General features: G+C 65.6%; 50 protein-coding genes and 1 tRNA gene (2 of these 51 running past the window's edge). 29 read left to right on the top strand and 22 right to left on the bottom strand.

Features of this window, described 5'->3' with window-relative positions; genetic code table 11:
• Together K7G82_RS04275 and ada are read left to right on the top strand one after the other, a co-directional pair.
• Positions 1 to 145, top strand: the final stretch of a protein-coding gene (locus tag K7G82_RS04275) for a dienelactone hydrolase family protein (protein WP_222988610.1). It extends 533 nt beyond the left edge of the window; 145 of the gene's 678 nt are visible here — the last part of the coding sequence; its start codon lies beyond the left edge, outside the window; its stop codon occupies positions 143 to 145.
• A 67-nt stretch (positions 146 to 212) separates the two neighbouring features.
• On the top strand, positions 213 to 1,250 hold the full coding sequence (gene ada / locus K7G82_RS04270; protein ID WP_222988609.1) for a bifunctional DNA-binding transcriptional regulator/O6-methylguanine-DNA methyltransferase Ada: 1,038 nt from the start codon (positions 213 to 215) through the stop codon (positions 1,248 to 1,250).
• 27 nt (positions 1,251 to 1,277) lie between these two features.
• Here ada and K7G82_RS04265 read toward each other — a convergent pair whose 3' ends face one another.
• Genes K7G82_RS04265 through K7G82_RS04255 form a run of 3 tightly spaced genes read right to left on the bottom strand, consistent with a single transcriptional unit; the run spans position 1,278 to position 5,212 of the window.
• On the bottom strand, positions 1,278 to 2,807 hold the full coding sequence (locus K7G82_RS04265) for a hypothetical protein (protein ID WP_222988608.1): 1,530 nt from the start codon (positions 2,805 to 2,807) through the stop codon (positions 1,278 to 1,280).
• Between the two features lie 45 nt (positions 2,808 to 2,852).
• Positions 2,853 to 3,098, bottom strand: a complete 246-nt coding sequence (locus K7G82_RS30000; RefSeq protein ID WP_222988607.1) for a DUF1289 domain-containing protein — start codon at positions 3,096 to 3,098, stop codon at positions 2,853 to 2,855.
• Complete coding sequence (locus tag K7G82_RS04255) at positions 3,044 to 5,212, bottom strand: primosomal protein N' (RefSeq protein ID WP_222988606.1); 2,169 nt, start codon at positions 5,210 to 5,212, stop codon at positions 3,044 to 3,046. The genes K7G82_RS30000 and K7G82_RS04255 overlap by 55 nt, the downstream gene beginning before the upstream one ends.
• Before the next feature lie 404 nt (positions 5,213 to 5,616).
• Here K7G82_RS04255 and K7G82_RS04250 point away from each other — a divergent pair, with 404 nt between their 5' ends.
• From K7G82_RS04250 to nadC, 6 genes are all read left to right on the top strand, one after another.
• On the top strand, positions 5,617 to 5,985 hold the full coding sequence (locus K7G82_RS04250) for a BlaI/MecI/CopY family transcriptional regulator (protein WP_222988605.1): 369 nt from the start codon (positions 5,617 to 5,619) through the stop codon (positions 5,983 to 5,985).
• Positions 5,982 to 7,547, top strand: coding sequence for a M56 family metallopeptidase (locus K7G82_RS04245; protein WP_222988604.1), 1,566 nt, complete (start codon positions 5,982 to 5,984; stop codon positions 7,545 to 7,547). Before K7G82_RS04250 ends, K7G82_RS04245 begins: the two co-directional genes overlap by 4 nt.
• Entirely contained in the window at positions 7,544 to 8,011 is a 468-nt protein-coding gene (locus tag K7G82_RS04240) for a hypothetical protein (RefSeq protein WP_222988603.1), read from the top strand. The genes K7G82_RS04245 and K7G82_RS04240 overlap by 4 nt, the downstream gene beginning before the upstream one ends.
• Positions 8,012 to 8,092: 81 nt before the next feature.
• Complete coding sequence (locus K7G82_RS04235) at positions 8,093 to 8,959, top strand: MBL fold metallo-hydrolase (RefSeq protein WP_222988602.1); 867 nt, start codon at positions 8,093 to 8,095, stop codon at positions 8,957 to 8,959.
• A 96-nt stretch (positions 8,960 to 9,055) separates the two neighbouring features.
• Positions 9,056 to 10,066 (top strand): quinolinate synthase NadA, encoded by a 1,011-nt coding sequence (gene nadA, locus K7G82_RS04230; protein WP_222988601.1) that lies wholly within the window; start codon positions 9,056 to 9,058, stop codon positions 10,064 to 10,066.
• On the top strand, positions 10,059 to 10,910 hold the full coding sequence (gene nadC, locus K7G82_RS04225; protein WP_222988600.1) for a carboxylating nicotinate-nucleotide diphosphorylase: 852 nt from the start codon (positions 10,059 to 10,061) through the stop codon (positions 10,908 to 10,910). The genes nadA and nadC overlap by 8 nt, the downstream gene beginning before the upstream one ends.
• Positions 10,911 to 10,929: 19 nt before the next feature.
• Here nadC and K7G82_RS04220 read toward each other — a convergent pair whose 3' ends face one another.
• The 3 genes from K7G82_RS04220 to K7G82_RS04210 all read right to left on the bottom strand — a co-directional run bounded on the left by K7G82_RS04220 (position 10,930) and on the right by K7G82_RS04210 (position 13,139).
• Positions 10,930 to 11,352, bottom strand: a complete 423-nt coding sequence (locus K7G82_RS04220; RefSeq protein WP_222988599.1) for a DUF4112 domain-containing protein — start codon at positions 11,350 to 11,352, stop codon at positions 10,930 to 10,932.
• Between the two features lie 39 nt (positions 11,353 to 11,391).
• Positions 11,392 to 12,894, bottom strand: a complete 1,503-nt coding sequence (locus K7G82_RS04215) for an ABC transporter substrate-binding protein (protein WP_222988598.1) — start codon at positions 12,892 to 12,894, stop codon at positions 11,392 to 11,394.
• A gap of 62 nt (positions 12,895 to 12,956) precedes the next feature.
• Positions 12,957 to 13,139, bottom strand: a complete 183-nt coding sequence (locus tag K7G82_RS04210; RefSeq protein WP_222988597.1) for a ribbon-helix-helix protein, CopG family — start codon at positions 13,137 to 13,139, stop codon at positions 12,957 to 12,959.
• A gap of 134 nt (positions 13,140 to 13,273) precedes the next feature.
• Here K7G82_RS04210 and K7G82_RS04205 point away from each other — a divergent pair.
• A tRNA-Leu gene (locus K7G82_RS04205) sits at positions 13,274 to 13,358 on the top strand.
• A gap of 24 nt (positions 13,359 to 13,382) precedes the next feature.
• On the opposite strand, the gene K7G82_RS04200 is transcribed toward K7G82_RS04205, so the two are convergent.
• Positions 13,383 to 14,420 carry an alpha/beta hydrolase gene (locus K7G82_RS04200; protein WP_222988596.1) on the bottom strand — a complete coding sequence of 346 codons (1,038 nt, stop codon included), beginning with the start codon at positions 14,418 to 14,420 and terminating at the stop codon, positions 13,383 to 13,385.
• 134 nt (positions 14,421 to 14,554) lie between these two features.
• Between K7G82_RS04200 and K7G82_RS04195 the strand changes: the two genes are divergently transcribed.
• The 8 genes from K7G82_RS04195 (at position 14,555) to K7G82_RS04160 (ending at position 25,697) form a co-directional block, all read left to right on the top strand.
• Positions 14,555 to 15,556 carry a LacI family DNA-binding transcriptional regulator gene (locus tag K7G82_RS04195; protein WP_222988595.1) on the top strand — a complete coding sequence of 334 codons (1,002 nt, stop codon included), beginning with the start codon at positions 14,555 to 14,557 and terminating at the stop codon, positions 15,554 to 15,556.
• Positions 15,557 to 15,674: 118 nt separating this feature from the next.
• Positions 15,675 to 17,975, top strand: coding sequence for a glycoside hydrolase family 65 protein (locus tag K7G82_RS04190; protein ID WP_222988594.1), 2,301 nt, complete (start codon positions 15,675 to 15,677; stop codon positions 17,973 to 17,975).
• 5 nt (positions 17,976 to 17,980) lie between these two features.
• Positions 17,981 to 18,631, top strand: a complete 651-nt coding sequence (gene pgmB / locus K7G82_RS04185; protein WP_343228527.1) for a beta-phosphoglucomutase — start codon at positions 17,981 to 17,983, stop codon at positions 18,629 to 18,631.
• Positions 18,621 to 19,895 carry an MFS transporter gene (locus K7G82_RS04180; RefSeq protein ID WP_246623261.1) on the top strand — a complete coding sequence of 425 codons (1,275 nt, stop codon included), beginning with the start codon at positions 18,621 to 18,623 and terminating at the stop codon, positions 19,893 to 19,895. The genes pgmB and K7G82_RS04180 overlap by 11 nt, the downstream gene beginning before the upstream one ends.
• Before the next feature lie 65 nt (positions 19,896 to 19,960).
• On the top strand, positions 19,961 to 22,441 hold the full coding sequence (locus tag K7G82_RS04175) for a TonB-dependent receptor (RefSeq protein WP_222988592.1): 2,481 nt from the start codon (positions 19,961 to 19,963) through the stop codon (positions 22,439 to 22,441).
• A gap of 47 nt (positions 22,442 to 22,488) precedes the next feature.
• Positions 22,489 to 23,916 (top strand): sulfatase family protein, encoded by a 1,428-nt coding sequence (locus tag K7G82_RS04170; RefSeq protein ID WP_222988591.1) that lies wholly within the window; start codon positions 22,489 to 22,491, stop codon positions 23,914 to 23,916.
• A 78-nt stretch (positions 23,917 to 23,994) separates the two neighbouring features.
• A complete protein-coding gene (locus K7G82_RS04165) occupies positions 23,995 to 24,930 on the top strand; it encodes an ABC transporter ATP-binding protein (protein WP_222988590.1) in 936 nt (311 codons plus the stop codon).
• Positions 24,930 to 25,697 carry an ABC transporter permease gene (locus K7G82_RS04160; protein WP_246623260.1) on the top strand — a complete coding sequence of 256 codons (768 nt, stop codon included), beginning with the start codon at positions 24,930 to 24,932 and terminating at the stop codon, positions 25,695 to 25,697. Before K7G82_RS04165 ends, K7G82_RS04160 begins: the two co-directional genes overlap by 1 nt.
• A 258-nt stretch (positions 25,698 to 25,955) precedes the next feature.
• On the opposite strand, the gene K7G82_RS04155 is transcribed toward K7G82_RS04160, so the two are convergent.
• The 5 genes from K7G82_RS04155 to K7G82_RS04135 all read right to left on the bottom strand — a co-directional run bounded on the left by K7G82_RS04155 (position 25,956) and on the right by K7G82_RS04135 (position 31,374).
• The gene (locus K7G82_RS04155) at positions 25,956 to 26,234 is read right to left on the bottom strand and encodes an integration host factor subunit beta (protein WP_222988588.1); all 279 of its coding nucleotides are present in this window, start codon (positions 26,232 to 26,234) and stop codon (positions 25,956 to 25,958) included.
• A gap of 269 nt (positions 26,235 to 26,503) precedes the next feature.
• Positions 26,504 to 27,712, bottom strand: coding sequence for an ABC transporter permease (locus tag K7G82_RS04150; protein WP_222989010.1), 1,209 nt, complete (start codon positions 27,710 to 27,712; stop codon positions 26,504 to 26,506).
• A complete protein-coding gene (locus K7G82_RS04145) occupies positions 27,712 to 28,413 on the bottom strand; it encodes an ABC transporter ATP-binding protein (protein ID WP_222988587.1) in 702 nt (233 codons plus the stop codon). Before K7G82_RS04145 ends, K7G82_RS04150 begins: the two co-directional genes overlap by 1 nt.
• Positions 28,403 to 29,983: an efflux RND transporter periplasmic adaptor subunit gene (locus K7G82_RS04140; RefSeq protein ID WP_222988586.1), complete on the bottom strand. Its 1,581-nt coding sequence runs from the start codon at positions 29,981 to 29,983 to the stop codon at positions 28,403 to 28,405. The genes K7G82_RS04145 and K7G82_RS04140 overlap by 11 nt, the downstream gene beginning before the upstream one ends.
• A complete protein-coding gene (locus K7G82_RS04135; RefSeq protein ID WP_343228526.1) occupies positions 29,980 to 31,374 on the bottom strand; it encodes an efflux transporter outer membrane subunit in 1,395 nt (464 codons plus the stop codon). The genes K7G82_RS04140 and K7G82_RS04135 overlap by 4 nt, the downstream gene beginning before the upstream one ends.
• Before the next feature lie 146 nt (positions 31,375 to 31,520).
• On the opposite strand from K7G82_RS04135, the gene fabD reads away from it, so the two are divergent.
• The 5 genes from fabD to mltG all read left to right on the top strand — a co-directional run bounded on the left by fabD (position 31,521) and on the right by mltG (position 36,064).
• The gene (fabD, locus tag K7G82_RS04130) at positions 31,521 to 32,459 is read left to right on the top strand and encodes an ACP S-malonyltransferase (RefSeq protein WP_222988584.1); all 939 of its coding nucleotides are present in this window, start codon (positions 31,521 to 31,523) and stop codon (positions 32,457 to 32,459) included.
• Positions 32,460 to 32,553: 94 nt separating this feature from the next.
• Positions 32,554 to 33,291 (top strand): 3-oxoacyl-[acyl-carrier-protein] reductase, encoded by a 738-nt coding sequence (gene fabG, locus K7G82_RS04125; RefSeq protein WP_222988583.1) that lies wholly within the window; start codon positions 32,554 to 32,556, stop codon positions 33,289 to 33,291.
• Positions 33,292 to 33,489: 198 nt separating this feature from the next.
• Positions 33,490 to 33,726, top strand: a complete 237-nt coding sequence (locus K7G82_RS04120) for an acyl carrier protein (RefSeq protein WP_222988582.1) — start codon at positions 33,490 to 33,492, stop codon at positions 33,724 to 33,726.
• Positions 33,727 to 33,831: 105 nt separating this feature from the next.
• Positions 33,832 to 35,091 (top strand): beta-ketoacyl-ACP synthase II, encoded by a 1,260-nt coding sequence (gene fabF, locus K7G82_RS04115; RefSeq protein WP_222988581.1) that lies wholly within the window; start codon positions 33,832 to 33,834, stop codon positions 35,089 to 35,091.
• Positions 35,092 to 35,095: 4 nt separating this feature from the next.
• Positions 35,096 to 36,064: an endolytic transglycosylase MltG gene (mltG, locus tag K7G82_RS04110; RefSeq protein WP_222988580.1), complete on the top strand. Its 969-nt coding sequence runs from the start codon at positions 35,096 to 35,098 to the stop codon at positions 36,062 to 36,064.
• 27 nt (positions 36,065 to 36,091) lie between these two features.
• Here mltG and K7G82_RS04105 read toward each other — a convergent pair whose 3' ends face one another.
• From K7G82_RS04105 to K7G82_RS04085, 5 genes are all read right to left on the bottom strand, one after another.
• The gene (locus tag K7G82_RS04105) at positions 36,092 to 36,526 is read right to left on the bottom strand and encodes a hypothetical protein (RefSeq protein WP_246623258.1); all 435 of its coding nucleotides are present in this window, start codon (positions 36,524 to 36,526) and stop codon (positions 36,092 to 36,094) included.
• Positions 36,527 to 36,654: 128 nt separating this feature from the next.
• Entirely contained in the window at positions 36,655 to 37,596 is a 942-nt protein-coding gene (argC, locus tag K7G82_RS04100) for an N-acetyl-gamma-glutamyl-phosphate reductase (protein WP_222988579.1), read from the bottom strand.
• Entirely contained in the window at positions 37,593 to 38,348 is a 756-nt protein-coding gene (locus K7G82_RS04095; protein WP_343228525.1) for a C40 family peptidase, read from the bottom strand. The genes argC and K7G82_RS04095 overlap by 4 nt, the downstream gene beginning before the upstream one ends.
• 52 nt (positions 38,349 to 38,400) lie before the next feature.
• Positions 38,401 to 38,718 (bottom strand): MarR family transcriptional regulator, encoded by a 318-nt coding sequence (locus tag K7G82_RS04090; protein ID WP_222988577.1) that lies wholly within the window; start codon positions 38,716 to 38,718, stop codon positions 38,401 to 38,403.
• A gap of 172 nt (positions 38,719 to 38,890) precedes the next feature.
• Positions 38,891 to 40,279 carry a leucyl aminopeptidase family protein gene (locus K7G82_RS04085; protein ID WP_222988576.1) on the bottom strand — a complete coding sequence of 463 codons (1,389 nt, stop codon included), beginning with the start codon at positions 40,277 to 40,279 and terminating at the stop codon, positions 38,891 to 38,893.
• Between the two features lie 221 nt (positions 40,280 to 40,500).
• Here K7G82_RS04085 and K7G82_RS04080 point away from each other — a divergent pair, with 221 nt between their 5' ends.
• Positions 40,501 to 42,426, top strand: a complete 1,926-nt coding sequence (locus tag K7G82_RS04080; protein WP_222988575.1) for a hybrid sensor histidine kinase/response regulator — start codon at positions 40,501 to 40,503, stop codon at positions 42,424 to 42,426.
• Positions 42,427 to 42,443: 17 nt separating this feature from the next.
• Here the strand turns inward: K7G82_RS04080 and K7G82_RS04075 are convergent, their stop codons facing one another.
• Positions 42,444 to 43,073, bottom strand: coding sequence for a TetR/AcrR family transcriptional regulator (locus K7G82_RS04075; protein WP_222988574.1), 630 nt, complete (start codon positions 43,071 to 43,073; stop codon positions 42,444 to 42,446).
• A gap of 113 nt (positions 43,074 to 43,186) precedes the next feature.
• On the opposite strand from K7G82_RS04075, the gene K7G82_RS04070 reads away from it, so the two are divergent.
• The 5 genes from K7G82_RS04070 to K7G82_RS04050 all read left to right on the top strand — a co-directional run bounded on the left by K7G82_RS04070 (position 43,187) and on the right by K7G82_RS04050 (position 51,877).
• Complete coding sequence (locus tag K7G82_RS04070) at positions 43,187 to 44,326, top strand: efflux RND transporter periplasmic adaptor subunit (protein WP_222988573.1); 1,140 nt, start codon at positions 43,187 to 43,189, stop codon at positions 44,324 to 44,326.
• Positions 44,327 to 44,338: 12 nt separating this feature from the next.
• Positions 44,339 to 47,512: an efflux RND transporter permease subunit gene (locus tag K7G82_RS04065; RefSeq protein ID WP_222989008.1), complete on the top strand. Its 3,174-nt coding sequence runs from the start codon at positions 44,339 to 44,341 to the stop codon at positions 47,510 to 47,512.
• Positions 47,505 to 48,911 carry an efflux transporter outer membrane subunit gene (locus tag K7G82_RS04060; RefSeq protein WP_222988572.1) on the top strand — a complete coding sequence of 469 codons (1,407 nt, stop codon included), beginning with the start codon at positions 47,505 to 47,507 and terminating at the stop codon, positions 48,909 to 48,911. The genes K7G82_RS04065 and K7G82_RS04060 overlap by 8 nt, the downstream gene beginning before the upstream one ends.
• A 106-nt stretch (positions 48,912 to 49,017) precedes the next feature.
• Positions 49,018 to 50,766: a gamma-glutamyltransferase gene (ggt, locus tag K7G82_RS04055; RefSeq protein WP_222988571.1), complete on the top strand. Its 1,749-nt coding sequence runs from the start codon at positions 49,018 to 49,020 to the stop codon at positions 50,764 to 50,766.
• A 142-nt stretch (positions 50,767 to 50,908) separates the two neighbouring features.
• On the top strand, positions 50,909 to 51,877 hold the full coding sequence (locus K7G82_RS04050) for an alpha/beta hydrolase (protein WP_222988570.1): 969 nt from the start codon (positions 50,909 to 50,911) through the stop codon (positions 51,875 to 51,877).
• A 51-nt stretch (positions 51,878 to 51,928) separates the two neighbouring features.
• Here the strand turns inward: K7G82_RS04050 and K7G82_RS04045 are convergent, their stop codons facing one another.
• Entirely contained in the window at positions 51,929 to 53,563 is a 1,635-nt protein-coding gene (locus K7G82_RS04045; RefSeq protein ID WP_222988569.1) for a Na+/H+ antiporter, read from the bottom strand.
• Between the two features lie 152 nt (positions 53,564 to 53,715).
• Here K7G82_RS04045 and K7G82_RS04040 point away from each other — a divergent pair, with 152 nt between their 5' ends.
• On the top strand, positions 53,716 to 54,936 hold the full coding sequence (locus K7G82_RS04040) for a serine hydrolase domain-containing protein (RefSeq protein ID WP_222988568.1): 1,221 nt from the start codon (positions 53,716 to 53,718) through the stop codon (positions 54,934 to 54,936).
• A 4-nt stretch (positions 54,937 to 54,940) separates the two neighbouring features.
• Here the strand turns inward: K7G82_RS04040 and K7G82_RS04035 are convergent, their stop codons facing one another.
• The 3 genes from K7G82_RS04035 to K7G82_RS04025 form a co-directional block, all read right to left on the bottom strand.
• Positions 54,941 to 55,345, bottom strand: a complete 405-nt coding sequence (locus K7G82_RS04035; protein WP_222988567.1) for a RidA family protein — start codon at positions 55,343 to 55,345, stop codon at positions 54,941 to 54,943.
• A gap of 21 nt (positions 55,346 to 55,366) precedes the next feature.
• Complete coding sequence (locus K7G82_RS04030) at positions 55,367 to 55,855, bottom strand: VOC family protein (RefSeq protein WP_222988566.1); 489 nt, start codon at positions 55,853 to 55,855, stop codon at positions 55,367 to 55,369.
• A gap of 96 nt (positions 55,856 to 55,951) precedes the next feature.
• Positions 55,952 to 57,174, bottom strand: the 3' portion of a protein-coding gene (locus K7G82_RS04025) for an FAD/NAD(P)-dependent oxidoreductase (protein ID WP_222988565.1). It continues 145 nt past the right edge of the window; only the last 1,223 of its 1,368 coding nucleotides appear in the window; its start codon lies beyond the right edge, outside the window — the gene reads right to left on this strand; its stop codon occupies positions 55,952 to 55,954.

Raw genomic sequence — 57,174 nt, 5'->3', positions numbered from 1 at the left:
TGCCGCCGATCATCCCACGGCGCAGATCTTCGTCTATGAAGCAGGACACGGCTTCAACTCTGATCGACGCAAGGACTATCATCCTGCGAGCGCCGAACTGGCGCGTGAACGGACGCTGGCGTTGTTCAGGATATGCGGCGGCTGATCGCGCCCCGTCTTTTGACCGCAAGCACCGGGATGCGGGCGGCCGTCGGCACGCCTAGATAGGCTGTATGAGCACCGAAACCCACATCGATCCGGATATGGCCTGGGCCGCCTTCGAACGGCGCGACCGCAATTTCGACGGCAAGTTCGTCGGGGCGGTCAAGACCACGGGTATCTATTGCAAGCCGAGCTGCCCGGCGCGGCATCCCCGGCGCGAGAATGTCGAATTCTTCGCGGACGGCGCGGCGGCGCGCGCGGCAGGCTATCGCGCATGCCTGCGCTGCACGCCCGACGAGGTGGGGCGAGATCGGGTGGCGGTGGCGCAGGCGATCAGGCTGATCGAATCGTCGGAAGACGGGCTTTCGCTCGACGAACTGGCGGCGATGGTCGGTTATGCCCCGCATCATTTCCACCGCCTGTTCAAGCGCGCGACCGGCGTGACGCCCGCCGCCTACGCGCGCGGGCTGCGCGCCGGCAAGGCGGCGGAGGCGCTCACCAAGGAGGATCGCGTGACCGACGCGATCTACGACGCCGGCTATTCGGCGCCGAGCCGCTTCTATGAGGATGCGAAGCGCCGGCTGGGCATGACGCCCAGCGCCTGGGCGCGGGGCGGGGCGGGGATCACGATCCGCTGGACCGTGGCGGAGACCAGCCTGGGGCCGCTGCTCGTCGCCGCGACGGACAAGGGGCTGTGCAGGGTGTCGTTCGACGAGGGTGAGGAGGCGCTGCGCGCCCGCTTTCCCAACGCCGATATCCAGTCAGGCGGAGAAGCGCTGGCCGCGCTCGCGCGCAAGGTGGTGGCTGAAGTCGAACATCCCGAGCGTGACCAGGATCTGCCCTTCGACGTCAAGGGTACGGCCTTCCAGGAAGCGGTGTGGCAGGCGTTGCGCGCCATCCCGGCGGGCGAGACCCGGACCTACAGCGAATTGGCGGCCGTCGCCGGCAATCCGAGGGCGGTCCGCGCCGCAGGCACCGCATGCGGCGCCAATCATCTGGCTGTCGTCATTCCCTGCCACCGTGCCCAGCGCAGCGACGGCACCATGGGCGGCTATGCCTATGGCATCGATCGCAAGGTCGCGCTCCGGAAGCGTGAGGGCGTCGCCTGACACCCGTCATATCGGGCAATTTCGGTATCAGGACGGTTCCGGAGACTTTTGCGGATCGTTCGATTTGTCCTTGCCGTCGGCGGCAGGGGCCTTCTCACCCTTGCCGTCGATGTCCGCGATCATCTTTCGCGCAGCTTCGGCGCCGTCCCCGCCATGGGGGGCGTAGGCGATGGGCATCAGCACCGCGCGCGCCATTTTGGGTTGCTTGCTGCGAATGAGTTGGGTGGCGAGCGAAAACCGGATCGTCCCGAATTGCGGGGCCAGTTCATAAGCGCGGAACAGGCCGTCCACCGCGACCTCGGGTGGATCCACGCCCTCGCGCACGAACGATTGATAATATTGGAAGAGCGCGGTGGTATCGTCGTTGTTGAGCCGGTTCGCCTTGACGATCAGGGCCCGCACGGCTTTCCAATGCGCCGCGATATCCTCGGCTTCATTGGCATTGTCCGCCATGTACTCGGCCTTGCGCAGCAGCGCCGGACTGTAATCGGGTTTGAGCGCGATCAACCTGTCGTTGAGCGCGTTCGCTTCGTCCCCCTTGTCTTCAAGCAGATATGCCTGGACCAGCATGTCGATCGCATAGGGATTGTCGGGAAAGCGCGCGGCGGTCTTGCGTACCGAGGCAAGCACGCGCGATTTCTCCTCCTCGGTGATGCCGGTCTGATAATTCAGCCGGTCCAGCAGCAACGCATCCTGCGCCGGATCCAGCATGTCGACGGCGATCCTGGCGCCTTTGGTGTCGAAACCGGTCAGCTTGCGATACTGCATCCCGCCCTTCACATAGGTGTCCAGATCCTTCTCCAGCGCGGAAAGGGAACCGAAAGCGTCGATGGCGGCCTTTTCGGCCGGGGTGCCGGAGGCGAAGGCGCCCAGATAGGCTTCCAGTTGACCTTTGCGCTTGTCCGAGAAGGTGAGCATGTGCGCGAGCAGCCATGAACGGCCATAATAGGCGTCGACTTCCTCGGCACCCTTCATCTTCGGATTGTTCGACAGCAATTGCTCGATCGGAAACGGCTTGGCGAGGATGAGGCCATAGGCGCGATGATAGGCGGGCTTCCCGATCGAGGCATTCCCGTCGTCGCCGATCTCGGCGGTCGAATAGAATTCGGCGAAGCCTTCGACATACCAGGGCGGGTAGGCGCTCGGGAAATACTGCATCATGAAATGATGCGCATATTCGTGGAACAGGACGGTTTCCCCATCCATGTCGAACTTGGTGCCGCGCCCCAGCCGCGGGACCACGGCGATGGAGCCGGCCAGCCGGGGAGTATAGAAGCCCGCGACATTGCGGCCGCCTTTGCCGAGCAGGCGCTGCACCGAATTCGTATCGCGCAGCAGGTAGATTTCCAGGCGCTTGGGTGCGGGTGGCGCCTTTACGCCGGATGCGCGCCGCAGCAGCGCATCGAAGGTTTCGACCTTGGCGGTGAATTCCCGCAGCGTTTGTTCGCTGCCGCTGGAATAGACGACGAAATTGTCCGAAGTCGCGCGCTTCCATTGGGCGTGCGCGGCGGCGGGGAATAGCACCATCGCCAGGGCGATCATCAGTCTCGCGAACATTTCAACTCGGCTGCCCCAGGAAGAACCGCCTTCTTTCCTAGCGCCTTAATCGGAATTGGGCGAGATATCGTCTGATCGCATTTGGACCAATCTGTCCGGAAGGATGGCGAGGATCACTTCGCGGCGTTCGGGCGTTGCCGTCCCCCATTCCGCGATCTCACCGATCGTCCGTCCGCAGCCGCGACACCATTGCATCGCCGGATCGAGCAGACAGACCTTGGTGCAGGGAGACGCGGTCACAGGAAGCTGTAGGGATCGACGTCCACCGAGACCCTGACCTTGGGGCTCCATTCGAGCGCGCCGAGCCAGTCGCGGATCACATCCTGCACGTCCAGCGCGCGGCGGGCGTGGACGAGCAGGCGGAAACGATGGCGACCGCGCAACATGGCGAGCGGCGCGGGGGCGGGGCCGAAGACCGCCATGCCCTCCACGCGCGGTGCCGTGCGGCCGATTCGCGCCGCCGTGTCCTGCGCCAGCTTCTGATCTTCGGACGAGATGATGATGCCGGCGTAGCGGCCGAAGGGTGGTGCGCCGGCGCTGCGCCGTGCCTCCGTCTCCGCCGCGTAGAAGCTTTCGGCATCGCCCGAGATCAGCGCCTCCATCACCGGCGAACCGGGGCTGTGCGTCTGGATCAGCACATGGCCTGGCTTCTCGCCGCGCCCGGCGCGGCCCGCCACCTGCATCACCTGCTGGAAGGTCCGCTCCGCCGCGCGCAGATCGCCGCCCTCCAGCCCCAGATCGGCATCGACAACGCCGACCAATGTGAGGTTCGGGAAGTGATAGCCCTTGGTGATGAGCTGGGTGCCGACGACGATGTCGATTTCGCCCGCTTCCATCCGGCCGACGAACTCGGCAGCCTTGGCGGGCGACCAGATCGTATCCGAGGTGACGATCGCGGTGCGCGCATCGGGAAACAGCGTCTTCACTTCATCCGCGATGCGTTCGACGCCGGGGCCGCAGGCGACCAGGCTGTCCTCCTCGCTGCATTCCGGGCAGGCGGCGGGCGGCGGCATGACATGGCCGCAATGGTGGCAGGCCAGGCGCCGGATCAACCGATGCTCGACCAGCCAGGCGGTGCAGTTGGGGCATTGGAAGCGATGACCGCAATGCCGGCACAAGGTCAGCGGCGCATAGCCGCGCCGGTTGAGGAACAGCAGCACCTGCTCGCCACGCGCCAGCGTTTCCTCGGTCGCGTTCACCAGCGCGGGCGCCAGCCAATGGCCGCGCTCGGGCGGGTCCTGGATCAGGTCGATCGCGGCGATCTCCGGCATGATGGCGTTGCCGAAGCGCGCGGGCAGGCGAAGTTCGCGATAGCGCCCAAGCTCTACCTGCTGGCGCGTCTCGATCGCCGGCGTGGCGGATGCGAGGATGACGGGGCAGCGTTCGAAGCTGCCGCGCATCACCGCCACATCGCGCGCATGGTAATGGACGCCGTCTTCCTGCTTGAAGCTGGTTTCATGCGCTTCGTCGACGACGATCAGGCCAAGATTGCGATAGGGCAGGAACAGCGCGGAGCGCGCGCCCACCGTCACCAGTCCTTCGCCCGAACTGATCGCCCGCCATGCCCTGCGGCGCTGCGACTGGCGCAGCCCCGAATGCCAGGCGATCGGCGCATGGCCGAAACGCTGGGTGAAGCGTTTGAGGAATGGCTCGGTCAGCGCGATCTCGGGCAGGAGCACCAATGTCTGGCGCCCCTGACGGATCGCTTCGGCCACGGCTTCGAAATAGACTTCGGTCTTGCCCGAACCGGTGACGCCGTCGAGCAGGAAGGGCTGAAAGGCGCGATCGCGCACCGCCTCGACCAGCGTTTCTGAAACCGATGCCTGGACCGCCGACAGATCGGGGGCGCCATAGGTCGGATCGGGCGGGGGGTAGGGCGTATCGATATCGACTTCGACGGGCTCGATCGCGCCGACCTTCACAAGACCGCGGATCACCGCGTCGGTCACGTCGGCGGCGGTCGCAAGTTCGCGGATCAGCCCCTGACGATCGTGCAGGCGCTCCAGCGCCTGTTCGCGCTGCGCGGTCAGCCGTTCGGGGCGCTGGCCGGTCAGGCGATATTCGGTGATGGTCCGTCCGCCGTCCAGCGCGGACGAGGATGGCAACGCCATGCGCAGCACCGCCGCGGGCGGCGCCAGATAATAGTTTGCGGTCCATTCGATCAGCCGCCGCAGCGGATCGCCCAGCGGCGGCGCGTCGTGGACCTGAAGCAGGTTGCGCAGGCGATTGTCGCCGACCTCGTCGCGCGAGGGCATGCGATCGGCTTCCCACACCACGCCGACGAGCTGGCGCGGCCCCAGAGGCGCCACCACGATCGAGCCGGGTTCGACCGACATGCCGTGCGGCACCCGATAGTCGAGCGGCCCGACGGCGTTGTTGAGGATGAGAACGCGAGCCCGAGTCATGCATCCCATCTAGGGGCTTGTTCGCGTGCTGGGGAGGGGGCGGGGGGAGCGGGAGCGATACACAACGACCAGGGAGGTACCGCTCCCGCTCTGAAGCGACACGGCAGGAGACCGTGTTGGGAACGCTGACAGAGTAGCAGGCAGCGTGCCAATTATGCGATCCGGCGGAATTGCTGCGACACGATGGTTCGCACGCGTTAACCATAAGCGCGATTTGTAAGAATTTCCGACAATTTCGGTGCTGTTTTGACGGTTTCGTGCCGAAGGGCGGGATGCCGATCGGCGATATCGTGTCGCCGCCGCAAACCTGTCCGGGCCGTTCATCCGGCGTTCAGCGCTTGCATGACTACAACTGTAGTCGTAATAGGATTACGCCTGTAGTCAGCCGAAAAGGGGGCTAGTCGATGAGCGAGCGGATCAGTGAAGCCGAACATGCGGTGATGGAGGTGCTCTGGGAAGAGGCCCCGCTGACCGCGAGCGAAGTCCATGAACGGATCGATCCGGCACGCGGATGGAGCGACCGGACCGTGAAGACCATGTTGTCGCGCCTGCTGGCAAAGGGCGTGCTCGCCCATGAAGAGGATGGCCGACGTTATCTCTATCGTCCGGCAGTCGCCCGCGAGGATTATGTCTCGACCGAATCGCGGCGGCTCGTCGATCGGCTGTTCGGCGGGCGCGGCGCGGCGCTGGTCGCGCATCTGGCCGAACGCGACGAACTGAGCGATGACGATATCGTCGAGATCGAAGCGCTGCTGAAGGCGCTCCGCTCATGAGCGGCTGGGTCGTCGAAACGCTCGTCGCGACCACCGCGCTGATGGTGGTCGTCCTTCTGGTTCGCGCGCAGGTCGCCGCCATGTTCGGCCCGCGTATCGCCTATCTGCTGTGGCTGCTGCCGGCCCTGCGCATGGTCCTGCCGCCGCTTCCCGACAGTTTCGGACCCGCGCCGATCGAGCAGATCCCCGCATTGGCGAAACTGTCGTTTCCCGATCTGCCGACGATCGACATGTCGGCGCTGCAGACCGGGGCGCAGGCCGTTCCGGCCGTCCCGTCGATCGACTGGCCGCTGTTGCTGCTCGGCATCTGGCTGGGCGGGGCGATGCTGATGATGGCCTGGCATCTGCTCGCCTATCATCGGTTCGTCCGCTCGGCGCTGCGCGAGTCCGTCGATCTGCCCGAAATGGACAGCAACGGGATCGAGGTCTGCGCCAGCCGGTTGGTCGAGGGGCCGTTCGCGGCGGGCGTGCTGATGCCGACGATCGTGCTGCCGCACGACTATCGCACCCGCTACAGCGCGGAGGAACTGCGCCTGGCGATGACGCACGAGGCTGTGCACCATCGTCGCGGCGATCTGTCGATCAACATGGTGGCGCTCGCGATGCTGTCGCTTCACTGGTTCAATCCGATCGCCTGGCGGGCCTGGCGGGCCTTCCGCGCCGATCAGGAACTGGCCTGCGACGCGGTCGTGCTCCAGGGCGCGACAGTGGACGAACGGTGCAGCTATGCGACGGCATTGGTCAAATCCGCCTGCCCGCGAACCCCGGTGGCGGCGTGTTCGCTCAATCCGCGCGACCAGCTCAAGACCCGGCTGCGCATGATGCGCGATGCGCGGGAACGTGGGGTGACCGGGCGGGTGCTGGCGCTCGTGCTGGTCAGCGGCGGTCTGGCGATCACCGCATCGGGCGGCATCGCGGCGGAAACGACCGCCGGGATCCGCGAGAAGGTGCAGGTGGGCATGATCGAACCCGTTGTCTCGGCTGTTTCGACGGGCGTGGATGGCATCGCTGAAATCGCGCATGTCGCCGCGCCGATCCCGCCTGTGCCGCCGGTTCCACCGGCAAGGCTGGCGCATGTCGACGCGCCGGTTCCGCCTGTGCCACCCGTTGCGCCGGTCGCGCCCGCCATGCCCGAAGTGCCCGCCGTGCCCACGGCGCCCCGGGCGCCGGCGCCACCGGCTCCGCCGGAATTGCCCGTGGTCGCGATGAGCTTCGACGAGCACGGCATGGCGATGCGTATCGCCGCCGATGCGGCGCGGAACCGGGCCGAAGAGATCCGCCTGGCCGTGACGACCGCGCATAAGGCCACGGCATGCAATGGTAAAAGCGGCGCGATGATCTCGATCGCGGACGACACGCGCAACGAGCGCCGCAACGTCACTTTTTGCGGCCGGAGCATCAGCGACGCCGAAGTGCGCAAGGTGCAGCTCAACGCCATGGTCCAGGCGCGCAAGAGCCTGATCGAATCGCGGAAGATCGAGCGCGAACGACTGCGCGAGGCGCTGGATGGCCTCGATGCGGAGATCGAGCGGCTCAAGGATTCGATCGAAGACATGCATTGAACGAAGCGGAGGAGGAAAGTCGAATGAGGAAGATCGCGAAGATGTTGGCCTGCGGCGCGGCGCTGCTGCTCTCGGGTACGGCGGTACAGGCTCATCCGCACAATGATGGCGACAAGGCCGAGGCAAGCCAGGTCAAGAAGATCGTCATCCACAAGCGCGATGGCAGCACCTCCGAGGTCGATGTCGATGCGGCGCGCGAGAAGGCAATGCTGGCGGCCAGTGAGCACTGCAAGGGCAAGCGTGCGCAGATCGACGAAAACGACAAGTCGGGCGCGGACGGCAAGACCAACAAGAGCCGCATCGTCGTCTGCGCGCCGGATGACGGCACGCTGATCGCCGCGCTGGAAAAGGCGCGTACGCAGATCGGCGAGGAGAAGATGCTGAGTGACGCCCAGCGCGAGAAGGTGATCGCTTCGCTCGACAAGCAGATCGAGCAGCTCAGGGCCGGCGGCGCCAACAAATAATCCGCGTCTCGGGGAGGGAATCGGGCGGCGCCGCGCATCCGTGGCGTCGCCCGATCTTGTTTCGCGCGCGGAAGCTGCCACATGGGCGCCATGGACGATTTTCCCACCGGCCAGACGATGCGGCTGACTCCGCTGGTGCGGCGCATCCTGGCGCCCAACCCCAGCCCGTTCACCTATAGCGGCACCCAGACCTATGTCGTCGGCAATGGCGAGGTCGCGGTGATCGATCCCGGCCCCGACGATCCGGCCCATGTCGACGCGATCCTGAACGCGGTTCGTGGTGAGCGCGTGGTCGCGATCTGCTGCACCCACACCCATCGCGACCACAGCCCGGCCGCGGCACCATTGCGCGATGCGACCGGTGCGCCGGTAATCGGCTGCGCGCCGCTCGTGCTCGACGATAGCGGCCCGCGCGCCGACGCCGCGTTCGATCGCCACTATGCACCCGATCGCGTGCTGGCCGATGGCGAGGCGATCACGGGCGCAGACTGGAGCCTGGCCGCGGTGGCGACCCCCGGCCATACCTCCAACCATCTCTGCCTGGCTCTGCCCGAGGAAAAGGCGCTGTTCACCGGCGATCATGTGATGGGCTGGTCGACAAGCGTGGTTTCCCCGCCCGACGGCGACATGGCGGCCTATATGAAGAGCCTGGCGCTGCTGATGGAGCGTGAGGATATCGTCTATTACCCCGCGCATGGCGATCCGGTGGAGCGCCCACAGCGCTTCGTGCGCGGCCTGATCGGCCATCGCAAGCAGCGCGAGGGGCAGATATTGCGGCTGCTGAAGGGAGGAACCGGTGAAATTCCGGTGATGGTCGAGCAGATGTACAAGGGTATCGACCCCAGACTTTATCCCGCCGCAGGGCGATCGGTGCTGGCGCATCTGATCGACATGCGCGACCGCGGCGTGGTTCGTGAAACCGGGCAGGACTGGCAATTGATCGACTGAGATGGTCATTCCCGCTTCTGCTTGCGGAATGACGGTATTAAAGGCAGCGCGATCCCGCGAATGCGGGTGCGACGACACAGCAAGGATCCGAGGGACATGGATGCACGTGGTGGAATTGGCGGAAGCCTGACGGGGCTGGACCTGCGCGCCGAGATCGAAAGGCTGCGCAAGGAACGCAACGCCGTGATCCTGGCGCATTATTACCAGAAGCCCGAAATCCAGGATCTGGCCGATTTCGTGGGAGATTCGCTGGAGCTGTCGCGCAAGGCGGCGGAAACCGACGCCGATGTGATCGCCTTTTGCGGCGTCCGCTTCATGGCGGAGACCGCGAAGATCCTGAGCCCGCAGAAGATCGTGATCCTGCCCGACATGGAGGCCGGGTGCAGCCTGGAGGATTCCTGCCCGCCCGAAACCTTCAAGGCCTTTCGCGAGGCGCATCCCGATCACATCGCGCTGACCTATATCAACTGCTCGGCGGCGGTGAAGGCGCTCTCCGACATCATCGTGACGAGTTCCTCGGCCGAAAAGATCCTGAGCCAGATCCCCAAGGATCAGAAGATCATCTTCGGGCCCGACCGGCATCTTGGTGGTTATCTGAAGCGCAAGGTGGGGCGCGACATGCTGTTGTGGCCGGGCGTCTGCATCGTGCACGAGGCATTCAGCGAGACCGAGTTGCTGAAACTCAAGGCGCAATATCCCGGCGCCCCGGTCGCGGCGCACCCGGAATGCCCGGCGCATGTGCTCGACCATGCCGACTATGTTGGCGCGACGAGCGGCATCCTGGAATATGCGAAGACGATGGCGGGCGACACGCTGATCGTCGCGACCGAACCGCACATCATCCACCAGATGGAAAAGGCGGTTCCGGAAAAGACCTTCATCGGCGCGCCGGGCGCGGACGGCAACTGCAACTGCAATATCTGCCCCTATATGGCGCTCAACACGATGGAGAAGCTCTATGTCGCGCTGCGCGACCTGGAGCCCCGGATCGAACTCGATGAGGATATGCGCGTCGCGGCGAAGAAATCGCTCGATCGCATGCTAGAAATGGCGAGCGCCACGGTCGGCATGGGCGATCTCGGGCCAGCGAAGGTGACGGGTGACTGAGCCCTTCGCGCTGGCGGGCTTCGATCCCGGCGCGTTCGTGGCGGCAACGCTGGCGGAGGATCTGGGCGATGCGGGGGATATCACCTCCGCCGCCGTGATCCCCGCCGATGCGGTGTTCGACGGGGTGATGGACAGTCGCGAGGCGGTGACCGTCGCCGGCCTTCCGATCGCCGAGGCCTTTTTCAGGGCGCTCGACCCCGATGTCGTGATCGAGGCGCTGGTGAAGGATGGCGACCGGGTCAAGCCCGGAACCGACCTGTTGCGCCTGAAAGGTCGTGCCCGCGCCATGCTGACCGCCGAACGCGCGGCGCTCAACACCGTCCAGCACCTGACCGGCATCGCCACGCTCACCCGCCGCTATGTCGATGCCATCGCCGGGACCGGCGCGATCCTGCTCGACACGCGCAAGACCATTCCGGGACTGCGTCTGCTCGAGAAATATGCGACGCGGATGGGCGGCGCGCAGAATCATCGCATGGGCCTGTGGGACGCGGCGATGATCAAGGACAATCATGTCGCGGTTGCCGGTGGCGTGGACGAAGCCGTTCGCCGCGCCGTCGATGCGGGGATCGAGCGGATCATCGTCGAAGTCGACAGGGTGGATCAGATAGAGCCCGCGCTCGATGCCGGCGCGACCCATTTGCTGCTCGACAATATGGACCCGCCGACATTGCGCGGCGCGGTGCGACTGGTGGGCGGCCGTGTGCCGACCGAAGCATCGGGCGGCGTGACGTTGGAGACGATCAGGGCGATCGCCGAGACCGGCGTCACCTATATCTCGGTCGGCAGACTCACCCAGTCGGCGCCCGCCGCCGATATCGGCCTGGATTTCGCGTCCGCCTGAAAGCGGTCCGTACGGGTGATTATCCCTCGATCGTGACGGTCGAGGGGTGATGCTTGTCGAGATGCCGCTTGATGATCCGCAGATTCTTGGTGTTCGAACGATAGAGGAAGTCGAAAAGATCGCCGGCGATCGGAACCGCGCCGAGCAGCGTGTCGATCCCGACATTGGCGGCCATGCGGGCGAGCTGGAACTTGGACATGCCCAGATTGCGGGCTTCCCAGACGATCCACGCGCCCATCGCTGCGGTCACGATATCCCCGACCACGGGGACGAGCCCGACGATCGAATCGAGCCCGACCGGCCGGTTGATGCCGGGAATGACGAAGACGCGCTCGAGCACCGCCTCCATCGCCTCCACGCGCTGGCGGATCGATGCCGGATCCCGGCCCATCTGGGGTAGCCCCTGGGTGATACGTTCGAACTGATCGGGTGATACGCGCATGCGAAATCCTCTCCTGAACGAATGATATGGGAGCTGTGTTCAGTCGTTCAACAGGTGATGCAATGGATGGGCGGCACGATTGTTGGTGCGGAAACCACGCAGCGATGGCCGGACCAGCGACCAGCGCAGCGGCGTCGCGAGCGGAATGAACGGCGTATTGACGGCATAGGCGGCGTCGGCCTCGCGCAGCTTCGTCGCACGTTCGGCCAGCGTTGATGCGGCGCGCGAGGCGGCAAGCGCGACACTGCCGGTTTCTCCGCAAGGCAGGCCGATCTCGCACGACAGGCGGGTGAGGTACCAGGTCGCGCTGTCATTGGGGGCGACCGAGTCGATCAGGCGCAGATCGGCGGGTGCTTCGAAGGGAACGCGCTGAACGATGATGCCGATCCGGCCAAGGTCGATCGCGATCCGCGTGAACAGCAGTCGTGCGCCGGGTCCTTCGGGCAGCGCGATCCGCATACGCGGAAATTCGGGATTGTTGCCGCGCCATGCGGCGACGCGCCCACGGGCGAGCGCGACGCGCTGGGCCATCGGCAGCGCGGCCCATTCGGGCAGCGCCGGGCCGCCGGGCATTTCCAGACGATCCGGCACGATCGACAGCATCGGTTTCCAGTTGGGAACGCCGAAAGACGACACCAGCGCATCGCGATCGATCGCCATCGCGATCGCCGCGCGATTCTCCGCGCTGTTCAGAAGACCTTCCTCGCTGGTGACCGCAAGGCCGAACAGGCCGCGCGCCGGATCGAAACGGAGTTGCGTCGCCGGCGGATCGAGCGCGCGCGCGACGGCCAGGTCGACGAAGGTTCCTCCCAGCACCAGATCGGCCTGACCACGGCCGTAACGGGCGAGCGCGCGCGCCGCGCGTTCCGCGCGCAATGCGACCGGATAGCGCGCCTGCTGTTCCTCGGGAAAATCGGGATCGGCGATCGGCGCCAATGCGATGACGCCGTTTTTCTGGCCGGCGATGCGATAGGGACCGGTGCCTTGCTTGCGCTGCAGGAAGCCCATCTCCGGCTGGGTAAGCAGATCCAGGAAATGCGGGCGCGGACGGCTGAGGCGGACTTCGAGGATTTCGGGCGTGACCGCGACGATTTCATCCACCGCGCTGAAATAGGGCGCGAAGCGATTGCCCCGGCCCGGATCGACCGCCGCACGCAGGCTGCGCGCCAGTTCCTCCGTCGTCACCCTGCGACCTGGCCGCCATTCGGCGCGACGCAACCTGAAGATATAGCTGAGCCCGTCATCCGAAACGATCCAGCGCTGGGCCAGCCCGGGTTCGATCCGTCCCGATGCGTCGAGCGCGACCAGCCCCTGCGCGATCGACAGCAACAGCGCCGCTTGCGGTGCCGCGGCTTCATCCCGGCCAACGGCGGCCAATTCGGGCGCGGGACCGATGACGGAGACGCGGATCGGCCCGTCGGGTTCGCCCTGATTGCCGCATCCGGCAAGCGATGCCGCCACCACCGTGAGAGCGACGCACACCGCCTGACGGGCAAGGCGCCGGATGTACGGCCACACCGCTTGATCACCATGGGTTTTCATGTTGCGATCCGGGTTACCGTAACGCCGTCGGCGCGGCAAATGATGATGGTCGTTCGGACGCCTCAGCCCAGCCGCTCTACGATCATCCGGCGGATCGCCTCCTGGCGACTGATCGATGGGTCTTCCCGTGCGATCCAGTCATCGAGCGCGGCGACGAGATCCCTGTCGAGCCGGATGCCGATCAGGATCTTCGCGCCGCCGCCTTCGCCCTCGATACGGGGCCAACCCACGGCGGAATGTCTCATGATACGCTGCCTCCTGTACAGGCCGGCCGATGACGAGGCCGGCATGGAGAGAACGATCGAAGCGCGCGAATTCATCCCCGTCCTGCGATCACGGCTTGCGTTGCGATGCTTCCCCGTTCCATGAGGGCCGCCGCGCCCCCTTGGCGAAATTGGTAGACGCACGGCACTTAAAATGCCGAGCCTTCGGGCGTCCCGGTTCGAGTCCGGGAGGGGGCACCAGGCGGATGGATCGGACGCGATTCGTCAGCGCCCGGCTTTCAGATGGCGATCGAAGAAGCGCGCGATCAGGCGATAGGCCTCGGCGGATTCGGGCATGTCCGGCCAGACGAAGAATGCGTGCGGCAGCCCGTCGAACAGATGCAGTTCGGACGATATGCCCGCAGCACTCAGCCTGCGGTGCGCGAGCGTCAGCGCGCTGGCCGCGAAATCACGGCTTCCCGCGAGCAGCAGCGTTGGCGGCATCGCGGCGACCGCCTCCTGCGACGTCATCGGATAGGCCAGCGGATCGCTCGCCGCTATTCCGGCGAGATAGGCGGTCGGGAGCGTATCGGGTAGCGGGCCGACCGGGGCTGGGCCCGATCCGGTGGTCGGGCCGGCCAGATAGGGGCCGTCGCCGCTATAGGGCGCGCCGGTTCCGCAAAAGGTTCCGATCGCGCCCGGCTTTGGGAGCCCCTGTTTGCGGATCCATGCGGTCGCCTGCGCGGTGATGATGCCGCCCGCCGAACAGCCATAGATGCCGATCGCGGCGGCACGGTGATCCTTGAGCAGCGCACGATAGACAGCCGTCACATCCTCCGACGCTGCCGGATAGCGGTTTTCCGGGGTCAGCCGGTAGTCGACGGTGACGACCTCGACCCCCATGACGGCGGCGATCGGAATCGCTTCCACCAATGCGCCACTGCCCGATCCCCACATGAAGGCGCCGCCATGGACATTGATCAGCACGCGCCCGCGCTGGCGGGAGGCGATGCCGCTTCGCGGCGTCACGATATGGACGGGAACGCCACCGATCTTCGCTTCCCGCTCGCTCGTCTGGAAATGCTGGCGCATCTCCGCCAGGCGATCGTCGTTGTAGCGCTGGAAAAAGGCGCGGGCCTTGGCGATATCGCCCTTGAAATCGGGGCTTCTCGCGGCGGCCATCCGCGCGAGGACCTGCCTGGCTTCGGCACTGAGCTGGCTGGATGGGGGCAGGGTGAAGGCCTGAACCTGCTGCGCGGCGGGATCCTGCGCGGCGGCCGGCACCGCGCAGAACAGGCTCGCGATCGTAACGGCTGATCTCATTCCTTGCCTTCTCCTGTCCATCTGTTCGAAGCGCGCAGCCTGATCCGATGGCTTCTTGCCCGTGGCCGGACGGTCGGATACGCGGTCATATGGTGCCGGGCCGCGATCCGGCATCGACATTGGGGAAAAGACGCATGGCGGACAATGGGCGCGTGACCATGGCGGATGTCGCCCGGATCGCGGGCGTTTCCAAGATCACGGTGTCGCGCGCGTTGAGCGGCAGCGAGCTGGTTCGCCCCGAAGTCCGCGATCGTATCCGCAAGGCCGCCGCGGCCGCGGGCTATCGGATCAACCTGGCCGCACGCGATCTTCGGCTGCGCCAGCGCCGGCGCGTCGCGGTGGTGATCGACATGTCCGCGACCGACGACCGGCCGATGTCGGATCCCTATCCGCTGGCGCTGCTGGGGGGCATCGTCCAGGAATGCGCCGTGGCGGGCTTCGCGGTGGTGTTGACCACCAGCGATCCGCGCATGAGCGCGGAAGTGCAGGATGCGAGCGGGATCATCGTGCTGGGGCAGGGCTCCCACCACCATGCCGTTCGCGCGCTTGCCGCGCACGATGTGCCGATGGTGGTGTGGGGCGCCGATGACGGCGTCGAATCCGCGCTCGGCGTGGTGGTGATCGGCGGCGACAACCGTCGGGGCGGCGAACTGGCGGCCGAACATATGCGCGCGCATGGCCGGCAATCGCTCATCTTCCTGGGAGACAGCAGCCATGCCGAGCTTGCCGGCCGGCTCGACGGGTTCAGGACCGGCATCGCCGAACATGGCGGGCGGCTGGTCGCCGCGCGGAGCAGCGGCTTCACGATCGAAAGCGGCGCCGCCGCCATGGCGTCGCTGATCGCGCAAGGCATTGCGTTCGACGGCGTGTTCGCCGGCAGCGATCTGGTCGCGATCGGTGCGATGCGGGCGATGCGCGAGCATGGCCTGTTGCCGGGCCGCGACGTTTCGGTGGTGGGATATGACGATTCGCCGGCCGCCGCGGCGCATGTGCCGCCGCTGACCAGCATCCGCCAGGACTGGACGGAGGGCGGGAGGCTGCTGGCATCGACGCTGCTCGCCAGCCTGGAGCCCGATACCGCCCCGCCGGTATCCGCCAGGATCGTTTCCGCCAGTCTTATCGGCCGCCAAACCTGAGCCCCTCCCTGAATCATTGCGGATGATATCGATATCAATTTTGCTTGGTATCGATATCATTTATCGCTAAGGCAAGTCCATTGCCGCTCCGACGGCGTGGAACAGGGGAGGAGAGTCGGTGCTCGCCGACGGTGATTCGACGATGACGCGCGCGCGACCGGGCGGCGATGCCGACGCCGGCTGGCTTCTGACCCTGTCCGACATTCCAGCCGACCGCGAACCCTGGGCTGAAACGCTTTGCGCGCTCTCGAACGGTGCGCTCGGCGTGCGCGGCGTGATCGAGGAATCACCGGCAGGCCGTGCCACGACCTTCCTGGCCGCGGTGTTCGAGCAGAACCCGATCCATTATCACGAGCAGCTCAAGGGGTTCGCGACCGGCACAGATACGCGCGTGCCGGTAGCGGACGGCACGGTTCTCGAATTGCTCGTCGACGGTGTCTCGATCGGATCGACGCTCTGGCCCTCCACCAGCGAGCGCGTGCTCGACCTGCGCACGGGTGTGTTGACGCGGCGAAGCGTGTGGGACAGCGCGTACGGCCGGATCGCCGTCACGTCCGAACGCGTGGTGCCGTTCGACACCGACGCGACGATCGCGACGCGATTGACGATCGAGGCTCTCGACCGGCCCGTCGCGATCGAAGTCCGTTCGCTGCTGTTGCCGTCGGTGGCGGGCGCGGCGCAGGGGGACGACCCGAGGATCGGCGCCGCGGGCGACGGGCAGGGGCTCGAAACGATCGTCCGCGATGCGGCGCGTGGCTTGCTCGTCCAGCGCACGCGCCGAAGCGGCATCGAGGTGGCGGCCGCGATCGCGCACGACGTGACGGACGAACCGCTCGATATCGCGGGTGGTGTCGGTACGCGGATGGTGGCGGAAACGGCGCCCGGGCACCCCTTCCGGTTTGAGAAAATGATCGCCTATCGCTGGCGGGGTGGCGATGCGGATCGTGATGCGCGCGGGGCTGTCGCGCGCGGGTTCACGGCGATCGTCGATACGCAGCGGGATGCGCTTTCCGCCTTCTGGCGCGATGCGGAGGTTGTGGTCGATGGCGACGACAGGGCGACGCTCGCGCTCAGGCTGAACATGTTCCACGTTTTTCAGGCCGCCAGCCGGACCGGCGAGGCCGGCGTCGCGGCCAAGGGCCTGACCGGCGAGGGCTATGAGGGCCATTGCTTCTGGGACAGCGAGATCTTCGTCCTGCCGATGCTGGCATGCACCGCCCCGCGGCTTGCCCGGGCGATGCTCGATTATCGTTTTTCGACGCTGGATGCCGCACGCGCCAATGCACGGACGCTCGATCTCGATGCCGGCGCGCTCTTCGCGTGGCGCACGATCGCGGGCCACGAATGTTCCGCCCATTATCCCAGCGGTTCGGCGCAATATCACATCAATGCAGACATCGCCTTTGCCGTCGGCCTTTATGATGCGGCGACCGGCGATCTGAATTTCCTCGCCGAGAAGGGCGCGGAACTGCTGATCGAGACCGCCCGGATCTGGCCGCTCCTGGGGCATGATGCGATCGACGGATCGGGCGAGTTCCGCATCCATGGCGTGACCGGGCCGGACGAATATACCGCGCTGATCGACAATAACTGGTACACCAACCGCATGGCGCAGGCGCATCTGCGCCTGGCAGCGAACAGCGTCGACAGGCTGCGCGCCGAACGGCCGGACGCATGGCGGGCGATCGCGGTGCGGTTGGCGGTGACGGACGAGGAAGTGGCGCGCTGGCGCATGATCGCCGATGCGATGCGCCTGCCTTACGATGAAACGCTCGATATCGACGCGCAGGACGACAGTTTCCTGTCCAAGCCGCGCTGGGATATCGCGGGAACGCCGCCGCGCAAATTCCCGCTGCTGCTCCATTACCACCCGATGACGCTTTATCGGCACCAGGTCGCGAAGCAGGCGGATCTTGTCCATGCCCTGATCCTGGCGGGCGACGATATCGATCGCGATCGCAAGCGCCGCGCCTTTGATCATTACGCATCGGTGACCGTCCATGATTCGACGCTGTCGGCCTGCGCATTCTCGATCCTGGCGAGCGAGGTGGGCCGTGGCGACGAGGCGATGCGCCATTTCCGTGAGGCGGCGTTCGTCGATCTCGAGGATCGGCACCGCAACACCCATCATGGCGCACATATGGCGGCGATGGCCGGCAGCTGGCAGGCCCTGGTCTGGGGTTTCGCCGGCTTTCGCCCGATCGGCGGCATCCCCCATTTCTTGCCTGTCCTGCCCGACGCATGGGATGGTTATGCGTTCACCCTGTCATGGCGCGGATCGCGTCTGCATGTCGAAGTGACGGCCGAAGGCTGCGGCTATTCGCTGACATCGGGGCCGGCGCTGACGCTGTTCCACGGCGATACCGGGATCATGCTCGCACCCGGCGAGCGCCGGTGGTTCGGCGTCACAGCACGATGAGGCAAGTGCCCCCCATCTCCGCGGTCCTGTTCGACCTGGACGGTGTGCTGACCGACACCGCCCACGCCCATTATGCGGCGTGGAAAAGACTGGCCGATGAACTGGGCGTGCCTTTCGACGAAGCGACGAACGAGGCGCTGAAGGGCGTCGATCGCATGGGATCGCTCGATCTGCTTCTTCGCCATGGCGGCCTTTCGGTCGATCCGGAAAGCCGCGACGCGCTGGCGAGCCGCAAGAACGGATGGTATCTCGACGCGATCCAGGCCTATGGCCCCGCCGATCTGTTCCCCGGCGCGCGCGAAGCGTTGTGCGCGGTACGTGATGCCGGTCTACGCAGCGCCCTGTGCTCGGCCAGCCGGAACGCGCCCGCGCTGATCGATCGCCTGGGCATCGCCGATCTGTTCGATATCGTCGTGGACCCGGCGTCTGTCCCGCACGGCAAGCCGGCGCCCGACATCTTCCTGGCCGCTGCCCGCCAGCTCGACCTGTCAGCGGACAGGTGTTTGGGCGTCGAGGACGCGCCGGCCGGTGTCGCGGCGATCCATGCCGCCGGCATGTTCGCGATCGGCATTGGCGATCCGCAGGTGCTTTCGGACGCGGATCGCGTCATTCCCTCCATCGCCGATTTCCGGCTGGAGGATTATCATGCCCGCTGAGATGGCGATACGCGCGCAACGCCGGCGGGTCGCGCTTGCGCTGATCCTCACCTACGCGAATTTCGCGATCCTGTTGAACAGCGTCGGCACCGTGATCCTTCAGGCCATGCTGAGCTTCGGCATCGCCAAGACCGAAGCCGCGATCCTCGAAGCCTTCAAGGATCTGCCGATCGCGATCGTTTCTCTCGCCGTCGCAGCGATATTGCCGCGGTTCGGTTATCGTCGCGCGATGATCGCGGGGCTGTGCCTGGTCGCGGCGGGTGCGCTGGCGATGCCGCTGATCCCATCGTTCGCCACGACCAAGCTGATGTTCCTGCTCACCGGGGTGGCGTTCGCGCTCGTCAAGACCTCGACCTATGCGACGATCGGGCTGGTGACAGACGACCGGCGTTCTCACGCCGCGCTCACCAACCTGATCGAAGGGCTGTTCATGGTTGGCGTGCTCGGCGGTTATTGGCTGTTCGCCGCCTTTATCGATCCCGCCGATCCGTCGGGGACGGGCTGGCTCGATGTCTATTGGATCCTCTTCGCCGTCGCGCTCGCCAATATGGCGCTGCTTGCGGCCAGCCCCTTCGACGAACGGGGTGCCGTCGATCCGGCGTCGTCGGGTCCGATCCAGGATATGCGGGCGATGATGGCGCTGGTCGCGCGCCCGGCGGTGTTCGTGTTCGTCTTCTCGGCATTCCTCTATGTGCTGATCGAGCAGGGCGTGGGCACCTGGCTGCCGACATTCAATGCCGAAGTGTTGCATCTGCCGACGGCGATGAGCGTGCAGGCGGCGAGCCTGTTCGCCGCGGCGCTCGCGCTCGGCCGGCTGGGCGCAGGTGGGCTGGTTCGCGTCGCCGGCGGGCTGCCGGTGCTGCTGGGGTGCATCGCGGGCATTCTGGCGGTTGTTCTGATCGTCATGCCGATCGCCGCGCGATCGTTGCCGAATCCGGACATGACATGGTTCAACGCGCCGCTCGCAACCTATGCGATGCCGCTGATCGGGCTGTTCCTGGCGCCGATCTATCCGACGATCAACTCGACGATCCTGTCGTCGCTGCCACGTGAACGGCATGCGGCGATGACCGGGCTGATCATCGTCTTTTCCGCGCTCGGCGGCACCACCGGCTCTCTGGTGACGGGCCGGGTATTCGCCGCGCTGGGTGGCGCTACCGCCTTTCAGCTCGTGGTCGTTCCCGCGCTGCTGCTCGGGCTGCTGCTGGTGCTGATGCATCGGATGCTGGGTGAAAGGCGGACCGCGCCGGCGGTCAGGGACTGATTTCGGGGCGAAGACACATGAAAACGAGATATGCAGGGAAAGGAAAACCACCGATGATTTTCAACATGCGCACAGTGTTGCTGGCCTCCGCGGCTTCAGTCCTGATGACGGCGCCGGCCTATGCCGAGGATGATGGCGCCGCCGGAGCCGGCCAGTCGCAACAGGCCGCCTCCACCGACGATCAGGGCGGCGATGACTCCGCCGCGAATGATATCGTTGTCACCGGTACGGCGCGGTCGAACGGCCTGCGCCGGCTGGATGCCGGCTTCTCGATCACGACCGTCACCGCCGAAGACCTGCAGCGCATCACGCCGCTGAGCACGGCGGACGTGCTCAAGACGGTGCCGGGTACCTATATCGAATCCTCGGGCGGCGTCGCGGGCCTGCGCGTCGGCGTGCGCGGTTTCCCGATGAACGGCGGTGGGCAATTCTCCACCGTCCAGCTCGACGGCACCACCTTGTTTCCGCCCAATACCCTGGGCTTCATCGAAAGCTTCAGCCTGTTCCGCGTCGACGACACCGTCGAACGCACGGAAGTGCTGCGTGGCGGCCCCAGCCCGATCTTCTCCAACGGCCAGCCGGGCATCACGCTCAACTTCATCCAGAAGAAGGGCAAGGACGTTCCGGAGGGAAGTGCGCGCGTCACGGTCGGCGCCGAAGGCCTTTATCGGTTCGACGGTTTCCTGGGCGGGAAGATCGGCGAAGGCTGGTACGCGACGGTCGGTGGTTTCTACCGCGTCAGCGACGGCCTGCGCGATACCCAGTTCCGCGCCGATGACGGCGGGCAGATCAGCGCGACGCTCACTCATCGCTTCGCGGACGGCGAGGTGACGGTGTGGGCGCGCCGCGTGAAGGACTCGAATGTCTTCTTCTCAGGGGCGCCGTTGCTGTCCTCCGCGAGCGGAAAACTGAGCGTTTATCCCTTCTTCGATCAGCGCAAGGATGCGCTGGCCGGCGAGGATACCCGTTTGCTGACCTTCCAGGTGACGCCGGGCGCCACGCCGGGAACGATCAACCGGGATTTCTCGGACGGGCGCACCATCAAGCTCACCCAGTTCGGCGGCAGCTTCGATTTCACGCCCGGCGATTGGCGCATCAGCAACAAGATCGGGTATCTGACGGGCACGGCGGATACGCGCGCGATCTTCACCAGCGCTGTTCCGACGACGCTCAGCGCCTATATCGCGGGGCGGGTGACCGCCATCAACGCGACCCCCGGGATCGTCGCGACCGCCGGTCTCGCGACCTCGGGCACGGCGCGCTTCACCTCCACCGGCGCCGCGATCACCGACGGCAGCCAGCCGGTGATCGTCGCCGGCTTCTGGTCGATCGACAAACATGTCGAAACCTTCACCAACGATCTGCGCATCAGCCGGACCTTCGGACAGCATAATTTCACCATCGGATCCTATTTCGCGACGCATTCGATCAGCGACCTCTGGTACCAGGGCAACAATGCGCTGCTGGCCTTCGAACCCAATGCCCGCCGTATCGATGTGGCGCTCGACAATGGCGCACAGATCACCCAGAACGGCTTCACGGGCTATGCCACCAACAATTTCAGCGACAGTTTCGACGGCACGAACATCGCCGGCTTCATCGCCGACGAATGGGAAGTGAGCGATGCGCTGCGCGTCGATGCCGGCGTGCGCGTGGAACATTACAAGACGAGTGGTTCGGTCGGGCTCGCCTCGAACGTCAATCTCGATAACAACCTGCTGACGGTCTACAACAATGCCGTGTCCGTGCTCACCGGGCAGACCCGCGCCTATGAATATTCGAAGACGCAGTTCTCCTACACGGCGGGCGCGAACTATTATATCACGCCGCGCCTCACCACCTTCGTGCGGATCAATTCCGGCTTCCGCTTCCCGACCTTCGACGAGATTTACGGCGGTTTCCGCACCGTGCAGAAGGTCAAGCAGTATGAGCTGGGCTTCAAGACTGCGCAGCGGTTCCTGGATGCGTCGCTGACGCTGTTCCGCAACGACTTCGAAGGGCAGACCTATTCGCAGCAGGTGGTGAACCCGACCACGGGCGCGATCACCACCGTGATCGCCGTCGCCGGATCGCGGACCTGGGGCGCCGAACTCGAAGGCGCGCTGCGGCCGACGCGCAACCTGGCGATCAACTTCAATGCCACCGCCTTCCGCGCGCGGTTCCGCGATATCGACGCCGGCGTCGCCAATGGCGTCCAGAACGGCTATCGGGTGCCGCGCCAGCCGAGCTTCCAGGCACGGATCGGGCCCAGCTACATGATCCCGTTCGATGGCGGCGATCTGACGCTGTTCGGCGCCTATACCCATGTCGGCGCGCGCTTCTCCGATATCCAGAACCTCCAGAAGCTGCCCGCCTATGACACGATCGATCTGGGCGCCGCGCTGAAGGTCGATCCGTTCGAACTGCAGGTGACGGTCAACAACCTCACCAACACGCTGGCGTTGACCGAGGGCAATGCGCGGATCATCGGCACCACCGGTGGATCGGTCATCGCGCGCTCCAACTTCGGACGCTCCTTCCAGGCGACGGCGGTGTATCGGTTCTGATCGCGAACGCCGGGCCGGTCGCGGCCCGGCGTCATGGAGAAGAAGGCATGGATATGAAGCGCAGGGATGTCCTGGGCCTTGGGGCGGGCGCGATGCTGGGCCTGGCTCAGGCGGGGCGGGGGCATGCGGCCGGCCTTGATCGTGCGCGCAGGCGCAATGTGCTGCTGGTGGTGAGCGACGATCAGGGGCTCGACCTTGGCAGCCTGGGCGTCGCGGTGAAGACGCCGCATCTCGATGCGCTGGCGGGAGAGGGCACGCGCTTCGACCATGGCTATGCCGCCGTATCGTCGTGCAGCCCGAGCCGGGCCACGCTCTATACCGGCCTCTACACCCACCAGAACGGCATGTACGGATTGGCGCATGACGTTCACAACCAGTCTCTGAAGGACGGTGTGGAAACCTTGCCCGCGCTGCTCAAGGCGTCGGGATATGCGACCGCGCTGGTCGGCAAGAAGCATGTCCGTCCGGATGCGGCCTTTCCCTATGATGCGGAGCTCGCGCCCGAGAAATCGGGCATCCGGGACGTCGCGCTGATCGCCGATGCGACCGAACAGTTCGTCCGCGCCGCCGGAGACAAGCCCTTCTTCGTCACCATCGGCTATAGCGATCCGCATCGCGCGCCCGTCAATTTCGGAAACGACCGACCCTGGCCCCGTGTCGAGGAGGTTCGTTACGATCCGGCGCGCGTGACGGTGCCGTCGCATCTGCCCGATCTGCCGCAGGTTCGCGCCGATCTTGCGCAATATTATGAATCGATCAGCCGCCTCGATCAGGGCGTCGGCATGTTGCGCGCCATGCTGGAAAAGACCGGGCATGGCGACGATACGCTGATCATCTTCCTGAGCGACAATGGCCGGCCCTTTCCGGGCGCCAAGACCAATCTCTACGATCCGGGGCTGCATCTGCCGCTGATCGTGCATGCGCCGGGCGCGGGGGGCGGGGCGGTGTGCGACGCGATGGTGAGCTGGATCGACATCGCGCCGACGATCCTGGCGTGGACGGGGGCGGCGGGGCCCAGGCAGCCGCTTCCCGGGCGCTCGCTGTTGCCGCTGCTGGGTCAGCGTGGCGCGCCCGGCTGGGATGAGATCTTCGCCAGCCACGAGTTCCACGAGATCAATCAATATTATCCGATGCGGGCGATCCGCACGCGCACGCGCAGCTATATCGAAAATCTCGCCTGGCAATTGCCCTATCCGGTCGCGGGCGACGTGGCAGGCTCCGAAAGCTGGAAGGCGATCGTGTCGGATCCCGGCATCCGGATCGGACGGCGCAGCCAGGCGGCCTATCTCCAGCGCCCGGCGCGCGAATTCTACGATCTTTCGCGCGACCGCGACGAGGTGGTCAACCTTGCCGAGCGGGCGGATCGGCGCGCCGAACGCGAGGCCCTGGCTTCGCGGCTGACCGCGTGGCGAGCCGCGACCCGGGATCCGTGGCTGGAAGGCCAAACCTCCCCGCATCAGCCGGAGCAGCATTGATCATCTGATCGCGGATTGCGCATGGCATCATGTCTGGATCGTTGCAGTCGGCCGGGCGTGCGCCTAGATATTCGATCCATGCAGCCGATCATCTCGATCTCGGATCTCACCAAGACTTACAAATCCGGCCACCAGGCGCTGAAGCGCGTGGATCTGGAGATTCGCAAAGGCGAGATCTTCGCCTTGCTTGGCCCCAATGGGGCCGGCAAGACCACGCTCATCAGCATCATCTGCGGGATCGTGCGGCCAAGTTCGGGCATGGTGACCGCCGATGGCCACGATATCGTGCGCGACTATCGCGCCGCGCGCACAAAGATCGGGCTGGTGCCGCAGGAACTGCACACCGACGCGTTCGAGACGGTGCTCGCCACCGTCAGCTTTTCGCGGGGGTTGTTCGGCAAGGCGCCGAACCCGGCCTATATCGAGAAGATCCTGCGCGACCTGTCGCTGTGGGACAAGCGCAAGTCCAAGATCATGGAATTGTCGGGCGGCATGAAGCGCCGCGTGATGATCGCCAAGGCGCTGAGCCACGAGCCCGAAATCCTGTTCCTCGACGAGCCGACCGCCGGCGTCGATGTTGAGCTCCGTCGCGACATGTGGGGGCTGGTCCACGAACTGCGCCAGAGCGGCGTCACCATCATCCTGACCACCCATTATATCGAGGAGGCCGAGGAAATGGCCGATCGGGTGGGGGTGATCAGCAAGGGCGAGCTGATCCTGGTCGAGGAAAAGACCGCGCTGATGAAGAAGCTCGGCAAGAAGACGCTGACGCTCAACCTGTCCGAACAGATGACCGCGTTGCCCGAGGGACTGGCGGACTGGACGCTGGAGCTCAAGGATGACGGGCACGAGCTCGAATATGTGTTCGACACGCATGACGAGCGCACGGGCATTCCGTCGCTGCTGCGGCGGATGAGCGACCTAGGCATCGGTTTCAAGGATCTCAACACACGCCAGAGCTCGCTGGAGGAAATCTTCGTGAGCCTCGTCCATGATGGCGCGGGGAGCAAGTGATGGCGTTCAATCTCCACAGCGTCTGGGCGATCTACAAGTTCGAGGTCGCGCGCTTCGGGCGAACAGTGCTGACCAGCCTGATCACGCCGGTCATCACCACCTCGCTCTATTTCATCGTGTTCGGATCGGCGATCGGATCGCGGATGACGGAGATCGGCGGCATTCCCTATGGCGCGTTCATCGTGCCGGGGCTGATGATGCTGACGATGTTCACGGAAAGCATCTTCAACGCCAGCTTCGGCATCTACATGCCCAAATGGTCCGGAACGATCTACGAATTGCTCTCCGCGCCGGTTTCTGCCTTCGAGACCGTCGTCGCCTATGTCGGCGCGGCGGCGACCAAATCGATCGTCATCGCCTCGATCATCTTCGCGACGGCGCACCTGTTCGTCGATGTACAGGTCGCGCATCCGCTGGCGATGATGGCGTTCATGCTGCTGATGGCGGTCACTTTCTGCTTGTTCGGCTTCATCCTCGGCATCTGGGCGCAGAGCTTCGAACAGCTTCAGGTCGTGCCGATGCTGGTGGTGATGCCGATGACATTCCTCGGCGGCGCCTTTTATTCGATCGACATGCTGCCTGCGGCGTGGCGTACGGTGACGCTCTTCAACCCCGTCGTCTATCTGATCAGCGGCTTTCGCTGGACGTTCTTCGGCAAGGGCGACGTCGCGATCGAGATCAGCCTGGCCGCGGTCTTTGCGTTCCTGCTGATCTGCCTGGCCGTGGTCGGCTGGATGTTCAGGACGGGATACCGGCTGAAGAATTGAGGGCGGCAGTCGGCCATGCCGCTGCGAAAACTCGATACAGGGCCCTCTCGATGCAGGGCCCTCTCGATGCAGGGCCCCCAGGTCGGCATTCGCGTGAAAGCGGGAGGCCTCGTCGCCCCTGGGTCAATCCGGCTTCTTTTTTCCGATGCTTCTTTTTTCCGATGCTTCGCGCAAAAGCTGGATCCCCGCACATGCGGGATGACGCAGGTCAGAGCGTCCCGACGAAACCACGCACGGACGCCTGTCCATCTGGTCCCGTTAGACGTTCAGGCGCTCGCGCATTTCCTTGCCCGGCTTGAAATAGGGGACGCGTTTCGCGTCGACGTCCACCGACTCGCCGGTACGCGGATTGCGGCCGACACGGGCCGTGCGCGCGCGCGTCGAAAAGGCGCCGAAGCCGCGAAGCTCGACGCGTCCGCCTTCCGCCAGGCGCGCGGTGATCTCGTCGAAGAACACATCGACGATGCGCTCCACATCCTTGACCGAAAGATCGGGATTTTCGTCGGCGAGCCGCTGGACGAGTTCTGATCGGATCATTCCCTAACCCCTAAACCACATTCGCAAGGCTTCGACCCATCCCGACAAGGGCCGCCCGCCCGAAAACCGGTAAACCACATCACCGGCTAACCTCGATTAACTTGCCCAAAAACGCTTCAAATCGCAAGTTTTTCCGCGTGGGACTTGGGGGCTTCCGTGCCGAAGCGGGATGATCGAAGCGATCAGCCGATTGGAAAGGCTGGCGAATTCCACTCTGCCTCAAAAATGGCCGTCGAAGGCCGATTGTCGTTTCGGCAGCGAATCGCTCCTCATTCGTGCCGAAGCGCGTCGATCGGATTGAGTTGCGCGGCCCGGCGCGCCGGAAAATAGCCGAACACCACACCGATCGCGGCTGAGAAAAGAACGGCAAGCAGGTTGATCTTCACGTCGAAGATGAAGGGCACCTGCATCAGCGGTGCGATCGCGATCGAGGCGATCAGCGCGATGAACATGCCGATCAATCCGCCCAGGCACGACAGCACGATCGCCTCGACCAGGAACTGAAGCAGCACTTCGCTGGCGACGGCGCCGATGGCGAGGCGGATGCCGATCTCGCGCGTGCGCTCTGTCACCGAAACCAGCATGATGTTCATGATGCCGATGCCGCCCACCAGCAGGGAGATCGCGGCCACCGCCGCGACGATCTGGGTCAGGATCGTCGTCGTGCCCGTCAGCGTGTCCGAGATCTGCTTGGTATCGAACACGTTGAAATTGTCCTGGTCGCCGGGCTTGATGCGACGCCGTTCGCGCATCAGCCCTTCCAGCGATGCCTGCACGACGGACGTATCATAGGCATCGTCGACGGCGACCATGATCAGCCCCAGGTCGCGATTGCCGGTGAAGCGTCGCTGGACGAACTTGATCGGCATCACCGCCACATCGTCCTGGTCCTGGCCGAAGCCGCCCTGGCCGCGTGTTGTCAGCACGCCGATCACCTGGCAACTGATGCCCTTGATCCGGAAGCGCTGACCGAGCGGATCGTCCTGCTTGAACAGGTTGCGCCTGAGCGTGCTGCCGATGATGCAGACCGGTTTTCCGGCTTCCTCCTCCTCGGGCATGAACAAGCGGCCCGATTCCAGCGCCCATTGCTGCGCTTCGAAATAGGAGGCGGTGGTGCCGTTGATCGTCGTCGACCAGTTATTGCCTTCGTAGATCGCGGTACCCGATGTCTGCGCCTGGGGCGCCACGGCGCGGACACCCGCGATCTGGTTGGCGATCGCGGTCACGTCCTCGGGCTTGAAATCGGGCGGTCGCGGCCCGCCGCCGCCACGGCCGAAGCCTTGGCCGGGGCGAAGCTGCAGGATGTTGGCACCCAGGCTTGCGATCTGTTCGCGAACCGCCGCGGTCGCGCCATTGCCCAATGTCGTCATGGTGACGACCGCCGCCACGCCGATGATGATGCCCAGGGTCGTCAGGAAGGAGCGCAGCTTGTGGCGCAGGATCGCGCGAAAGGCGAGGGTGACGGTGGTGCCGAGGATCATGACCGCTTTCCCTTTTCGATCCGTTCGACCAGCCCATCCTTGAAATGGACGATGGTGCGCGCGAAGGCCGCCATGTCGGGCTCGTGCGTCACCATCAACACGGTGATGCCGCTGTTGAGATTGAGGTCCGTCAGCAATTCCATGATCTCGACCGATCGCTCGCTGTCGAGATTGCCGGTCGGCTCGTCGGCCAGCAGCACGTCCGGGTGGGTAACGATCGCGCGCGCGATCGCGACGCGCTGCTGCTGCCCGCCCGACAGTTCGGCCGGGGTATGATCCCACCAGGGTTTCAGCCCGACCTTGTCGAGCGCGGCCATGCCCGCATCGTAGCGCGCCTTCTTGTCCTCGCCGCGATAGAGCAGGGGCAGTTCGACATTCTCGAGCGCGGTGGTGCGGCTGAGCAGGTTGAAGCCCTGGAAGACGAAACCCAGATAGCGGCGGCGCAGCAGCGCGCGCTGGTCGCGATCGAGCGATTCGACGCGGTGTCCCTTAAACTCGAAGGATCCCCCGCTCGGCACGTCCAGGCAGCCGAGGATGTTCATCGTCGTCGACTTGCCGGAACCCGAAGGGCCCATAACCGCGACGAAATCACCACGCTGGATGTCGAGATCGACGCCTTTCAGCGCCTGGAAGGCGGTCGGGCCGCTGCCATAGGTCTTGGTGACCCCGCGCAGGCGGATGATCGGATCATTGGCCATTGGGCGCGGCCGCTCCGCCGGACTGTTCGCGCTGGCGGCGTGGCTCCCGTTCGCCATTTGCGGGTGCCTCGACGCCGCCGCTGTCGCGTGGCGAGGTCGTGCTGGCGCCGGCCGGCGCACCGGCACCGGCGGTGCCCGATGACGGTACGGTCGCGGGCGCCGCGCCGTTGGCCGGGGCATCCCGGCCGCCGCGCTTGCCGCCGCCACGCCCTTCGCCATCGCCGCGATCCGCCTCCGGTGCCTGCTGCCCGGCTGCGAGCTGGCCGGTGATGACCTTCATCCCCTCCTTGAGGTCGCCGCCGGTGATGACCGTCCGGTTGCCGTCGCTGTCGCCGATGACGACGTTGATCGCCTTGGGCTTGCCGTCGTCGCCCACCACATAGACGGTCTGCCGGCTTCCGGCCCCGAAGCTGACTTCGCGCGTGGCACGATTGCCGAAGCGGCGGGGGCCGGGAACGATCTGGCTGGTGATGCCGCCGCGCTGGTTGCCGCCGGCCTGTTGCGGATTGAAGCGCAGTGCCGAATTGGGAACGAGCAGGACGTTCTGGAGCTGTTTGGTGACGATATCGGCGGTCGCTGTCATGCCCGGCCGCAACGTCTCGTCGGGATTCTGGACCGACAGGACGGCGGTATAGGCGACCACCGTGCCCGTGCTGGACGATGCCGCCGACGAAGAGGATGACGAACTGCTGCTGCTCGCGGCGTTGGAGCCGACATTGACGCGTGTGATCCGGCCGGGGAAGTGGCGGCCGGGGAAGGCGTCGACGGTGAAGGTCGCTTCCTGCCCGTCCTTGACCTGGCCGACATCGGCTTCGTCGACCGAAACCTCCACTTCCATCTGCTGCAGATTCTCGGCGATGGTGAACAGCACAGGCGCGTTGAACGATGCCGCCACCGTCTGGCCCGGCTCGATATCGCGCGACAGCACGACGCCGTTGACCGGGGAGACGATCCGGGCGCGGCTGAGATTGAACTGGGCTGAAGAAAGCTGCGCGCGCGAAACTTCGACCTGCGCCTCGGCCGAGCGCACCTGGGCCAGCGCCTGACGGAAATTGGCGCGCGCGGTGTCGAGCTCGGTCCTGGACGGCACCTTGCCGCCGGACAGCCTGAAAACCTCCTCCTGGCGGGCGAGCGTGGCGCGCGCCAGCGCTTCCTGCGCTTCCGCCTGGGCGACGCCGGCCTGCGACGCGGAAAGCTGCGAACGGCTCTGCGTCACCGCGTCGTTCAACCGTGCGGGATCGAGTATCGCGAGCAACTGGCCTTTGGTGACCCGGTCGTTCACGTCGACATAGACTTCGGTGATCAGGCCCGATTGCTCGGAGCCGACATCCACCTGATTGATCGGTTTCAGATTGCCTGTCGCGGAAACGGTGACGGTCAGATCGCCCTTGCGCGCCTCGCGGGTCGTATAATTGGGTTCCTCGCTGCCGCCGAAGCAGCGCGCGACCAGCAGCACGAGGATGACGAGCAGCGCCAGCGCGCCGCCGCGTACGGCCCATTTGCGCCAGGGCTTGCCCGGCTGGACTCCCAGGAAATCGTCGAGGCCGGCGGTGGTCGTGGTATCGTTCATCGGGCAATTCCGTCCATGCTTTGCCATCCGCCGCCAAGCGCGCGATAGAGTTGAACAACCGCCAGCGCCTTGTCGGCGCGGCTGGAGGCCAGACTGTTGCGGGCCGAAAGCAGGGATTGCTCGGTCTGCAGAAGCGTCTGGAAATCGGTGAGGCCGGCGCGATACTGGCTGCGCGCCAGGATCGCCGAGTTGTTCGCGGCATCGAGCGCCGTCGCGAATTCGCCCATGCGTGTGCCGGCCGAACCGAACGCGTTGATCCCGTTCTCGACATCCTCGAGGGAGGTCAGCACGGTCTGCTTGTACGAAGCGAAGGCGGCGTCCGCCGCCGCCTGTTGCGAGCGCACCGCCGCGCGCCGCCGCCCTCCATCGAACACCGATTGGGCGATGCTGGCGAAGAGCCCGCCGGTGACGGTATCGAACAGCCCGCCGAGCGAGAAGGCGTTGGTGCCGATATTGCCCGTGATCCGAAGCGAGGGCAGCAGATCCGCCTCGGCAACGCCGATCCGAGCGGTTGCGGCGGCGAGCGTGCGTTCCGCGGCCCGCACATCGGGGCGCTGGCGCAGCGTGTCGGCTGGAATGCCGGTCGCGATGGCGTCTGGCGCGGACGGGATCGGAGCGGTTGCCTCGAGCGCGGCGGTCGCGGCGCCCGGCGCCTCGCCGGTCAGCACGGCGATCCGGTTGAGAGCGCCGCGATACTGGACTTCGATGTTCGGGATCGACGCCGCCGTCCTGGCTCGCTGCGCGCGCGCCTGTTCCTGATCGAGCGACGAGACGAGTCCGGCCTGCACGCGCCAGCCGGCGATGTCGAGATTCTCGCTGTCGTTCGACAGGGTTTCGCGGGCGATGCGCAACTGCTCCTGCGCCAGGCGCGCCTGGATATAATTGGTCGCGACTTCGGCGACGATCGCGACGCGGACATTGGCGAGGTCATAACCCGCGCCCTCCGCATCGGCGCGCGCCGCCTCGATCGAACGGCCGATGCCGCCGAAGATGTCGACCTCCCACGCCGCGTCGCCGCCGAGCGAGAAACTGCTGCGATCGGTGCCAGGGCTGCTGAAATTGCGCCCCGCGCCGCTGGAGGCATCGAGTGTCGGCAACAGCCCGGCCCGCGCCTGCACCAGCGCTTCCCGCGCCTGCCGGAGCCGCGCCGTCGCATGGGCAAGGTCGAGATTGGCCGAAACCGCGCGTTCGACCAGCGCATCGAGCGTGGGGTCGCCCAATTGGGTCCACCAGGTCGCCATGGCTTCCGGCGACAACTGCGTGCCGCCGCCCTGGCTATAGTTCTGGGGAACCCCGAGCTCGGCGGGAGCCGCGGGCCGATAATCGGGCCCGGCCGCACATCCCGCGACCAGCGAGGCGAGGCTCAATGAAAGGATCAGCTTGCTGCGCACCCGTGGATAGACTCCGTTTCCGCCTGAACGGGAAATGAAATTCATGCGGCTTGCGTGCCGTCTTTCCTCTCTCTAGGTCCTGCCGCAACCTATTTTCCGCGCCAATCAGATTTGTGTCGCGAATTGTAACAGGAGCAGAATTGGCCATGAAGGCGTTCATTTTTCCGGGACAGGGCAGTCAGGCCGTCGGCATGGGCAAGGCGCTGGCCGATGCGAGTCCCGCTGCTCGAGAGGTGTTTCAGGAGGTCGACGAGGCGCTGGGGCAGAATCTGTTCCGGCTGATGACCGAAGGGCCCGAGGATCAGCTGACGCTCACCGAGAATGCGCAGCCCGCGATCATGGCGAACGCGATCGCCACCTTGCGCGTGCTCGAACGCGAAGGCGGCGTCCGCCTTGCCGACAAGGCCGATTTCGTCGCGGGGCACAGCCTGGGCGAATATAGCGCGCTGTGCGCCGCGGACGCGTTCGATCTCGCCACCACCGCGCGCCTGCTCAAGCTGCGCGGGCAGGCGATGCAGGCTGCCGTGCCGGTGGGCGAGGGCGCGATGGCCGCGCTGCTCGGCGCCGATATCGACAAGGGCCAGGCGCTTGCCGAAGCCGCGGCCGAAGGCGAGATCTGCACCGTCGCGAACGACAATGATCCCGGCCAGGTCGTGATCTCCGGCCACAAGGGTGCGATCGATCGCGCGGTGGCGCTGGTCAAGGATCACGGTATCAAGCGCGGCATCCTGCTGCCCGTTTCCGCGCCCTTCCATTGCCCGCTGATGCAGCCCGCCGCCGACGCGATGGCGGAAGCGCTGGCCAATGCCGCGATCCGTGCGCCGCTGGTTCCGGTGTTCGCGAACGTCACCGCCGCGCCGGCCGCCGATCCGGACACCATTCGCGGATTGCTGGTGGAGCAGGTGACGGGGCGCGTGCGCTGGCGCGAATCGGTGCTGGCGATGGAGGCCGCAGGCGTCGTTCAGTTCGTCGAATTCGGCGGCAAGGTGCTCGGCCCCATGGTCAAGCGCAGCGCCGCCCGCGAAGTCGAGGCTGCCAGCCTGGTTTCGATGGACGATATCGAGGCGCTGCTGAAAACGCTGTAAGGCCCTTGTCGAGCGCCATGCCGGCGAAAGCCGGCATCTCGAAGGGCACGCAAGATGCCGGCTTTCGCCGGCATGACGTGAAGGGAATGAAGTCATGTTCGATCTGACAGGGATGACCGCGCTGGTGACCGGCGCTTCGGGGGGAATCGGATCCGCGGTGGCCAGGGCTTTGGCGGCGCAGGGCGCGCGGCTGGCGTTGTCGGGCTCCAATGTCGAAAAACTGGAGGCGTTCCGCGCCGAACTGGGCGGCGACCATGTCGCGCTCGATTGCAACCTGGCCGATGGCGCGGCGGTCGACGGGCTTGTCCCACGCGCCGTCGAAGCGCTCGGTCAGCTCGATATCCTGGTCAACAATGCCGGCGTCACGCGCGACAATCTCGCGATGCGGATGAAGGACGAGGAATGGGACACGGTGATCCGCGTCAATCTGGAAGCTGCGTTCCGCCTTGCCCGTGCCGCCGCCAAGCCGATGATGAAGGCGCGGTTCGGCCGGATCGTCTCGATCACCTCGGTGGTCGGCGCGACCGGAAATCCGGGGCAGGCCAATTATGCGGCCTCCAAGGCCGGCCTTGTCGGCATGTCCAAGGCGCTGGCCCAGGAGCTCGCGAGCCGTGGCATCACCGTCAATTGCGTTGCGCCCGGCTTCATCCGCTCGGCGATGACCGATGTGCTGCCGGACGCGCAGAAAGAGGCTCTGCTCGGCCGGATTCCGGCGGGCAAGCTGGGCGAAGGCGACGATATCGGGGCCGCCGTGGTCTATCTCGCCAGCCGGGAAGCATCGTACGTCACCGGGCAGACGCTGCACGTCAATGGCGGGATGGCGATGCTCTGATCGGGCGATCGGGGTGCAAGGGAACAACAATCTTGCGCCCATTCCCCCGATATCGCTTTTTTTCTTTGGTTCTGCGGCGCAAAATTCCTTGTGAATTGGCGGCCCGCCCGAACCAGTTCCGTGGCCCTCTTGCCAGCGGCGCGACGGCACATTAGGTGCGTCGTGAAGCTGAACACCCATTAAGAAAAGGAAGACCTCATGAGCGAGACCGCCGACCGCGTGAAGAAGATCGTCGTCGAACATCTCGGCGTCGAGGCCGAGAAAGTGACCGAAGACGCGAGCTTCATCGACGATCTGGGCGCGGACAGCCTTGATATCGTCGAGCTCGTGATGGCCTTCGAGGAAGAATTCGGCGTCGAGATCCCCGATGACGCGGCCGAGAAGATCTCGACCGTCAAGGACGCGATCTCCTATATCGACGCCAACAAGGGCTGATCGGCTGGCCACTCGGCCGCCAAATGATATGGAAGCGGCTTCCCGACCCGGGTTCATCAGGGCCGGGGAGCCGTTTTGCGTTGGAATTTCTATCGGAGTGAGACTATGCGCCGCGTCGTCGTAACCGGACTTGGCCTCGTGACGCCGCTGGGGGCGGAAGTCGAAACCGTCTGGAGAAACCTGATCGCGGGCAAGTCCGGCGCAGGCCAGATCACGCGTTTCGACGCGACCGACTATGCCTGCCGGATCGCGTGCGAGGTGAAACCCGCCGATCATGAATATGGCTTCGATCCTGCCAAGCGTGTCGACCACAAGGTCCAGCGTCAGGTCGATCCCTTCATCGTCTATGGCATCGATGCGGCCGGCCAGGCCTATGAAGATGCCGGACTCGCCGATCTGACCGAAGCGCAGCGCTATCGGGCCGGCTGCTCGATCGGTTCGGGCATCGGCGGACTTCCGGGCATAGAGGAAGAATCGATCGTCCTGCACGAAAAGGGCCCGCGCCGCGTCAGCCCGCATTTCGTCCACGGCCGGCTGATCAACCTGATCACCGGACAGGTGCAGATCAAATACGGGCTGATGGGGCCGAACCACGCGGTCGTCACCGCCTGCTCGACCGGCGCGCATGCGATCGGCGATGCGGCGCGGATGATCGCGATGGACGATGCGGACATCATGCTCGCGGGTGGCGCCGAAGGCGCGCTTTGCCCGCTCGGCATTGCCGGTTTCGCGCAGGCCCGTGCGCTTTCGACCAATTTCAACGATGAGCCGACCCGCGCCAGCCGTCCCTGGGACAAGGATCGCGACGGTTTCGTGATGGGCGAGGGCGCGGGCATCGTCTGCCTCGAGGAATATGAGCACGCCAAGGCGCGCGGCGCGAAGATCTATGCCGAAGTGCTCGGCTACGGCCTGTCCGGCGACGCCTATCACGTGACGGCCCCGCATCCCGAGGGTTCGGGCGCCTATCGATCGATGGAGATGGCGATGCGCAAGTCCGGCCTGTCGCTCGCGGACATCGACTATATCAATGCGCACGGCACTTCGACGCCGCTTGGCGACGAACTTGAGCTCGGTGCGGTCAGGCGTCTGTTCGGCGCCGATATCGCCGGCCTGTCGATGAGCTCGACCAAGTCGGCGATCGGCCATCTGCTCGGCGGCGCCGGCGCAGTCGAATCGATCTTCGGCATCCTCGCGATCCGTGATCAGATCGTTCCGCCGACGCTCAATCTCGACAATCCCAGCGACGGCTGCGACGGCGTCGACCTCGTGCCGCATGTCGCGAAGGAACGGGCGGTGAAGGCGATCCTCAACAACAGCTTCGGCTTTGGCGGCACCAACGCCAGCCTGGTGATGCGGGCGGTCTGATCCGATGCGCAAGGCCGGCTGCCTCGGCCTGATCGTTGCCGCCGCTCTTGGGCTCTCGGCACTTTATGTGCTGCGGACCTGGGGCGGCCCCGGCCCGGCCGAGCAGAACATGACCGTCGTCATCAAGGACGGTTCTTCGCTGACCGGCGCGGCGCGGACGCTGGAACAGGCGGGCGCCATCCGTTCGGCCGACCTGTTCCTGACCTTCGCGAAGCTGCTGGGGGACGACGCGCCGATCCAGTCGGGCGAATATCGCATACCCAAGGGCATGAGCGCGTCAGACGTGCTCAAGATGCTTCAGGGCGGCAAGACGCTGCAGCGCTTCGTGACGGTGCCCGAAGGCATGCCTTCGATCCTCGTCCATGAAAAGCTGATGGCGGAGAAGCTGCTGACCGGGACGGTCGAAATACCCGCCGAAGGATCGGTGCTGCCCGATTCGTACAGTTTCGAACGCGGAGAACCGCGAGCCGCGGTGCTCAAGCGCATGCAGGCCGCGATGACGAAGAAGCTCGACGCGCTTTGGGCGGCGCGCAAGCCGACCAGTGCGGTTTCCAGCCCGCGCGAGGCGATCATCCTGGCGTCGATCGTCGAGAAGGAAACCGGCGTTCCGAGCGAGCGGCGCATGGTCGCTTCGGTCTACAGCAACCGCCTGCGCACCGGCATGAAGCTTCAGGCCGATCCGACGGTGATCTATCCGGTCACCAAGGGCAAGCCGCTGGGCCGGCGGATCCTGCGGTCCGAACTCAATGCCCAGAACGGCTACAACACCTATGCGATGGCGGGCCTCCCGGCGGGGCCGATCGCCAATCCCGGCGCCGAATCGATCGCGGCGGTGCTCGATCCCGAACAGAGCCGGGCGCTCTATTTCGTGGCGGACGGCAGCGGCGGCCATGTCTTCGCCGAGACGCTGTCGCAGCACAACGCCAATGTGCAGAAATGGTATGCGCTGCGTCGCGCCAAGGGCGAGATGTAACGATCTGCGGCCGTGCCGTGTTCGGGGTCAGCCGATCCAGCCCCTTGCGGCGGCGAAGCAGGTGAACCAGATCTGGATCACGCACATGGCGACGATGAACAGCGGGAAGCCGGCTGTTCCCCAGCCGAGCTTCTGGCCGCCGCGATAAGGGCCGAAAAACCAGCCGAACTGGATGACCACCGCGATCAGCGACACAACGAATGCCCATCGCGCCGCATCCATGCGTGCGGCGAGGAGCAGCGCACCGGCAAGTCCCGCGCCGACCGCAACGACATAGGCGAATTTGACCAGGCCGGGCTGCGCCGTCCACGCATCGCGTTGCGCGTCGGGCAAGGCGGCGAGCTTCTCGGGCGTGATGGTCAACTGGCTGTAACAGGCCCAGCAGCCCATCAGGCCCCACAGGATGAAGACGGCGACGACGATCCAGAACCATGTCGGCGCGGCCATGGCGGCTTCATTCATGGCATCCCCCTTTTTTCTCCCGGGGGAAGGCTGCGCCTAAACTGTCGTCAACGCAATATCGATCCCGCTAGTGGTCTGAGTGGATCGGACCTCCGTCAGAAGCGGATGCTTTTGTCGGATATGATCCACTAAAGGCGCAGCCCCGCATATTCGTCCAGGCCCACCGCCAGATTGAGATTCTGGACGGCAGCACCCCCCGCACCCTTGCCGAGATTGTCGAGCGCCGCGACGAGGCGGACCTGGCCCGCCGCTTCATTGGCGAAGACGAACAGTTCCAGGCGATCGGTTCCGGCCGTGCGTTCCAGCATCAGCAGCGACGGATCGTCACCCCGGTGCACCGAAACCAGGCGGCTGCCCGCATAGGCTTCCGCCAGCGCATCGCGCAGCGCGGCGGCACTCGGCGCATTCGCCATGGCGCGCAACTGCAACGGAACTTCGACGAGCATGCCGCGATACGTCCGCGCGACCGCCGGCATGAACAGCGGCGGATGGGCAAGGCCGCCCTGAACCTGCATTTCCGCGACATGCTTGTGCCCCAAGCCGAGGGCATAGATGCGGAACGCGGTGTCGGTCGCATCGGGCGCGCCGGCATCTTCGAAGGCGGCGATCATCGACTTGCCGCCACCCGAATAGCCGGACGTGGCGTTCACCGTGAACGGCCAGTCCCCCGGGATCAGGCCGGCACGCACCAGCGGCCGCACCAGCGCCAGGAAGCCGGTGGGATAGCAGCCGGGATTGGAGATGCGCCTGGCGCCCGACAGCTCCGTGCGGCGTTCCGGCTCGATCTCGGCAAAGCCATAGGCCCAGCCATCGGTGGTGCGATGCGCGGTCGAGGCGTCGATGACGCGCACGTCGGGATTCTCGATCAGCGACACCGCCTCGCGCGCCGCATCGTCGGGCAGGCAGAGGATCACCGCGTCTGCTTCGTTGAGCGCGCCGCGCCGGGCGGCCGCATCCTTGCGATCGGCATCGGACAGGACGATGACCGAAAGATCGTCGCGACCCGCCAGCCGTTCGCGGATTTCAAGGCCCGTCGTTCCCGCCGCACCGTCGATGAAGACGCGCGTCATGGCCGCCGCACCTGAGCCGCGGTGGTGCGCGCCTCGACATCCGCAAGCGGTTCGATGGTGACGTTGCCGCTATGCGCGGTCGCGTGGATCATGCGTTCTCCGTCGATCATCATCCCGACATGGCCGGGGAAAAAGGCCAGGTCGCCGCGCCGACGCGCTTCGCCCTCCGCCAATGGGGTTCCAGTCGCCGCCTGAAGGTCGCTGTCTCGCGGCAGAGGGATACCCGCCATGCCATAGGCGATCTGGACAAGCCCGGAGCAATCAATGCCGCGCACCGTGCGTCCGCCGAGAAGATAGGGAGCGCCCAGGAACAGCTCGGCCAAGGATACCGGATCGAAAACCGCGTCCGGGCCGGCAAGATCGTCGAGCGCGACGGCGCCGGCCGCACTGGTCAGAAGGTCGCCGTCGACGATGCCGTCGATCCGCGATCCCATGAAGAGTGTTTCACCGGCATCGGACCGCGCCTCGGGCACGGCGACGCGCCACGATCCTTCAAGGGGAGGCGCAAGCGCATCTTCCGGCACATAGCCGACATAATGGTCTGCCGCGCTATAACCCCATGCCCAGCCGCCGCTGATGTCCAGCACGTCGAATGATTCGCCGAAAATCAGTTCGGATATCTGCGCGCCGTGCTCACTCGCGCGATCGCGAACGGGCACGGACGGAACGGCGCAGCGTCGCGCCATCGGGCAGGCATAATGTGGGGCGAACAGGATACCGGCCAGCGCGATGTCGGCGATATCGCCGCGCACGGCATTGATCCGGCGGTCGAGGACGACGGATGGGCCGGTCAGGCCGAACCTGTCACACGGCTTCGCGTGGGCGCGCTCCGCTTGTGTTGTCGATGAGTTCACCGAAGCCTTCAAGAAATTCTGTCCCTTCACGCGTCTGCGCGACGAAGATGTTGCGGCGGTCCGCGTCATCGCGCTGGCGGCGCAAATAGCCGAGCGACCCCAGTTTATTCAAGGCGCGCGTCACAACGGGTTTCGAGACGTTGAGAATGCGCGCAAGTCCACGCACCGTATGTGGCCCCGGCTTTAGATAGACCACCAGCAAAAGCGCCATTTGTCGATTGGTCAGATCGGGTTCGCCTGAGCGGACATAGTCCGTCAGCGTCCTCATCCAGCTTGTCAGAATTGCTTCGTAAACCACGGAGCTGTCACCTCGCTCTGCCAGTCGCGCCGATCGGAACGGCTACGTCATGGCATAACGCGCTAGTGGCGCTGCGGTTTCAGGCTTGTCGCGCTTTTGTCGCAGGGTATCGCGAATATTGCGGTTTCCGCGGCCCTCGCGATCAGGCGTAGCGCGCCTTCAGCATCGCCCATGCGGCACGCAGCCCAAGCGCATCGCCACCCTTGGGGCGCCCGGGCTTTGTGGCGGGGCGCCAGGCGAAGGTGTCGAAATGCGCCCAGGGCGTTTCCTTCGGCACGAAACGCTCCAGGAACATCGCCGCCGTCACCGATCCCGCGAAGCCGCCATCGGGCGCGTTGTTCAGGTCGGCAATGTCCGATTTCAGCATATCGGCATAGCCGGGCCACAGCGGCAGGCGCCAAAGCGGATCGTCTTCGGCCATACCGGCGGAGAGCAAAGCATCGGCAAGCGTATCGTCATTGGCGAAGAGCGCGGGCAGATCGGGCCCGAGCGCGACGCGCGCGGCGCCCGTCAGCGTCGCGAAATCGACGATCAGGGCAGGGGACTGTTCCGATGCCCGCGCCAGTGCGTCGCCCAGGATCAATCGTCCCTCGGCATCGGTATTGGCGATCTCGACCGACAGGCCCTTGCGGCTGCGCAGCACGTCGCCGGGGCGGAAGGCGTTGCCCGATATCGCGTTCTCCACTGCGGGGATCAGCAGGTGAAGGCGCACGGGCAGGCGCTGTTCCATCACGAGTTGCGCCAGCGCCAGCGCATGCGCCGCGCCGCCCATATCCTTCTTCATCAGCCGCATGCCCGCACTGGGCTTGATATCCAGGCCGCCGCTGTCGAAACACACGCCCTTGCCGACGATCGCGACACGCGGATGCGCGGGATTGCCCCATTCCAGCTCGATCAGGCGGGGTGCGTGCGTCTTGTCCGCTGCCTTGCCGACAGCATGGACCATCGGATAACCGCTCTCGAGATCATGCCCCTTCACGACCGTGATCGTGGCGCCATGCGCCTTGGCCACCCCCTCGGTCGCATGCTGCAATTCGGCCGGCCCCAGGTCGGCGGCGGCGGTATTGACCAGATCGCGGACGAGCGCGGTGGCGGCCGCGATACGGACCGTCTCGGCGATCCGCGCCACGTCGCCGGTCAGCAGCACGCGCGGGCCCGTGTTCTTCTCGTCCTTGCGATAGCGGTCGAAACGGTATTGGCCGGTCAGCCAGCCGAGCATCGCCGGACCGGGCTCGCCATCAGCCAATCGATAATTCCCCTCGGGAAGCGTTTCGGCCAGCCGGGCGAGGCACCAGGGCGAAAGCGCGGCCACGTTCGCGACGATGCCGACCACCGACCAGTCTTCCGGCTTGTCTCCCGGCAGGATCGCACTGGCGAAGCCCGTGGGCTTCAGCCGCTGCGCCTCGATCGCCGCGCGATGGCGCGGTGGCTGCGCCTTCACCCAGTCCTCATAGCCCTTGGCATCGACGAGATGGATGGTGCGGGCGGGCTGCCCCTTGTCCGGCTGGATCAGCTTCGAAAGATCGCTCATGGCATTTCGCTAGCCCTTCAATGGACGGGGCTCAATCGACCTTGTCGACAAATCACCTACGAAACGATCCTGCCGATATCGGGCCGGACCGCGTATCGGGTGGAGATGTCGGAAATTAATCGAGCAGTTTCAATATTTTCGGCTCGTGGATATTGCATGTGGCGTCGAAACCGCCTTAAATCCACACTAGGCCGCGTGGGGGCGACCGAACAAGGGCAGTGATGGCACAGAAGCCGGATAAGGCACCCGAGCTTTCGGAGCAGCGTTTCGCGCTGCTCGTCAACGCCGTCACCGATTATGCGATCTACATGCTCGATCCACAGGGTATCGTCATTTCCTGGAATGCGGGCGCGCGTCGTTTCAAAGGATATGAAGCCGACGAGATTGTCGGCCTGAGCTTTTCCCGATTTTTCACGGCAGAGGATCGCGAAGCCGGCGTTCCGCAGCATGCGCTCGACATCGCGGCATCCGTCGGACGCTTCGAAAGCGAAGGTTGGCGCGTGCGCAAGGATGGAACACGTTTCTGGGCCAGCGCCGTTCTCGACGCCATCCGGGACGATTCGGGGCAATTGCTGGGCTTCGCGAAGATCACCCGCGACGTGACCGAGCGACGGGAGACCGAGCGCGCGCTTTTCGAAAGCGAACGGCAGTTCCGTCGTCTGGTTCAGGGCGTTCGCGACTATGCGATCTACATGCTCGATCCCGACGGGCGGGTGAGCAACTGGAACGCGGGCGCCGAACTGATCAAGGGATATGCGGCGGAGGAGATCGTCGGCGATCATTTCTCCCGCTTCTATACCGTCGAGGACCGGGCCGCGGGCGAGCCGGCACGCGCGCTGGCAACCGCGCTGGACACCGGAAAATACGAAGCGGAGGCATGGCGTGTCCGCAAGGACGGCACGCGTTTCTTCGCCCATGTCGTCATCGATCCCATTCGCGACGAAGCCGGCCGGCATATCGGCTTCGCGAAGATCACGCGCGACATCACCGAGCGACGCCAGGCGCAACAGGCGTTGACCGAAAGCCGGGAAAGCCTGTTCCAGGCGCAGAAGCTTCAGGCGCTCGGCGAGCTGACCGGCGGGATCGCCCATGATTTCAACAATCTGATGACGGTGATCCGGGGATCGGCCGAACTGCTCGCGAACGACGCCCTGCCGGCCGACAAACGCCGCCGTTATGTGGAGGCGATCATCGAAACCGCCGACCGGGCATCGACGTTGACCAGTCATTTGCTGGCCTTCGGTCGACGCCAGGCATTGAGGCCGGAGGTCATCGAACCCAATTTGCGGCTCGACGCCCTGGGTGAGATCCTCTCGCGAACACTCGGCGCATCGATCGACATTCATCTGTCGCTGTCGCCGGGGCTCTGGTCGATCGAGGTCGATTCGGCGCAACTCGAAACCGCGTTGCTCAATGCCGCTTTCAATGCACGCGATGAGATGCCGAAAGGCGGAAGTCTGACGCTGTCGACACGCAATCATATCGACACCGAACTTGGCGAATGCGTCTGCATCGACGTGACGGACACCGGCGACGGCATGGAGAGCGAGATCGCTTCGCGCGCGTTCGAACCCTTCTTCACCACCAAGCCGATCGGCAAGGGCACGGGGCTTGGCCTGTCGCAGATCCACGGTTTTGCGGCGCAATCGGGCGGACGGGCGACGATATCCTCGGCACCGGGGGAGGGGACAAGCGTCAGCCTGATCCTGCCGCGTACCCTTAAGGTTTCGCGTGCGCCGGTGGAGCGAAGCGACGTCGCGCCCACGGCATGCGGCAAAACTGTGCTCCTCGTCGAGGACAATGATCAGGTTCGATCGTTCGCGGAAGCTCTGCTCAAGGAGATCGGCTGCCGCGTCGTCGCGGCCGAATCGGCTGAAGTCGCGCTGCCGTTGTTGCAATCCTCGCCACCGGACCTGTTGTTCTCCGACATCGTCATGCCGGGTCGCAGCGGGATCGCGCTGGCGCGTGCGGCGCGCGAACTATGCCCCGATCTGCCTGTGCTGCTGGCCAGCGGCTACAGCGAGGAGATCATCGGGACGAGCGCGCCCGATTTCGATATGCTCCGCAAGCCTTACAGCTCGCACTCGCTCGCCAACGCTCTATCGAACGCGTTGGCCGGAAGCCTGCAGCGGCAGGACAGGAGCTGAATTCGGGCAGATCGCCGTCAGCGGAAGCGAAAATGACTGAGAAACGGCGCCAGGCGCCAGTCCAGGCCGGCTTCGACCAGCGGCGGCGGGGCGATCGCCGTCATCGCACGGAGCTGCGCGTCGCTGATGATCGTGGCCAGGAAAAGCTCGGCCGCCGCTTCGGGGCGGTCGATATCGGCACGTCCCTCGCGAGTCCACCGCGCGAAGATGTCCGCCATTTCCTGGACGACCGGAACATGGAAATCCTGATGGAAGGCGCGCGCGAATTCCGGATCGCGCATCGATTCGACGATGATGACGCGCATCAGTTCGATCACGCGCTGCTGCATCATATGTTCGTAGAGTTCGTGCGCGTAGCGCATCAGCAGCCCGGCGGTGCTCACCCCGGTATCGGCGGCATCCTCCATCCGGCATAGATCGATGCCGCTCTGGTGCTTCTGCCCTTCGACGACCGCGCGCAGCAGCCCCTGCTTGTTGCCGAACAGTTCATAGACCGTCGCCAGCGATCCGCCCGATCGCTCGATGATCGCGGCCAGGCTGGTCCGTTCATAGCCGCGCTCCAGGAACAGCGATTCGGCCGCCTCGATGATCGCCAGCCGCCGACCTTCGCGGCGGCTGTCGGCGGGCGAGGGCGCGGCAGCGTTCATGAAAATATCTGTTGGATCATGTTCGTCATTGACTGTAATGTACATTACACTAAAGCGCACGTCCATTCTTGTTGCGACGCAGCATCGTGTGGCGCGCTGACAGGGGAAGTATGATGAAGCGTTTTTTCCCGATCCGGATCGTGGCAGGCCTGCTTGCCGCGACAGTTCTCGCGTCTTGCGGACAGGAGGCGCCACCCGCGCCGCCACCGCCGCAGGTGACGACGGTCACGATCCAGCCCCAGTCGGTTCCCAACGTCATCGAGCTTCCCGGCCGTGTCCAGGCCTATCGGACGTCGGAAGTGCGTGCGCGGGTCGACGGCATCGTCCAGGCGCGTCTCTATGAAGAGGGGAGCGACGTCGCCGCCGGCAAGCCGCTCTTCCAGGTCGACCCGCGCGAGCTTCGCGCCGGCCTTAACGCGGTGCAGGCGCAACTCGCCCGCGCGCAGGCGACGGCCGCCAACGCACAGCAGGACGTGCAGCGCTATCAGGGGCTGATCGCGGACCAGGCGATCAGCAAGCAGGAATATGACGCGGCGGTCGCCCGACTGCGCACGGCCCAGGCCGACGTCGCTCAGGCGCGCGCTCAACTCGATTCCGCGAGGCTCAGCCTGGGTTACACAACGGTGACCGCGCCGATCTCCGGCCGCGTCGGCCGCGCCCAGGTGACCGAAGGCGCGTTGGTCAGCGCCGCGGGCGGCACGTTGCTCACGACGATCGAACAGATCGATCGCATCTATGTGAACTTCTCCCAGTCCAGCTCCGATCTTCTCGCGGTGCGCCGCGACATGTCTTCGGGCAAGCTCGCGCTTCCGGCGCTCGGCCGGGTGGAAGTGAAACTGGTGCTGGAGGACGGCAGTGTCTCGCCGCTCGTCGGCCACCTCGATTTCCTCGATCTTTCCATCAACGAACAGACCGGCACCGCCGCGCTCCGCGCCGAATTCGCCAATCCCGGTCAGCTTCTGCTGCCCGGCCAGTTCGTCCGTGCGCGGCTGGAGGCGGGCGTCAGGCCCAACGGCATCATGGTGCCGCAGCGCGCGGTGAAGGTCTCGACCGAGGGGGCGAGCGTGATCGTCGTCGGCGACAAGAATGTCGCGGTTGCGAGACCCGTGAAGCTCGGCGAACTCCAGGGCGACAAATGGGTGATCCGCGAAGGGCTGAAGGCGGGCGATCGCGTCATCGTCGACGGCTTGCAGAAGGTCACGCCGGGCCAGCCGGTCAATCCCGCCGCGCCCGCCAAGCCCGGCAAGCGCTGAGTCGGTTCGATGATGGCGCCCCGCTTCTTCATCGATCGCCCGGTCTTCGCCTGGGTGATCGCACTCGGCATCCTTCTCGCCGGCGTCATTGCGCTGCGCGGCCTGCCGATCGAACAATATCCGACCGTCGCGCCCCCGTCTCTGGCGATCAACGTGACCTATCCGGGCGCCGACGCGGCGACGCTGGAACAGAACGTCACGCAGGTGATCGAGCAGGAACTGAACGGCGTCGAGGGTTTCCTCTACATGGCGTCGACGTCCAATTCGAACGGCACCGCCACGATCACCATCACCTTCGATGCCGGCACCGACATCGATATCGCGCAGATGAACGTGCAGAACCGCCTGCGCCGCGTCGAGCAGCGTCTGCCGGAGGATGTCCGCCGCCAGGGCATCCAGGTGAACGAAGCCAATCCCGGCTTCCTGCTGATCGTCGCCATCACGTCGAAGAGCGGCGGCACGCCGACGCTTGAACTCGGCAATTTCGCGAGCACGCGGATCGTAGACGAGCTTCGCCGCGTCGAGGGCGTCGGCAATATCCAGGCCTTCTCGTCCGAATATGCGATGCGCATCTGGCTCGATCCGGCCAAGCTCGCCACCTATAATCTGTCGGCGGCGGAAGCGCTAGCGGCAGTGCAGGAACAGAATAGCCAGTCGCCCGGCGGCCAGCTCGGCGACCAGCCGATCGCACGCGGGACCGAGATCAACGCGACGATCAAGACGCAGAGCCGCTTCACCACGCCCGAACAGTTCGCGGCGATCATCCTGCGCGCCAATCCGGACGGATCGGCCGTCACCCTGGGGGATGTCGGCCGCGTCGAGCTCGGCGCGCAATCCTATCTGTTCGGCACCGAACTGAACGGCAAGCCGATGGCGGGCCTGGCGGTCCAGCTCACGTCCGGCTCCAACGCGCTGCAGGCGGCCGAAGGCGTCAAGGCGCGCATGGCGGAGCTCGAAAAGGGCTTCCCGCCCGACATCACCTGGTCGGTTCCCTACGACACCACGCCGTTCATCACCATTTCGGTGGAGGAGGTCGTCAAGACGCTGGTCGAGGCGATGGCGCTCGTCTTCCTCGTCATGTTCCTGTTCCTCCAGAATTTCCGGGCGACGATCATCCCGACGGTGGTGGTGCCGATCGCCCTGGCCGGCGCATGCCTTGGCCTCTGGATGTTCGGTTTCTCGATCAATGTGCTGACCCTGTTCGGCATGGTGCTGGCGATCGGCATCCTTGTCGACGACGCGATCGTCGTCATCGAGAATGTCGAACGCATCATGCGCGACGAAGGGCTCTCGCCCTATGACGCGACAGTGAAGGCGATGGGGCAGATCACCTCCGCCATCATCGGCATCACGCTGGTGCTGATCGCGGTGTTCATCCCGATGGCCTTCTTCCCCGGGTCGACAGGCGGCATCTACCGGCAATTCTCGGTCACGCTCGCGATCTCGATCGCATTCTCGGCGCTGCTTGCGCTGACGCTGACGCCCGCCTTGTGCGCGGCGCTGCTGAAGCCGCACGATCCAGACCATGCCGAATCCGCCAACCGGTTCCAGGCGGGGCTGAACCGCTTCTTCGGCCGCTTCAACGACTGGTTCGGCCGCACGACCGATCGCTATCAGGGGCGGGTCGGCAAGATCCTGTCCGCCCCGTTACGCTGGCTGGTCGTGTTCGTGGCGCTTGTCGGCATCACCTTCATCCTGTTCCAGCGCCTGCCCGGCGGCTTCCTGCCGCAGGAGGATCAGGGCTTCGTCATCACCGTGATCCAGGCGCCGCCCGGCGCCACGCGCGAACGCACCGACGTCGCGATCGGCGAGGCGAAGAAGTTCTTCGAAAGCCAGCCGCAGGTGAAGAACATGGTGTTCGTGCGCGGCTTCAGCTTCTTCGGCCAGGGCCAGAGCAATGCGATGGGCTTCATCTCGCTCCATCCATGGGACGAGCGCAAGGGCCAGGAGAACAGCGCCGACACGCTCGCCGGCAAGGCGCTCGGCGCGCTGATGCAGATCAAGGAGGCGATGGTCTTCACGCTCAACCCGCCGTCCATTCCCGAACTGGGTACGGCGAGCGGCTTCACCTTCAAGCTCGAGGATCGTGGCGGCAACGGTGCGGCGGCCTTGCTCCAGGCGCGCAACCAGATGCTGGGCATGGCGTCGCAGAGCCCGGTGCTCGCCGGCGTCAGGCCGGAAGGGCAGGAGGATGCGCCGCAGCTTCGTGTCGATATCGATCGGATCAAGGCACGCGCGCTCGGCCTGTCGGTGGGTGACGTCAACGCGACACTCGCGATCGCCTTCGGCAGTGCCTATGCCAACGACTTCACCCGCGACGGCCGCGTGCTGCGGGTGCTGCTTCAGGCCGATGCGGCCTATCGCATGACGCCGCAGGACGTGCTCGACCTCAAGGCACGCAATGCGCAGGGCGAGATGGTGCCCTTCGGCGCCTTCACCACCGTCGACTGGACCGCAGGGCCGCCACAGCTTCAGCGTTACAACGGCTATCCGGCCATGACGATCTCCGGCACCCCCGCGCCCGGCCGTTCGACCGGCGAGGCGATGGCTGAAATGGAGCGGCTGGCGAGCCAGCTTCCCGCAGGCTTCACGTTCGAATGGACGGGTATTTCCTACGAGGAGCAGCAATCGGCCGGCCAGATCGGGCTGTTGCTCGGGCTCTCGCTGGTCGTCGTCTTCCTGCTGCTCGCGGCGCTTTATGAAAGCTGGTCGGTGCCGATCTCGGTGCTGCTGGTGGTGCCGCTGGGCGTGCTCGGGGCGGTGCTCTTCTCGATGCTGCGCGGGCTCAACGCCGATATCTATTTCAATGTCGGCCTGATCACGATCATCGGCCTGGCCGCCAAGAATGCGATCCTGATCGTCGAATTCGCGATCGAGCAGGAAGCGGAAGGCAAATCGACGCTCGATGCGGTGATGGAGGCGGTGAAGCTTCGCCTGCGGCCGATCATCATGACCTCACTCGCCTTCATCCTCGGCATGGTGCCGCTGGTGATCGCGAGCGGCGCCGGGGCGGCCAGCCGCCGCGCCGTCGGCACCGGCGTGATGGGCGGAATGATCGCCGCGACGATCTTCGGCATCTTCTTCATTCCGCTCTTCTATCTGGCGGTTCGCCGCTGGATCTCGAAGCGCCGTCCCCCGGCGCCTAGCGAAAAAGGGCATCATGAGCCGGAGGCCGGTCATGCGTAAGATAGTTCCCGCCGCCGCTCTGGCGCTTCTGGCCGGCTGCAATCTCGCGCCGCCGCATGAACGGCCGGCATTGCCGACCGCCGGCGAATATCCGGCGGAATCGGCGGGTGGTTTGGCTCCCGGCCAACGCGCGACCGAGATCGGGTGGCGCGCCTTCTTCGCCGATCCGCAGCTTGAGGTACTGATCGGCCAGGCGCTGCAGCGCAATCGCGACCTTGCGGTCGCGGTCGCGCAGATCGAAGAGGCGCGCGGCCAGTATCGCATCCAGCGTGCGGACCAGTTGCCGACGCTCGCCACCACCGGCGATGCCACGCGCAGCCGAACGCCATTGGCCGCGGCCGGTATCCCCGGCGCAACGGGATCGATCACCCAGACCCGCTATTCGGTGGGCGTGGGCGTCACCGGCTTCGAGCTCGATTTCTGGGGACGGGTGCGCAACCTGTCCGAAGCCGCGCGTCGCCAGTATCTGGCGACGGTGGAGGCCGAACGCGCCTTCCGCCTTTCGCTCGTCCGCGATGTCGCCAGCACCTATCTGGCGCTACGCGAGGCCAGCGAACGGATCGCGCTGGCGGAAGCGACCGTGCAGAGCCGCCAGGAAGGACTGCGCATCGCCAAGCGGCGGCTTGATGCGGGTGTGACCTCCGCGCTGGATTATCGCCAGTCGGAAACCCTGCTGACCCAGGCCGAAACCGAACTGGCGGCGCTGCGGCTGACACGGTCGCAAAGCGAGAATTTCCTCGGTGTGCTGACCGGCGGGCCGGTGCCGGCGCCGCTGCCCGAAGCCTTGCCGCTCGCGCAGCAGACGCAATCGCCCGTGCTTGCCGCCGGGCTGCCGTCCGACCTGCTCGTCGCCCGGCCCGATATCGTGGCGGCCGAGGAAAGGCTGCGTGCCGCGCGCGCGAATATCGGCGCGGCTCGTGCCGCCTTCTTCCCGTCGATCTCGCTCACCGGATCGCTGGGCTTCGCCTCGGTCGATCTCGGCAATCTGCTTGGCAGCGATCATCTGAGCTGGAGCTTCGGCCCGTCGATCAAGCTGCCGATCTTCGATTTCGGACGCAACAAGGGCAATCTGACCGTCGCTGAGGCGCGCGAGAATATCGCGATCGCAACCTATGAGCGCACCGTGCAGGGCGCGTTCCGCGAGGTTGCCGACGCCCTGGCCGGCCGCCGCTATCTCGCGGAACAGGTGGCCGCGCAGGAGCGCGGCACCCTTGCCACGCGAAGGATCGCGGATCTGGCGCGCACACGCTACCGGGAGGGGGTTGCCGGTTATCTCGAAGTCCTCGATGCCGAACGCAACCTGTTCGCGGCGGAACAAGCGCTGATGCAGATCCGGCGCGCCCAGGCCGACAATCTGGTCACGCTTTACGTGGCGCTGGGCGGTGGACTGATCGAGTAGCTGATCCGCCATCATCCCGGCCAACGAAGTTTCCAAATGGAAAAATCGATCTTGACGGGGATGTGTGCAGCCCTAGCATCGACCGCGTTCCAGCGGGAGATGCGTGATGAATGACGGCCGGGCGACAGGCAAAAGGTGGCTTGCGAAAGGATTGGCGATCGCGGCGATCGCCGGTTCGTATCCGGCCGCCGCGCAACTTCCGCCTGAACCGGTTGCGGGGCGGCCGGCGCCCAGCCAGCCCGCGCGCGCGCAATCCCGATCGATGGTCGTTTCTCAATATGGCATCGTCGCGACCAGCCAGGTCGCGGCATCGCAGGCGGGCGCGGCGATCCTGGCGAAGGGCGGCAGCGCGGTCGATGCCGCGATCGCCGCAAATGCCGCGCTGGGCGTGATCGAGCCGATGATGAACGGCATCGGCGGAGACCTGTTCGCGATCGTCTATAACGCCAAGACGAAGCAGGTTTATGGATTGAACGCCAGCGGCTGGACGCCGGCCGGCCTCAGCCTTGAGGCGCTGAAGAAGCGCAAGATCGAGAAGCTTCGCGTGATCGATCAGGTGACCGTGCCGGGTACCGTCGCGGGGTGGGATATGATGGTGAAGCGCTGGGGCAAATTGCCGCTCGCGCAAAGCCTCGCCCCCGCGATCGCGCTGGCCGAAGATGGCTTCGGCGTTCCGGAGAACGACGCGCTCAACTGGAAGAACACCGGCATGCCCTTTGCGGGCGACCCCGCTTTCGCCAAAGCGTTTTTGCCCGGCGGGCAGGCGCCGGCGGTGGGCGATCTGGTGCGCAATCCCGATATGGCCGCATCGCTGCGGCGGATCGCGCAGTCCGGCCGCGACGGTTTCTATCGCGGCCCGACCGCCGATGCGATGCTGGCGCTGCAACGCAAACTCGGCGGCTTCATGACGGCGGAGGACCTGACCGCCTTCGAACCCGAATGGGTAACGCCGATCAGCACCGATTATCGCGGCTGGAAAGTCTATGAACTGCCGCCCAACGGCCAGGGTATCGCGGCGCTGTCGATGCTCAACATCATGGAGACCTTCCCGATCGGCGCATGGGGGCATAACAGCCAGCGCGCGCTGCATGCGATGATCGAAGCGAAGAAGCTCGCCTATGCCGATCTCCAGCAGTTCATCGGCGATCCGCGCGCCAGCGCGATCCCGGTCGAGGCGTTGCTCTCCAAGACGCTGGCGAAGCAGCGGGCCGCGACGATCGGCGAACGCGCCCAGTGCAATGTGCTGCCCTCGGACATCAAGGCGGTGCTGGCGAAACAATCGAGCGATACGACCTATCTGACCGTGGTCGACAAGGAGGGCAATCAGGTCTCGCTGATCCAGAGCGTCGCCAGCGCCTTTGGCGGCGGACTGGTTGCCGACGGCACCGGCTTCGCGCTCCACAATCGTGGCAAGAGCTTCGTGCTCGAACCCGGCCGCCCCAATTCGCTGCGCCCGCGCATGCGGCCGCTGCACACCATCATCCCCGCCTATATGGAGAAGGGCGATCGTCACATCGCGTTCGGCATCATGGGTGGCTTCAACCAGGCCCAGGCGCATGCGCAGTTCGTGTCGAACATCGTCGACTTCGGCATGAACATCCAGGGCGCGCTCGACGCCGCGCGCTTCACCAAGCTCGATTTCGACGGCTGCGGACTATGGATGGAGGACGGCGTGCCCGCCGAAACCGTCGCGGCGCTGAACGGGCAGGGGCATCAGATCAAGGTCTGGCCCCGCTATTTCGAAGGCATGGGGCGCGGCAACGCGGTTGAGACGCGCGACGGCAAGGCCGTTCATTACGGCGCGTCCGATCCGCGGACCGACGGTGCGGCGGTACCGGAACAACAGCCCTTCTGAGGTTGGAACATATCCGATGGAAGCGATCGCGCGGCGTGGCAGCACGCCGCGCGATTTCGCTTGCACGCGACACATAGTGATATAATTATGATATCATGATTCTTTGAATGAGCCGGCTCTTGCCGGATTTCGGGAGGGAAGGATGATGTCGATAATTGCACCTCTGGCGATGCTCGCCGCCGCCACGGTCGCGGCGCCGGCCCAGATGACGGTCGGCGAAGGGACGGGGACGCTGCACGGCACCCTGCTGTCGCCCGCCAAGGGGGGAACCGGGGGGCCGGCCGTACTGATCCTGGCGGGATCGGGCCCGACGGACCGGGACGGCAACAGTCCGCTCGGCGTAAGCGCCGCGCCCTACCGATTGCTCGCCGAGGCATTGTCGAGCGCCGGCATTCCCGCGCTGCGCGCCGACAAACGCGGTATCGCCGCCAGCGCGGCCGCGATGACATCGGAGGATGCGCTGCGCGTCCAGACCTATGCCGCCGATGCCCGCTCTTGGGCCAAGGCGTTGCGCGAGCGTACCGGGGCGCGCTGCGTCTGGCTGCTCGGCCATAGCGAAGGCACGCTGCATGCCCTGATCGCCGCGCAGGAAAGCGAAGGCCTTTGCGGCCTGATCCTCGTCTCGCCGGTCGGTCGGCCGCTCGGGGAGATATTGCGCGCGCAGTTCCGTTCGCTTCCGGCATTCGCGCCGATGCTTGATGAAGCGATGCGGATCCTTGCGGAACTGGAAGCAGGGCGGACGGTGCCGGGAGAGGGGATGAACCCCGCGCTCATGTCGATCTTCCGTCCCAGCGTGCAACCCTTTCTGATCTCGATGCTCGCGGCCGATCCACCCGCACTCGCCGCCGCCTATCATGGACCGATCCTGGTGGTGCAGGGCACCACCGATCTCCAGACCGCCGTCGCCGACGCCGAACGGCTCGGTCAGGCGCGCGGCGGCATCAAGGTCGCGCTGATCGAAGGCATGAACCATGTGCTGAAGATCGCGCCCGCCGATCCGGCCACCAACCTTGCCACCTATGCCAATCCGGATCTTCCCCTGGCGCCCGGCCTTGTCGATACGATCGTCGACTTCATCCGGGCGAACCAGGGCGCCGAGAAGGCCCGATAATCCGACAGGCGAGAGCGAGGCAACCCGCTCTCGCCCCTTTGCCGGCGCGGTTCAGCCTGTCGTTGCGTAGCGCGCTTCGACCAGGTCGAGTTCGCGGATCAGCTTGCGGGCGAGTTCGCTGCCGAGTTCCCGCTTGCGGACCATCCTGAAGATCTGCGTCCGTTCCGCCCTGAGCGCCGCAAGGCGCAGGCTCCGTTCGATCTCCTCCGATCGCCGCCCCAGGGCATTGCTTTCGGCATTGCCGGCGCGGCTTTCGATCCGCTGGCGATAGGCGTCCATGAGCCGGGCGGCGGCGGAGACGTAAAGGTCCGCATCGGCCCGCCCTTCAGCCAGGCTGTGCTGGACCTTCTCGATCTCGGCGATCGCCGCTTCGGCCGCCCGGATCCGGGTCGCGTCCTCGATCGCCTGCAGATCGTGCTCGGCGGGCATTTGCAGGCCGTTGAGGAGCCAGGGCAATCCGATACTGGCGACGATCAGCGATGTGATGATGACGCCCATCGCCAGGAAGATCGCGAGATCCCGTGCGGGGAAGGCCGATCCGTCATCCATCGCCAGCGGCAGGGTGAGGACGCCCGCCAGCGTGATCGCGCCGCGCACGCCGGCAAACGACATCGCCGCGACGATCCGCCAGTTCGGCGTCGTGCGCCATTGCCCGGCCCGGAACAGCGTCATCCGGAACGACAGCCAGACCCAGAGGAACCGCAGCCCCGCCAGTCCCAGATTGATCGCGACCACATAGATTGCGAGCCACCAGGGTTCGTGATGCCCGGTCATGCGCACCGTCTCCGCCGAGCTGGCGAGAATCTCGGGCAGTTGTTCGCCCAGCAGCACGAAGATGATCCCGTTCGCGGTGAACTGGATGACATCCCAGACGGTGTTGCGCCTGATCCGCGTCGTGGCTTCCAGCTCGCCGCGCGCCTCGACGAAGCCCATGGTCAGGCCCGCCGAAACCGCCGCGAGAATGCCCGAGCAGTGGAGATGTTCGGCGATGAGATAGGCGCCGAAGGGAATGAGCAGGCTGATCAGGATCTGCGATCCGCCCTCTTCGCCATAGCGGCGCGAAATCCATTGTTTCGTTCGTCCGACGATCCAGGTGACGCCGGCGCCCACGGCGATGCCGCCAAGTGCCACCCAGAGGAAGTTGAGCGCGGCATTCTGCACCGAGAACGCACCGGTCAATGCGGCGGCGATCGCGAAGCGCAGGCAGACCAGGCCGGACGCGTCGTTCAGCAGCGACTCGCCTTCCAGAATGTGCATCATGCGCTTGGGGATCGGCACACGCTGCGCGATCGCCGACACCGCGATGGGATCGGTGGGGGAAACGACCGCGGCCAGCGCGAAAGCGACGGCCAGCGGCATCGCGGGGATCATCCAATGGATGAAGAAACCCATGCCCACGACGGTGAATATGACCAGGCCGAGCGCGAGTTCGACGATGGTCTTGCCATCCTTGAACAACTCCTCGCGCGGGATGCGCCAGCCATCGAGGAACAGCAGCGGCGGCAGGAAAAGCAGGAAGAATATCTCGGGATCCAGCGTCACCCGCCAGTCGGCCGCCATGCCGATGATCGCGCCCAGCGCGATCTGGAACAGGGGGCGCGGCAACGGCAGGGGCACCATGCGCGAGAAGATGCCGCTCAGGATCACGGCGAGCAGCAGCAAAAGGACAATCGTGATGGTTTCCAAAAGTCTTCCTTGCAGTGTGACGGGGGTTCGCCCCGTCCTGACGAACCCGGACTGAAAGACCAAGCCTTTCCTGAGTATCCAGCCTCCATTTTTTTTGATGTACCGACCAACGGATCAGGCACTACGATCGCTGCTGCGAGCAGGGAGGTACAATGGCGGGATTCCCCGAAATGGGTTTCACCCGGCGCGGCATGTTCGCGCTGGGGCCGGTATCGATGGGCCTTGCCGCCGGCGTCGCGCAGGCCGCACCGGATCGTCCGGGATCGTCATGGATTCCGTCCGATGCCTTCCAGCGCGACCTGCCGCGCCTGATGCGCGTCGCGGCGCTGCCCGGATTGGCGATCGCGGTCGTCGATCGGGGGCAGCTTGCCTGGACGCGCGGCTTTGGCGTCAAGAACGCGGTCACCGGAGATCCGGTGAACGACGAGACGCTGTTCGAAGCGGCATCGATGACCAAGCCGGTTTTCGCCTATGTCGCGATGCGGCTGATCGAGGAGGGGCGGCTGGAACTCGATCGGCCGCTCGTCGATTATCGGCGGCCCGACTATCTCTCGGATGATCGGGCATTGTCGCTGATCACCGTACGCGACGTGCTTCGTCACAGCAGCGGCCTGCCCAATTGGGCGACCGGGCGGCTGGCGACGATCGCGAGACCCGGCAGCGCTTATCACTATTCCGGCGAAGCCTATGTGTGGCTGCAACTGATCGTCGAACAGGTATCGGGCATGGGGCTGGACGCGGCCATGCGCGCGAAGCTGTTCGATCCCGCGGGCATGAAGCGCAGCACCTTCGGCTGGACCGAAGCCATCGCGAAGGATGCGGTCTATGGGCATGACGACGAAGCGAGGCTTCCGGCGCAGCCGACGCGTGCGGCGGGCGATCGCCTGTTGCCGATCGCGAAGCGCTGGGGCCGTCCGATCGCGTCATGGACCTATGACGAGTCCGTGCGGGCCATGCGCGAAGCGGATCCCGCGACCCCGCCTTCGCCGCATGGCCTGCTGATCAACGCGGCGGGCGGCCTGCTTACGACCGTATCGGAATATGCGCGGTTCATGGCCTTGATGATGGATGGACGAAGCCGGGCCGGTTGGGAAATTTCGGACGCGAGCCGCCGCGCCATGCTGACGACCGAACTCGAGATCCGTGGCCCCGATTTCACGCGTGGTCTCGGCTGGCAGCTCGAGGCGTCGCCGGGGCGGCGGCTGTTCGAACATAGCGGCAGCAATTACGGGATATTCCGCACGCTCGGCGTCGGCGATGCGGCGTCGGGCCGCGCGATCGTGATCTTCACCAACGGCGCCAACGGCAATCTCCTCGCGCAACGGATCGTGCGAGAGGCGACCGGGCTCGAACTGCTCAAATTTATCGCGTGAGGCGTTATCCCAGGGCGGCGGTCGCTTCGATCTCGATCAGGAAATCGGGGAGCGCGAGCGCGGCGACGCCCAGAAAGGTGTTGGGTGCAGGGGTCGCCTCGCCGTAAAAGGCGCCGATCTCAGGCAACACCACGCCGAGCTTGTCGGGGCTGTGATTGACCACATAGGTGCGGAGGCGGACGATATCGGCCGGGGTCGCGCCGGCCTCCGCCAGCACCGTCTTCAGATTGGCGAGCGCCTGGCGGGTCTGCGCGGCGAGATCGTCGCCGCCGACGACGTTGCAATCCTTGTCCCAGGCGACTTGGCCGGCCAGATGCAGCGTGCGACCGTCCTCCTGCAGTGCGGCATGGGAAAAGCCGTAGCCGACCGCGTCGTACAGGCCGGCGGGATTGATCTTGCTGTTGGGCATTGTCTGTCTCCTGGAAGATGGTCAGTCGACGATCTCGAGCTGATGGCCGAAGGGGTCGAGCACATAGACGTTCTTCTTGCCCGCCAGCGGCCCGGCATCGATATGGATCGTCTCGAGCGGCGTGCAGCCATGCGCGGCGAGATAGGCGATCGCCTTGTCGACATCGTTGACCTTCAGCCCGAGATGGTGGCCGCCGCGATCGCAGTTGCGCGGCAGCGTCTGGCCGCGACCGTCGGGCTTGTCGTATTGGACGAGCTGGAAATTGAGATTGTCGGTGAGCTTGAGCATCGCCAGCGTCAACCTGGCCCCTTTGACGCCGACATGCGTCTCCATCCAGTCGCGCCCCTGTTCGTCGACGGGGATGTCGGCGGCATCCAGCGGTCCCATGCGGAACAGCTCCTCAGCACCGATCACGTCACGATAGAAGGCGATCGCGGCGTCCAGGTCCGGCACTGTCCAGGAGATATGATCGACCGACAGGAATTGGGGCTTTTCAGGGGCTCCACTCATGGCAAACTCCGATGGATGATCGCGCCAATGTGTCGGGCGGAATTGGCGCGCGCAACGCAACGATCCTGCAAATGTCGTTGCCTGAAACGCAAGGGATCAGCCGGATTCGGCAAGATCGCCGATCGCGACCGGCCGGGCCGGGAACCGCGCGGTGAAGCCCGGATCGTCGCCGCGTCCGACGTCGCCGAGCAGGCGCAGCAAGGCCGGCTCGCAATTGCGGCCCTGGCACGCACCCATGCCGCAGCGCGTGGCGAGCTTGATGGCATTGGCGGAGCCGCCCTGTTCGATCGCGCCGCATATCGTTTCGAACGAAACGTCTTCGCAGCGGCAGAGCAATGTTTCAGCATCGGGCCGAGGCAGGTGGCCGGTGGGGTCCGCGATGCTGTCGAGCATTGCGGCAAAGGCGCGATGGGTATCGAATGCATGGCGATGCGGCCGGGCCATCCGTTCCGCCTGCTCCGGCGCGAACAGCCCCAGATCGCGGGCAATGCCGATCCCGGCGATCGCTCCGCCGGCAGCGGCAGCGGCAGCGCCGGCGACACCCAGCGCCTCGCCCGCCACCGACAAACCCACAACCGAACTGCGCAGCCAATGATCATGCGCGCATGCCCAGCCGCCGGCGGGGCCGGCCTTATGCATCCGTGCTCCCGCCATGCGGGGCAGGGCCGATTGCGGCACGAAACCGTAACAGAGCCCGACCGTGTCGCAGGCGATCTCGCCCATGCCCGTCACCGCGCCCGTCACTCTGTCCATGCCGGATATTGCGTGGAGCGGCGCGCCGAACCGCACGGGCACGCCCGCGCGGCGGAGTGTCGCCATCGCCGATGCCGCTGCCGCGAGGTCGGGCGCGCGGCGTAGTGCGATCAACGGATGGCGCATCGCTGTCGCGATCATTCCGGCGCGCGGCTGTGCGAAGAGTATGGCGGCCACTTCGCCGCCCGCCCGAACGACCTGTTCCGCCACGATCAATTGCAGCGGGTGGGTGCCGGCAAGCAGGATCCGTTCGCCGGGGATGAATCGCTGGCTTTTGACGAAGGCCTGGATACCCCCTGCTGACATCACGCCGGGCAGCGTCCAGCCGGGCAGGGGGACGGCGAGGTCCTGGCAACCGGTGGCGACGAGCACATGCCGCGCGCGGATGCGGCTTATGCCGCCAGGGGTGGCGGCAAGCAGCGACAGGCCATCCATGGTCGGTGCGAGGTCGAGCACCGAACAGCCGCCGAGCCAGCGAATATCGTCGAGCGCCTCGAAACGCGCGAGCTGGTGTTTCAACCGGGCATAGCCGCGTCCGGCCAGCCAGCCGGGGACGGTGAAACTCG

The sequence above is a fragment of the Sphingomonas colocasiae genome, from assembly GCF_019880585.1.
GTDB classification, from domain to species: domain Bacteria; phylum Pseudomonadota; class Alphaproteobacteria; order Sphingomonadales; family Sphingomonadaceae; genus Sphingobium_A; species Sphingobium_A colocasiae.
Note: the sequence above shows the minus strand (reverse complement) of the source record. Positions and strands in the feature narration are given on the sequence as shown.

Excerpts from the sequence above, each read along its gene's own strand:
- K7G82_RS04105 (WP_246623258.1), bottom strand. The coding sequence starts at position 36,526 with ATGAATGAAGCCGCCATGGCCGCGCCGACATGGTTCTGGATCGTCGTC.
- K7G82_RS04170 (WP_222988591.1), top strand. The coding sequence starts at position 22,489 with ATGGATATGAAGCGCAGGGATGTCCTGGGCCTTGGGGCGGGCGCGATG.
- K7G82_RS04210 (WP_222988597.1), bottom strand. The coding sequence starts at position 13,139 with ATGAGACATTCCGCCGTGGGTTGGCCCCGTATCGAGGGCGAAGGCGGC.
- K7G82_RS30000 (WP_222988607.1), bottom strand. The coding sequence starts at position 3,098 with ATGGAGCCCCAAGGTCAGGGTCTCGGTGGACGTCGATCCCTACAGCTT.
- ggt (WP_222988571.1), top strand. The coding sequence starts at position 49,018 with ATGAATGACGGCCGGGCGACAGGCAAAAGGTGGCTTGCGAAAGGATTG.
- K7G82_RS04235 (WP_222988602.1), top strand. The coding sequence starts at position 8,093 with ATGGGCGCCATGGACGATTTTCCCACCGGCCAGACGATGCGGCTGACT.
- fabG (WP_222988583.1), top strand. The coding sequence starts at position 32,554 with ATGTTCGATCTGACAGGGATGACCGCGCTGGTGACCGGCGCTTCGGGG.
- K7G82_RS04060 (WP_222988572.1), top strand. The coding sequence starts at position 47,505 with ATGCGTAAGATAGTTCCCGCCGCCGCTCTGGCGCTTCTGGCCGGCTGC.
- K7G82_RS04030 (WP_222988566.1), bottom strand. The coding sequence starts at position 55,855 with ATGAGTGGAGCCCCTGAAAAGCCCCAATTCCTGTCGGTCGATCATATC.
- K7G82_RS04175 (WP_222988592.1), top strand. The coding sequence starts at position 19,961 with ATGCGCACAGTGTTGCTGGCCTCCGCGGCTTCAGTCCTGATGACGGCG.
- K7G82_RS04070 (WP_222988573.1), top strand. The coding sequence starts at position 43,187 with ATGAAGCGTTTTTTCCCGATCCGGATCGTGGCAGGCCTGCTTGCCGCG.
- K7G82_RS04035 (WP_222988567.1), bottom strand. The coding sequence starts at position 55,345 with ATGCCCAACAGCAAGATCAATCCCGCCGGCCTGTACGACGCGGTCGGC.
- argC (WP_222988579.1), bottom strand. The coding sequence starts at position 37,596 with ATGACGCGCGTCTTCATCGACGGTGCGGCGGGAACGACGGGCCTTGAA.
- fabF (WP_222988581.1), top strand. The coding sequence starts at position 33,832 with ATGCGCCGCGTCGTCGTAACCGGACTTGGCCTCGTGACGCCGCTGGGG.
- fabD (WP_222988584.1), top strand. The coding sequence starts at position 31,521 with ATGAAGGCGTTCATTTTTCCGGGACAGGGCAGTCAGGCCGTCGGCATG.
- K7G82_RS04040 (WP_222988568.1), top strand. The coding sequence starts at position 53,716 with ATGGCGGGATTCCCCGAAATGGGTTTCACCCGGCGCGGCATGTTCGCG.
- K7G82_RS04160 (WP_246623260.1), top strand. The coding sequence starts at position 24,930 with ATGGCGTTCAATCTCCACAGCGTCTGGGCGATCTACAAGTTCGAGGTC.
- K7G82_RS04075 (WP_222988574.1), bottom strand. The coding sequence starts at position 43,073 with ATGAACGCTGCCGCGCCCTCGCCCGCCGACAGCCGCCGCGAAGGTCGG.
- K7G82_RS04120 (WP_222988582.1), top strand. The coding sequence starts at position 33,490 with ATGAGCGAGACCGCCGACCGCGTGAAGAAGATCGTCGTCGAACATCTC.
- K7G82_RS04080 (WP_222988575.1), top strand. The coding sequence starts at position 40,501 with ATGGCACAGAAGCCGGATAAGGCACCCGAGCTTTCGGAGCAGCGTTTC.
- K7G82_RS04215 (WP_222988598.1), bottom strand. The coding sequence starts at position 12,894 with ATGAAAACCCATGGTGATCAAGCGGTGTGGCCGTACATCCGGCGCCTT.
- K7G82_RS04065 (WP_222989008.1), top strand. The coding sequence starts at position 44,339 with ATGGCGCCCCGCTTCTTCATCGATCGCCCGGTCTTCGCCTGGGTGATC.
- K7G82_RS04140 (WP_222988586.1), bottom strand. The coding sequence starts at position 29,983 with ATGAACGATACCACGACCACCGCCGGCCTCGACGATTTCCTGGGAGTC.
- K7G82_RS04180 (WP_246623261.1), top strand. The coding sequence starts at position 18,621 with ATGCCCGCTGAGATGGCGATACGCGCGCAACGCCGGCGGGTCGCGCTT.
- K7G82_RS04265 (WP_222988608.1), bottom strand. The coding sequence starts at position 2,807 with ATGTTCGCGAGACTGATGATCGCCCTGGCGATGGTGCTATTCCCCGCC.
- K7G82_RS04195 (WP_222988595.1), top strand. The coding sequence starts at position 14,555 with ATGGCGGACAATGGGCGCGTGACCATGGCGGATGTCGCCCGGATCGCG.
- K7G82_RS04165 (WP_222988590.1), top strand. The coding sequence starts at position 23,995 with ATGCAGCCGATCATCTCGATCTCGGATCTCACCAAGACTTACAAATCC.
- K7G82_RS04255 (WP_222988606.1), bottom strand. The coding sequence starts at position 5,212 with ATGACTCGGGCTCGCGTTCTCATCCTCAACAACGCCGTCGGGCCGCTC.
- ada (WP_222988609.1), top strand. The coding sequence starts at position 213 with ATGAGCACCGAAACCCACATCGATCCGGATATGGCCTGGGCCGCCTTC.
- K7G82_RS04220 (WP_222988599.1), bottom strand. The coding sequence starts at position 11,352 with ATGCGCGTATCACCCGATCAGTTCGAACGTATCACCCAGGGGCTACCC.
- K7G82_RS04090 (WP_222988577.1), bottom strand. The coding sequence starts at position 38,718 with ATGAGGACGCTGACGGACTATGTCCGCTCAGGCGAACCCGATCTGACC.
- nadA (WP_222988601.1), top strand. The coding sequence starts at position 9,056 with ATGGATGCACGTGGTGGAATTGGCGGAAGCCTGACGGGGCTGGACCTG.
- K7G82_RS04155 (WP_222988588.1), bottom strand. The coding sequence starts at position 26,234 with ATGATCCGATCAGAACTCGTCCAGCGGCTCGCCGACGAAAATCCCGAT.
- K7G82_RS04050 (WP_222988570.1), top strand. The coding sequence starts at position 50,909 with ATGATGTCGATAATTGCACCTCTGGCGATGCTCGCCGCCGCCACGGTC.
- K7G82_RS04200 (WP_222988596.1), bottom strand. The coding sequence starts at position 14,420 with ATGAGATCAGCCGTTACGATCGCGAGCCTGTTCTGCGCGGTGCCGGCC.
- K7G82_RS04085 (WP_222988576.1), bottom strand. The coding sequence starts at position 40,279 with ATGAGCGATCTTTCGAAGCTGATCCAGCCGGACAAGGGGCAGCCCGCC.
- mltG (WP_222988580.1), top strand. The coding sequence starts at position 35,096 with ATGCGCAAGGCCGGCTGCCTCGGCCTGATCGTTGCCGCCGCTCTTGGG.
- K7G82_RS04245 (WP_222988604.1), top strand. The coding sequence starts at position 5,982 with ATGAGCGGCTGGGTCGTCGAAACGCTCGTCGCGACCACCGCGCTGATG.
- K7G82_RS04250 (WP_222988605.1), top strand. The coding sequence starts at position 5,617 with ATGAGCGAGCGGATCAGTGAAGCCGAACATGCGGTGATGGAGGTGCTC.
- K7G82_RS04145 (WP_222988587.1), bottom strand. The coding sequence starts at position 28,413 with ATGGCCAATGATCCGATCATCCGCCTGCGCGGGGTCACCAAGACCTAT.